The sequence below is a fragment of the Paenibacillus sp. FSL H8-0548 genome (genome assembly GCF_038630985.1).
Taxonomy (GTDB): domain Bacteria; phylum Bacillota; class Bacilli; order Paenibacillales; family Paenibacillaceae; genus Pristimantibacillus.
This window is the reverse complement of the sequence record NZ_CP152049.1, coordinates 5,446,199-5,503,869: the sequence shown is the minus strand read 5'-3', so window position 1 is coordinate 5,503,869 and position 57,671 is coordinate 5,446,199. Positions and strand designations below refer to the sequence as shown.

At 46.0% G+C, this 57,671-nt stretch carries 44 protein-coding genes and 1 pseudogene (2 of these 45 running past the window's edge); 34 read left to right on the top strand and 11 right to left on the bottom strand.

The annotated features are described in order from the left end of the window. The 4 genes in view from MHI37_RS23820 to MHI37_RS23805 are tightly spaced (at most 37 nt apart) and all read left to right on the top strand, a layout consistent with a single transcriptional unit that may run on beyond the window. On the top strand, positions 1-123 hold the end of the coding sequence (locus MHI37_RS23820; RefSeq protein WP_076338986.1) for an ABC transporter ATP-binding protein. 570 nt of this gene lie to the left of the window's left edge; the window shows 123 of its 693 coding nt (coding positions 571-693); its start codon lies beyond the left edge, outside the window; the stop codon is at positions 121-123. Continuing rightward, on the top strand, positions 107-1,132 hold the full coding sequence (locus MHI37_RS23815) for a biotin/lipoyl-binding protein (protein WP_083676474.1): 1,026 nt from the start codon (positions 107-109) through the stop codon (positions 1,130-1,132). The genes MHI37_RS23820 and MHI37_RS23815 overlap by 17 nt, the downstream gene beginning before the upstream one ends. A gap of 37 nt (positions 1,133-1,169) precedes the next feature. Then, entirely contained in the window at positions 1,170-4,049 is a 2,880-nt protein-coding gene (locus MHI37_RS23810) for an FtsX-like permease family protein (protein ID WP_076338984.1), read from the top strand. 3 nt (positions 4,050-4,052) lie between these two features. Beyond that, positions 4,053-4,937 (top strand): ABC transporter ATP-binding protein, encoded by an 885-nt coding sequence (locus tag MHI37_RS23805; protein WP_076338983.1) that lies wholly within the window; start codon positions 4,053-4,055, stop codon positions 4,935-4,937. A 951-nt stretch (positions 4,938-5,888) separates the two neighbouring features. Here the strand turns inward: MHI37_RS23805 and MHI37_RS23800 are convergent. Together MHI37_RS23800 and MHI37_RS23795 are read right to left on the bottom strand one after the other, a co-directional pair. After that, complete coding sequence (locus tag MHI37_RS23800) at positions 5,889-7,055, bottom strand: transposase (protein ID WP_256710658.1); 1,167 nt, start codon at positions 7,053-7,055, stop codon at positions 5,889-5,891. Positions 7,056-7,425: 370 nt separating this feature from the next. Next, a complete protein-coding gene (locus MHI37_RS23795; RefSeq protein WP_076338976.1) occupies positions 7,426-8,358 on the bottom strand; it encodes an ArsR family transcriptional regulator in 933 nt (310 codons plus the stop codon). Positions 8,359-8,551: 193 nt separating this feature from the next. On the opposite strand from MHI37_RS23795, the gene MHI37_RS23790 reads away from it, so the two are divergent. The 15 genes and pseudogenes from MHI37_RS23790 to MHI37_RS23720 all read left to right on the top strand — a co-directional run bounded on the left by MHI37_RS23790 (position 8,552) and on the right by MHI37_RS23720 (position 28,365). Beyond that, positions 8,552-9,313 (top strand): SDR family oxidoreductase, encoded by a 762-nt coding sequence (locus MHI37_RS23790; protein WP_076338975.1) that lies wholly within the window; start codon positions 8,552-8,554, stop codon positions 9,311-9,313. Positions 9,314-9,331: 18 nt separating this feature from the next. Further along, positions 9,332-11,209 (top strand): sensor histidine kinase, encoded by a 1,878-nt coding sequence (locus MHI37_RS23785; protein WP_256710657.1) that lies wholly within the window; start codon positions 9,332-9,334, stop codon positions 11,207-11,209. Then, a complete protein-coding gene (locus MHI37_RS23780) occupies positions 11,206-12,495 on the top strand; it encodes an ABC transporter substrate-binding protein (protein WP_076338974.1) in 1,290 nt (429 codons plus the stop codon). Before MHI37_RS23785 ends, MHI37_RS23780 begins: the two co-directional genes overlap by 4 nt. A gap of 14 nt (positions 12,496-12,509) precedes the next feature. Then, positions 12,510-13,583 (top strand): LacI family DNA-binding transcriptional regulator, encoded by a 1,074-nt coding sequence (locus MHI37_RS23775; RefSeq protein WP_076338973.1) that lies wholly within the window; start codon positions 12,510-12,512, stop codon positions 13,581-13,583. Between the two features lie 321 nt (positions 13,584-13,904). Further along, positions 13,905-15,062: a GntR family transcriptional regulator gene (locus MHI37_RS23770; protein WP_076338972.1), complete on the top strand. Its 1,158-nt coding sequence runs from the start codon at positions 13,905-13,907 to the stop codon at positions 15,060-15,062. A gap of 261 nt (positions 15,063-15,323) precedes the next feature. After that, complete coding sequence (locus MHI37_RS23765) at positions 15,324-18,407, top strand: alpha-mannosidase (protein WP_076338971.1); 3,084 nt, start codon at positions 15,324-15,326, stop codon at positions 18,405-18,407. After that, positions 18,407-19,318, top strand: coding sequence for an ABC transporter permease subunit (locus MHI37_RS23760; RefSeq protein WP_076338970.1), 912 nt, complete (start codon positions 18,407-18,409; stop codon positions 19,316-19,318). Before MHI37_RS23765 ends, MHI37_RS23760 begins: the two co-directional genes overlap by 1 nt. A 13-nt stretch (positions 19,319-19,331) precedes the next feature. Further along, positions 19,332-20,228 carry a carbohydrate ABC transporter permease gene (locus tag MHI37_RS23755; RefSeq protein ID WP_256710656.1) on the top strand — a complete coding sequence of 299 codons (897 nt, stop codon included), beginning with the start codon at positions 19,332-19,334 and terminating at the stop codon, positions 20,226-20,228. Positions 20,229-20,282: 54 nt separating this feature from the next. After that, positions 20,283-21,986, top strand: coding sequence for an extracellular solute-binding protein (locus tag MHI37_RS23750; RefSeq protein ID WP_076338969.1), 1,704 nt, complete (start codon positions 20,283-20,285; stop codon positions 21,984-21,986). 16 nt (positions 21,987-22,002) lie between these two features. Then, complete coding sequence (locus MHI37_RS23745; protein WP_076338968.1) at positions 22,003-24,189, top strand: hypothetical protein; 2,187 nt, start codon at positions 22,003-22,005, stop codon at positions 24,187-24,189. A gap of 5 nt (positions 24,190-24,194) precedes the next feature. After that, positions 24,195-24,470 carry a hypothetical protein gene (locus MHI37_RS23740; protein ID WP_076338967.1) on the top strand — a complete coding sequence of 92 codons (276 nt, stop codon included), beginning with the start codon at positions 24,195-24,197 and terminating at the stop codon, positions 24,468-24,470. Further along, positions 24,470-25,030: pseudogene (locus MHI37_RS23735) on the top strand (hypothetical protein); the annotation flags it as partial. The gene MHI37_RS23740 and the pseudogene MHI37_RS23735, both read left to right, overlap by 1 nt. Continuing rightward, positions 25,028-25,363 (top strand): benzoate/H(+) symporter BenE family transporter, encoded by a 336-nt coding sequence (locus tag MHI37_RS23730; RefSeq protein ID WP_256710659.1) that lies wholly within the window; start codon positions 25,028-25,030, stop codon positions 25,361-25,363. The pseudogene MHI37_RS23735 and the gene MHI37_RS23730, both read left to right, overlap by 3 nt. Positions 25,364-26,631: 1,268 nt before the next feature. Next, the gene (locus MHI37_RS23725) at positions 26,632-27,525 is read left to right on the top strand and encodes a cation diffusion facilitator family transporter (protein WP_076338964.1); all 894 of its coding nucleotides are present in this window, start codon (positions 26,632-26,634) and stop codon (positions 27,523-27,525) included. Positions 27,526-27,774: 249 nt separating this feature from the next. After that, positions 27,775-28,365: a GNAT family protein gene (locus MHI37_RS23720; protein WP_076338963.1), complete on the top strand. Its 591-nt coding sequence runs from the start codon at positions 27,775-27,777 to the stop codon at positions 28,363-28,365. A 50-nt stretch (positions 28,366-28,415) separates the two neighbouring features. Here MHI37_RS23720 and MHI37_RS23715 read toward each other — a convergent pair whose 3' ends face one another. The 4 genes from MHI37_RS23715 to MHI37_RS23700 form a co-directional block, all read right to left on the bottom strand. Next, a complete protein-coding gene (locus tag MHI37_RS23715) occupies positions 28,416-28,571 on the bottom strand; it encodes a hypothetical protein (RefSeq protein WP_179090297.1) in 156 nt (51 codons plus the stop codon). Between the two features lie 166 nt (positions 28,572-28,737). Then, positions 28,738-29,913, bottom strand: a complete 1,176-nt coding sequence (locus MHI37_RS23710; RefSeq protein WP_076338962.1) for a glycosidase — start codon at positions 29,911-29,913, stop codon at positions 28,738-28,740. 14 nt (positions 29,914-29,927) lie between these two features. After that, positions 29,928-31,139: an AGE family epimerase/isomerase gene (locus MHI37_RS23705; protein WP_076338961.1), complete on the bottom strand. Its 1,212-nt coding sequence runs from the start codon at positions 31,137-31,139 to the stop codon at positions 29,928-29,930. Beyond that, positions 31,136-32,110: a 1,4-beta-xylanase gene (locus MHI37_RS23700; protein ID WP_076338960.1), complete on the bottom strand. Its 975-nt coding sequence runs from the start codon at positions 32,108-32,110 to the stop codon at positions 31,136-31,138. The genes MHI37_RS23705 and MHI37_RS23700 overlap by 4 nt, the downstream gene beginning before the upstream one ends. 315 nt (positions 32,111-32,425) lie before the next feature. Here MHI37_RS23700 and MHI37_RS23695 point away from each other — a divergent pair, with 315 nt between their 5' ends. From MHI37_RS23695 to MHI37_RS23670, 6 genes are all read left to right on the top strand, one after another. Then, on the top strand, positions 32,426-33,739 hold the full coding sequence (locus MHI37_RS23695; RefSeq protein WP_076338959.1) for an extracellular solute-binding protein: 1,314 nt from the start codon (positions 32,426-32,428) through the stop codon (positions 33,737-33,739). Positions 33,740-33,825: 86 nt separating this feature from the next. Continuing rightward, positions 33,826-34,716: a sugar ABC transporter permease gene (locus MHI37_RS23690; RefSeq protein ID WP_076338958.1), complete on the top strand. Its 891-nt coding sequence runs from the start codon at positions 33,826-33,828 to the stop codon at positions 34,714-34,716. 2 nt (positions 34,717-34,718) lie between these two features. Then, the gene (locus tag MHI37_RS23685) at positions 34,719-35,549 is read left to right on the top strand and encodes a carbohydrate ABC transporter permease (protein WP_076338957.1); all 831 of its coding nucleotides are present in this window, start codon (positions 34,719-34,721) and stop codon (positions 35,547-35,549) included. A 79-nt stretch (positions 35,550-35,628) separates the two neighbouring features. Beyond that, positions 35,629-36,390: a helix-turn-helix domain-containing protein gene (locus MHI37_RS23680; protein ID WP_076338980.1), complete on the top strand. Its 762-nt coding sequence runs from the start codon at positions 35,629-35,631 to the stop codon at positions 36,388-36,390. Positions 36,391-36,419: 29 nt separating this feature from the next. Continuing rightward, complete coding sequence (locus tag MHI37_RS23675; RefSeq protein WP_076338979.1) at positions 36,420-38,225, top strand: ABC transporter ATP-binding protein; 1,806 nt, start codon at positions 36,420-36,422, stop codon at positions 38,223-38,225. A 583-nt stretch (positions 38,226-38,808) separates the two neighbouring features. After that, positions 38,809-41,916 carry a glycoside hydrolase family 2 TIM barrel-domain containing protein gene (locus tag MHI37_RS23670; RefSeq protein ID WP_076338956.1) on the top strand — a complete coding sequence of 1,036 codons (3,108 nt, stop codon included), beginning with the start codon at positions 38,809-38,811 and terminating at the stop codon, positions 41,914-41,916. A 148-nt stretch (positions 41,917-42,064) separates the two neighbouring features. On the opposite strand, the gene MHI37_RS23665 is transcribed toward MHI37_RS23670, so the two are convergent. The 5 genes from MHI37_RS23665 to MHI37_RS23645 form a co-directional block, all read right to left on the bottom strand. After that, positions 42,065-42,754: an AIM24 family protein gene (locus MHI37_RS23665; RefSeq protein ID WP_076338955.1), complete on the bottom strand. Its 690-nt coding sequence runs from the start codon at positions 42,752-42,754 to the stop codon at positions 42,065-42,067. Further along, on the bottom strand, positions 42,751-43,251 hold the full coding sequence (locus MHI37_RS23660; RefSeq protein ID WP_144023772.1) for a hypothetical protein: 501 nt from the start codon (positions 43,249-43,251) through the stop codon (positions 42,751-42,753). Before MHI37_RS23660 ends, MHI37_RS23665 begins: the two co-directional genes overlap by 4 nt. Before the next feature lie 156 nt (positions 43,252-43,407). Further along, positions 43,408-43,827, bottom strand: coding sequence for a GNAT family N-acetyltransferase (locus MHI37_RS23655; protein WP_076338953.1), 420 nt, complete (start codon positions 43,825-43,827; stop codon positions 43,408-43,410). Between the two features lie 84 nt (positions 43,828-43,911). After that, positions 43,912-44,907: an aldose 1-epimerase gene (locus MHI37_RS23650; protein WP_076338952.1), complete on the bottom strand. Its 996-nt coding sequence runs from the start codon at positions 44,905-44,907 to the stop codon at positions 43,912-43,914. A 107-nt stretch (positions 44,908-45,014) separates the two neighbouring features. Next, entirely contained in the window at positions 45,015-45,377 is a 363-nt protein-coding gene (locus tag MHI37_RS23645) for a LytTR family transcriptional regulator DNA-binding domain-containing protein (RefSeq protein WP_076338951.1), read from the bottom strand. 164 nt (positions 45,378-45,541) lie between these two features. Between MHI37_RS23645 and MHI37_RS23640 the strand changes: the two genes are divergently transcribed. From MHI37_RS23640 to MHI37_RS23600, 9 genes are all read left to right on the top strand, one after another. Beyond that, complete coding sequence (locus MHI37_RS23640) at positions 45,542-46,642, top strand: lactonase family protein (RefSeq protein ID WP_076338950.1); 1,101 nt, start codon at positions 45,542-45,544, stop codon at positions 46,640-46,642. A 64-nt stretch (positions 46,643-46,706) separates the two neighbouring features. Next, positions 46,707-47,933: an MFS transporter gene (locus MHI37_RS23635; protein ID WP_076338949.1), complete on the top strand. Its 1,227-nt coding sequence runs from the start codon at positions 46,707-46,709 to the stop codon at positions 47,931-47,933. Positions 47,934-48,219: 286 nt separating this feature from the next. Then, positions 48,220-49,107, top strand: coding sequence for an alpha/beta hydrolase (locus MHI37_RS23630; RefSeq protein WP_076338978.1), 888 nt, complete (start codon positions 48,220-48,222; stop codon positions 49,105-49,107). 91 nt (positions 49,108-49,198) lie between these two features. Beyond that, a complete protein-coding gene (locus MHI37_RS23625; RefSeq protein ID WP_076338948.1) occupies positions 49,199-50,020 on the top strand; it encodes a DUF2935 domain-containing protein in 822 nt (273 codons plus the stop codon). Positions 50,021-50,147: 127 nt separating this feature from the next. Then, positions 50,148-51,506 (top strand): DUF2087 domain-containing protein, encoded by a 1,359-nt coding sequence (locus MHI37_RS23620; RefSeq protein WP_076338947.1) that lies wholly within the window; start codon positions 50,148-50,150, stop codon positions 51,504-51,506. A 34-nt stretch (positions 51,507-51,540) separates the two neighbouring features. After that, positions 51,541-52,785, top strand: a complete 1,245-nt coding sequence (locus MHI37_RS23615) for an MFS transporter (protein ID WP_076338946.1) — start codon at positions 51,541-51,543, stop codon at positions 52,783-52,785. Between the two features lie 174 nt (positions 52,786-52,959). After that, positions 52,960-53,583, top strand: coding sequence for a hypothetical protein (locus MHI37_RS23610; protein WP_076338945.1), 624 nt, complete (start codon positions 52,960-52,962; stop codon positions 53,581-53,583). 350 nt (positions 53,584-53,933) lie between these two features. Continuing rightward, positions 53,934-54,920 carry an S-layer homology domain-containing protein gene (locus tag MHI37_RS23605; protein WP_144023771.1) on the top strand — a complete coding sequence of 329 codons (987 nt, stop codon included), beginning with the start codon at positions 53,934-53,936 and terminating at the stop codon, positions 54,918-54,920. A gap of 4 nt (positions 54,921-54,924) precedes the next feature. Further along, positions 54,925-57,671, top strand: partial view of a CARDB domain-containing protein gene (locus MHI37_RS23600; protein ID WP_144023770.1) — the start only. It continues 3,724 nt past the right edge of the window; only the first 2,747 of its 6,471 coding nucleotides appear in the window; the start codon lies at positions 54,925-54,927; its stop codon lies beyond the right edge, outside the window.

Genomic DNA, 57,671 nt, shown 5'->3' with positions numbered 1-57,671 from the left:
TTTCGTGATTTGGTTGAAACGGCAGGCATGACGATTATTATGACTACTCATGATCCTGCCATTATGGAAATCGTTGACCATGTGTATGAATTGGAGGATGGACAAATTGTCACAAAAGCTTAAGCCGCTGCTCGGCTGGTCATTCGCGCTCCTTATTGGCGTTTCCCTTACAGGATGCTCCTTGCTGCCTGCAGAGGAGAATGCGTTAAAGCCGCCGCTTGTGAAGCCGGCACAAGAAAATTATCGGACCGTCACTGTTGAGAAAGGAACGATTACGCAGGAAATTAAAGGAAGCGGGAGTTTGGAATCGACGCAATCGGAAATTGCGCAGTTTACAGGCCAAGGTGGACGCATCGCCAAGATGATGGTTACTGCAGGACAACAGGTGAAGAAGGGCGATGTGCTCGTACAGCTGAATGTAGATGGTCTAGACATTCAATTGAAGGAGCAGCAGCTTTCTGTTGCGAGGTCGAAGCTGACACTTAAGCAGGCCAAAGCCGGCGGTGATAGCGATGCGATTGAAATTGCCAAGCTCCAGATGGAGATTGAGAGCTTGAAGCTGGAGCGGCTGATGGCGACCTTCAATAGCAAGCAGCTCGTTTCCGGAATGGATGGACAGGTCACCTTTGTCGAGGATTTGGAGGAGGGCGATTTTGTCGATGCGTACCAGACGCTTGTCATTATTTCTGATCCAAACAGGCTGCGAATTGCGCTTCGTGTAGAGACTGGATCGGAAATTAGCAGTGTAGATGTAGGCTTCCCAGCAGCAGTGAAGTTTGGTTCTGAGGAGCTGGAAGGTAAAGTTGTACAAACGCCATCGTCCGCTCCGACGACCTTGAATGAGCAGCAGCGGGATCGTTATTCGAAGACATTGTTCATAGAGGTGCCTAAGGTGCCAAGCGATGCTGCCATTGGAGCATTTGTGGATGTGAGAATTATTTTGCAGCAGCGTGATGAGGTTTTGAAAATTCCGCGCAGCGGTGTGCGCAGCTTCCTAGGCAGAACATTCGTCAGGACGCTGGAGGACGGCAACAAAATTCGTGAAATCGATGTGGAAACGGGTATCAAGGGCTCAACTGAAATGGAGATCACGAAGGGTCTGGAAGAAGGCGCTATAGTCGTGCTGCAATAATAATTGCACTATTGTCGTAGGCTTGGGAGGTTGTCAAGTGGCTTTATTTATCATGATTATTCGTAAAATGATTCAAAACAAGTGGCTCGTTGCGAGCCTTTTTATTGGCCTCGTCATGTCTGTCGCATTGGTTAGCAGTATGCCTATTTATTCGGAAGCCGTTTTGTCGAGAATGCTGGTCAAGGATCTTGAGACCATGCAGGCCAAGAGGGGCATTTATCCGGGAAGCCAATACAATAAATTATTTTATACAAAAGAAACGCCTGAGCAGATGAATACGATCTATTCGAAAGTAGATCGATATATTCGCGAGCAGGCAGGACCCAGCTTTCAAATACCGGTGCAGGAGCTTGTTGTTGATATTCAATCCAAGTCGATGAAGATTAGACCAACAAATGATCCTACACCCGATACGACAAAATCGGTTAAGACGATGACGCTTCGTTCCTTCTCTGATTTAGAGCAGCATATTAAATTAACTGACGGCAGAATGCCGGCTGAGCGGCAGCCTGTTGATGGTGTGTATGAGGTGCTCATTACGGAGCGAGGGCTCATTCAATTCAAAACCGTGCTCGATTCCGAGTTTTATGCAGACGACTCAAAAATTGCCGGGGAAATAAAATTCAAGCCGGTAGGCGTGTTTGAGAAGCTGGAGGATGATGATCCGTATTTCAGAGATGCAGATCTAAGCGAGCTTAGCGGGAGCTTCATCCTGAGCGATAAGATAGCTAAGCAGCAGCTGATGCAGGAGAGCCGTATTCCAGTTGCATCTGTGGGCTGGTTCTTCGTTCTCGATTACTCTAAGCTTGAGCTGAGATTCGTTGACGATTTTGTTCAAACGACGAACAAAATTCGCAACGTTATGCTTAACAATGTCACGATGTATCAGGTCGTATCGGAAACGCCAGCTCTTGACACGATAGCAAAATATTTAGAGCGTGCCGAGCAGCTGCGAACACTGATGTGGTCGCTTAACGTTCCGGTGTTGATCATGCTCGGCTTCTACATGTTCATGGTCTCGAATCTAATCGCCGATCGCCAAAAAAATGAAATCGCCGTTCTGCGCAGCAGAGGTGCTGCACGTTGGCAGGTCATTACCTCCTATTCAGTGGAAGGCATTATTTTATGCGGCATCGCCTTTGGTGTAGGACCGCTGCTCGGTGTATTGTTGACCGAAATGCTCGGCTCATCCAATGGCTTTCTTGAATTTGTACAGCGCGTACGTTTGCCAGTCAGACTTACGGAGGATGCGTATCGTTACGGTGCCATAGCCTCGGGAGCTTGCTTCGTGATCATGCTTATCCCCATCATCATGGCGACTCGTGTTACGATAGTTGGGCATAAGCAACAATTAGCAAGACTTCTCAAATCACCGCTCTGGCACAAAATGTTTATTGATGTTTTTGCGCTGGCATTAGCTATTTACGGACTGTACACATTCAGAAAGAGGCTTGCTGATTTGCAAGCCTTAGGGCTGAACGCGGGTGATTTGAATATCGATCCGCTGCAGTTCGTTATTCCGGCTTTATTCATTATGGGTGCGGGCTTGCTCCTGCTTCGCTTATATCCGTGGGTGCTTAGACTCGTATATTGGCTAGGCAAAAAATGGTGGCCGCCTTCTGTCTATGCAACATTAATTCAAGTTGGCCGCTCCAGCACGCAATATCAATTTTTGATGATCTTTCTGATTATGACCATCGCTACGGGCGTATTTAGTGCCTCGGCAGCAAGAACGATAAATAATAATACAGAGGATCGGATCAGGTACGGCAATGGTGCCGAAATCGTGCTTACCTCACAGTGGGTGAATGATGCGCCGCCTCCTGCGGCTCCAGGGGCACCACAGCAGGAAACGGCAATCATACAGGCTCCGGTTCATTATATAGAGCCAGCGTTTGAGCCCTTTAAGACACTGGAAGGCGTTCAGCATGCAGCTAAGGTATTCAAGAAGGAGGCTGCATTTAGTGTTAATGATGGAACCGGTGCAGCCACACTAATCGGCATTGATACGGATGAATTCGGAGAAACGACATGGTTTCGAGACAGCTTGCTCGATTATCCGTTGAATGACTATCTCAATCTGTTGGCCGGCGATCCACAGGCGGTACTCATTTCGAAAACGCTGGCGAACCAGAAGGAGGTTAAGCCAGGCGATACGATATGGGTGGGCTGGAGTGATGTCCCGCAGCAGCCGTTCAAGGTGTATGGCATCATTGAATATTTCCCGACCTTTAACCCGAATCCAGCGATAGGCAGTGTAGATGTCAGTAATAAGTCGGGATCAGGAAATGCGCCTATGCTGATCGTTGGACATCTGCCGCGCATTCAGGTTCAGCTTGCGCTTGAGCCGTATGATGTGTGGGTTAAGCTGGACCCCGAGGTCAGTACGGCGGAGTTCTATGAGGAAATCAAGCAATCAAAGCTTCCAATTACAAATATCGTGAATACGAGAGTAGAGCTTGTGGATGCCAAAAACGATCCTTTTTTGATGGCGCTGAATGGGATTTTGACGCTCGGCTTCGTTCTCTCTATACTCGTCAGCTTTATTGGGTTTTTGTTGTATTGGGTATTATCTCTGCGAGGTCGTACGCTGCAAAATGGTATTTTACGAGCCATCGGCTTATCACTTAAGCAGTTGATTGGGATGCTTGGAGTTGAGCAGCTGCTTACATCGGGTGTTGCTGTATTCATCGGCATCGGTGTCGGTAATTTAGCAAGCCTGCTCTATGTTCCAAACTTCCAAATTGCTTTCAACCCGAGCAGCCTTGTTCCACCGTTTAAGGTTATGTTCGACTCTACGGATTTAATGCGCATTTATGTGCTAGTTGGCTTCATGCTCCTCATCGGACTTGGGATATTGGCCTACATGCTGTCGCGCCTGCGTATTCATCAAGCGATCAAGCTAGGGGAGGATTGACCGATGATTCATTGCGAAGGATTAGTCAAAATTTACAAAACGGCCGATCTGGAGGTATTTGCCCTGCAAGGTCTTGATCTCCATATTGAAAGCGGCGAGCTTATGGCGATCATTGGCAACAGCGGCAGCGGCAAATCTACGCTCCTGAACATGCTGGGCGGCTTGGACCGGCCAACGGCTGGCAAGCTGACTGTAGATGGCAGAGACATGCTGAAATTTAAAGAGCGTGACTTTGTTCGTTACAAAAGGGAGAGCGTAGGCTTCGTTTGGCAAAATAATGCGAGAAACTTAATCCCTTATTTAACCGCGCTTGAAAATGTTGAGCTGCCGATTTTGTTGACGGGCAGCCGCAAGCGCTGGCGTGCCAAGGAGCTTCTCGATGCGGTAGGCCTCAGCCACCGTGCTTCGAATAAGCTCTATGAGTTATCGGGCGGTGAGCAGCAGCGGGTAGCGATCGCTATTGCGCTCGCGAATCATCCGAAGCTCCTGCTTGCAGATGAGCCGACGGGTTCAGTAGATTCACGTATGGCGAATCAAATATTGGATTTATTTCGTGAGCTGAATCGGACGATTGGCATTACGGTCGTTATCGTAACACATGATCCCGAGCTTGCGAAGAAGGTCGACCGCGTAGCGTCAATTCGCGATGGGAAAATATCATCGGAGATGCTGCGCAGGCGTTCCTATGCAGAAGAGCTTGCAGAGCTGGAGGAATCAGACAGTGATGAGAGTACACATGTAGAGTATGCCGTACTGGATAAAGCAGGCCGGCTTCAAGTGCCGGCCAACTATTTGGAATCGATAGGCGTCAAAAACTCCAATAAGCTGCGTGTTGAGCTAGGCGATGGCAAGATCATCCTTCTTCCTCCTGAGGAAAAAGCAGAGTAAACTTGCGCATAGCGTCACAGATAGTTTTTTTACATTAATTTGGCAGGGCTGCACTTGGTCATATATGACTTTGGGGCAGCCCTTTTTTTATTTATAAGTTGAACAAAAAAATTACGTTTTGGTCGCTGCGCGAGAAGATCATTCTTTAGGGTCGCTGTTGCAGCCAGATTCTTTGATTTCCTAAGACATTTAAAGGTAAGAATATGGCTGCAAAGGCGAACACTTCGTTTCTCCAGAACGATCTTCTCGCTTCGCTAAAACTTCATTTTTCAAGTTCAACTTATGATAGATGGAATTTCTTCCTCTAATTCTAAGGTATCAGCCGAAATTCATAAGAAACATTAAAATTAACGGGACAAATTCCCTCTATTTCATACTGCGAAGCGAACAACGTTATTTTAGCAGGAGAAATTCCATCCAAGTGCTTAATCGGCACCTCGTCGTCGAAGTCGGCCAACTACAGCATCTGCTCCGCATTCCTGATGCTTAGTCTAGTTGTTTATGATCAGGCTTTAGTCGATTCCTTGAGTTTTTTGAATGTCCGGTCTAAGACATTATTTACTTCGTACGCGCAGCGCCCAAAACGAAAATTTCTAGTTCAACCAATATAATCACGATTAAAGTGCTGGGAATACAAGGTTTTTAATGATAATATAAAGAAGTATGAAACACAGCAGCAAATTCAAGTTTTATTCTATAGCCTCTCGGAACTAAATGAGTGAAAACTGAGGAATGAGCGTAGAGCAGTGGGTGATCTGCTGGAAATAATGGAAATTGAAAACCAGCTTCAAAAAAGGACAGACTCCGCCAATTGGTTTGTTGCGTATTTTAAAATTTAGGCTGCTGAAGGACAAATGGAAGATTTCAGCTTGTCCCAATCCTCTTTCTGGCTCACGTACCACGCATCCATGTGTTGGCAAATCATAATGCCATAGATGCGCATGTACCACATCATCGTCGAGCGGTGCCGACCGGATTCGAGCTTGTAATCCACTTTCTCTCTTTTGTTGGAACGGTCTTGGTAAACAAACGCGGGTTATCACTACTGTGAGTATGGTAGGTTCGTCCATACTTGGCATCGGAGCAACCGCAGGAGGGGGTGCACCGCCACTTCTGGCGGTTTTGGGATTTATCAAACCCGTTTGGCTTCATTTCATGGCCCTTCGGACAGATCGGAATGCCGGTCGGAGAAATCTGGATGTCGTGATCCGTAGCCGTATTCTTCTTGCTTCGGATGTTGAGATCAATGAAAGGCTCGATGTTCTGTTGGTCAAGAAGCAAATAAATCGCTTCCGCATCATGCGCAGCATCGAGCAGCATTTTGTCTACCGTGCCCAAGGTGAATCGTTGCTTGAAATCGACCGTGCTCATCACCAGACTGACTGCATCATGCCGGGAGGCAGGTTGAAGTCTCGGATACAAGGGCAAATCGTGTTTGCTTTCCGCTGCTGAGATCATGTAGAGGTGGTAGCCGTTATCGTACTTCTCTCTGGAGCTGTCCCAACCTGAGTTGCAATCGGGCTGGGAGTAATTGCGAAGGTGACTGCATTCAGCTATACCACGGGCACGACAAGCACAAGTTGGTTTGCTTCGGGGATAGGCAGCTGTGACGATCGGTGTTCCATCACTGGCGGCGCTTAAGCTATCCAAATCCCCTAGCCAATCCAAATGAGCCGACACGGAAAGAATCTGCGACTGGAAGAAATAAAACAGTGGGTCGGCAGGCAAATCCATTTTCTTAGCCGCATGACGCATCATCCAAGTGACGAGGCGTTTGACCTTGCCGGGCGTTGTTGTGGGTGCTTTCTCGCCCTTCTTGCCTCGTTTGGTTTTCTTGCGTTTCATTTCATTAATCCATTCAGTCAACCCTATTTCCGGGTTGGTCATCAGGTAAAGCAAGTAGGAACGCAGCAAGGAAGCTGGATCTCGCGGAAGAGGCCCACGGGCTGAATAAGCATCCTGAAGGAACGTTGTGATGGCAGAAAGGACTGTTTGCCAAAGTTTGACCGCAAGCGGCCAATCCTTATGGATCAGAACAACGCCAGGTCCGAAATAATAGCGAAGTTGTTGAAGAACAAAAGCTTGGTAGTCGGCATGTGGGACGAAAACGGGTTTCAAAGAGATTCACTCCAATCGTGGATAGGTAAGGGACACCTTTTCACACGATTTTGGAGAAATTGGGGAAAAGTCAAGGTTTTTTTTGAGAAATAAACCAAAAAATTTCAGGATATTCCCCATAATGAAATATGGAATTAATTAAAAAATCCCCCTACCGAAGTAGGAGGAAGGCATGTTTGGTGGTACGAGGAAACTCTTGTCCCATCAGCCCCGGCGAATGCCGAGAGGCTATATAAATGCTAATAAAGAAAGGGATGCTTGTCGAATGGCTCGCAACCCTTTCTTTGACTGTTATAAGCTAAAAACCTCGGCAGTTCCCCATTCCTTCTATGGACCCTCATGAGGACGGAGGTCAGCGTATAGGCATGGGTTAGGACATCGTCCGATCCTTTTGTGCTTGCTTCGTATAATAAAGCTTGAATATGAGATCTTGATTGTAGTTGCCAAAGCCTGATCCAAATAGAGTAAAGCCGCCGATATGCTCAGCATCCTCAAGAATTGCGATTCGAAATGTCCAGTGGCTGCTGCTAATATCAACGTCATTAAGACCGACGCTTGAGAGCTTCAGACCGTCCATATACGTGCCATCCTTCTTGATGATCAGCCGCTTTAATAATCCAAATTGATTGACATCGTCAAACCACCAAGAGGGGTTGAGCTTGCCTTTGCCGCCGAAATCAGCGGGGCTTGTCCACATGCCCACCTTAACGCCGTTAAAGAAGAACGTAAGGTCAGAAGGCCAGTTCATATTGGTCAGAGGAGCTTCTGATGAAATTTCCATTGAAATTTCAAGCTCTTCCGGATTTTCGCTGGCTAATAAGAAATTCGGTATTTTGTATTCAATGTAGCCTTGTGAAAACCATAATATTTTGGCATTTACGCGATCCGGATCTAGAAAGTAGCGCGGGTCGTCAAAAATTCCGATGACTTTCTCCGTCGTGCAAATCCCACAGGTAGGGACGATGCTTAGATCAGTAAAGTGACCGATGGATACTTCGGTGCGTCGGGATTCGCGATGAACGACTTCCTTGCTTGGAAAAGCGATTTCGAGTCCATCCATGCGAAGAGAGCATACCTTCTGCGCGGCGCCGCCTTTTCCCGGTGTCATCTCGGAGCTTATAATAGCTGCCTTCTCCAGCTTCTTGACGTGCATTGTCATAATGGCGCTGCTTAAGCCTAACGCCTCGGCAAGCTCACGAATGTTCATCGATTTTTTGGAGAGCAGGTGGATAATTTGGATACGTACATTGCTTGATATGGCTTCAAATATAGGCAAGCTTTGCTCTGACAGTTCTATTTTCAAGGGGTAACCTCCGAAGGATAGTTAGTATAAATGTTAAGTATAACCATAATATGAATTATTTCGTCAAGTCACTCATTTGTGGAGGGCAAACGTTTTTTTGTGAATACGCTTTATAAAATGTTGTTTTTTTGATAGCATAACTATTAATAAATAATATAACAAATACGGATTGTAGAAAAGGGAGACTCTAATCGTGCAAATTGATCTTTCGAATAAAACGGCTTTAATTACAGGAGCAACCGGCGACTTAGGACGTGTGATGGCACGAACATTAGCAGGCTGCGGCGCTAACATCGTACTGCATTACAATAATAACGAGGCGAAGGCAAGAGAGCTAAAGCAAGAGATCGAAGCTATGGGCAGATGGGCGATGATCGTGCAAGCTGACGTTACGAATGAGCAGCATATTTATGCGATGCATGCAAAGGTGAAAGAGGAGCTTGGACATGTTGATATTGTTGTCGCGAATGCGGTTATTCAATATCAATGGACTAGCATACTTGAGCAGCCAGTTGCGGATTATATCAGTCAATTTGAGTCCTGTGTGCTGCAAAGCGTTTTCTTGGCGAAAGCCTTCGTACCTGCGATGATTGAACGGGGCGGCGGCAGAGTGATCGGTATTAATACGGAGTGCGCGATGCAAAATTTCGCTGGGCAATCTGCGTATACGGCTGGAAAGCGTGGAATGGACGGGGTTTATCGTGTGCTGGCCAAGGAGGCTGGCGCGCATCAGATTACGGTGAATCAGGTTGCTCCAGGATGGACCATAAGCGACCGTGACCGAGCAAGCGGCATAGAGGAAACGAATGAATATGCACAAAGCGTTCCGCTTAAGCGCAGAGGAACCGATCAAGAGATCGCTAATACGGTAGCTTTTTTGGCATCGGACTTGGCAAGCTTTATTACAGGAGCTTATATACCTGTAAACGGCGGGAACGTTATGCCGGCCATCTAACATAGGGGAGTTTCGCGTATGAGATTGGGTATGAACAAACGATTGTGGCGCATATGGGCAGTTTTTGGCAGCATGCGGATGGAACAAAAGCTGTTTATCGTATTTCTTTTGCTGATCACTCTGCCGTTATCGTTTATTGGCTACATCTCCTACAGCAACTATTCCCGTTCGATAGAGGAGAAGACGATCGTCTACTCGACCAAAATGCTTGAAAATATGATCGTTCGAGTTGATGATTATATCGAAGATATGGAGCGCATCTCCTCTATTCCAGCGTATCAGGACGATATTAAACAAAACCTGATTAACTCGAACCGCTATTATGAGAAGAGACAGCAGGCGACAGGGGATAGCAGCAGTCAAATGCCTGAGGATTTTGACCAGCTGCTGTTAATTCAACGCGGCATTGAAGGAAACATATCGTTTATCAATACGATAAAGCGCGGGGCCAACTCGGTCTATATATTTGATCAATTCGGAAACGGCTACTACTCCTCGGCGAGCGGCGGAATAAGGCTTAACGTGAAGGAAAGCTATGAAAATTGGCGTGAGCGCGTGCAAACCTCCGGCGGGGAAGCAGTGCTGCTCAGCACGCAGAAATATACGAATAATTTGCAGAGCGTCAGGTATGCATTTACAGTCGTCCGCAAGGTTATTGATAAATCACTCAAGCCAATTGGGCTGATTGCAGTAGATGCGAATATTAGTGTAATCGAAGATCAAATGAGCGAGCTTGATAAAGTAACGAGTGGACAATCTGTCATTATTGACGTGCTTGGAAATGTTGTTTATGACAGCGATAAAGCGAGAATGGCGACGAATATATTGGATGATCCCGCTGTTGCTCAGGCGAAGGGCGGCAATGGAAGCTTTTATTTTGAGGAGGATGGGCTGAAGCGATTGTATATTTACACGACCTCACCCAAGACGAATTGGAAGGTTATGACCTCGATTCCTGTCAGCGAGCTTACGAGGGATGCTGTCGTTATTCGCAATGTAACCTGGATTGCTACACTGATTACGTTAATTGTGGCGCTCTTCATATCGGTCGTATTCTCGTATGCGCTAACGAATCCGCTCCGCAAAATGATGCGTATGATGAAAAATGTGCAGGAAGGCGACTTCAACGTACAATTTCCAGTGAAATACCGCGATGAGGTCGGTCAGCTTGGCAATCAGTTTAATCGCATGATCGTCCGAATTGACCATTTGATACAGGATATTTATGTTATGGAGACGAAGAAGAAGGAAGCGGAGCTGCATGCGCTGCAGAGTCAAATCAATCCGCATTTTATGTATAATACACTTGAATCGATTCGGATGGCTGCCGAGCTGAATGATGATCATATCGCAGCAGATATGATTGCCATACTCGGAAAGCTGCTGCGCTACAGTATAAGTGATTTGCATGAGGAGGTAACACTCGAGAACGAGACGCTGCATATGCGCAATTACGTTGAAATGCTAAACTACCGGTATCCAAATCGCTTTCAGCTGGAAACCAAGATTCCGGCCGATTTGCTAACCTACCCGATTATTAAGCTTGTCCTGCAGCCAATCGTTGAAAATGCGATTTACCATGGGATGGACGACAATAAGCCTTCGATGCGGATCGTCATGAGCGTTGAGCGGACCCCGCAAGCGCTGTGGCTTAGAATATGGGATGATGGCCTTGGAATTGATGAAGATACCTTGGAGCGGCTAAACCGTTCGCTTGCCGGTGCAGAAGAAAAGGCTGTGAAACGAAAAACCGGTGGAATCGGCCTAAAAAATGTAAACGAGCGCATCAAGCTGCACTACGGCCGCCAATATGGAATAAAGGTAACCAGTGTGCAGGGACAGGGCACCGAGGTCATGTTACAGCTTCCATTAGAATTAGGGAGAGAAGCAGAATGAACAAATACACGTATACGCTAGTGCTTGTTGTTCTGTTTTGCGCCATGAGTATCGCGGGCTGTCAACGGGGCCCAAGCGATAACGGGGCGGAAACCGAGCCAACGAACAAGACTGAACAGGTTGATCAAAACGCGGCCTTGAATGTGTTGACTAATCGTATCGATCTGATTGAGAATGGCGTATTTCAAAAATATGCCGATCAATTCGCTCAGCTTCACCCCGGTGTTACCGTGACGTTCGAAGGCATTCAGAACTACGCCAGCGATATTATGGTCAGGCTCTCCATTCGCAATTTAGGTGATGTGCTGCTGCTGCCAAACAATATTAAAAATGAAAATTTACCCAACTATTTCGAGCCGCTTCCGGAGAAGCTTTTTGAGCATATTCATTTTTCTGATTTTAAAGCTTATGCGGGGAAACGCTACGGCATTGCGACGGGGGCAACGACAACCGGCATTGTCTATAACAAGGAGGCCTTTGAGAAGGCCGGCATTAAGCAAATACCAACGACGCTGGAGCAGTTTTACGAAGCTTGCGAGCTGCTGAAGCAAGCAGGAATTGTACCGGTATACTTGAACTACGGTGCCCAGTGGCCGCTTATGACCTGGAGTGAGGATTTGGTCAGCTACATGACTGGCGATGCTGAGTATTTGAATAAGATGGTTGATCAAGATGAGCCGTGGAAAATTGACAACGCATGGGGACAGGCGATTACAATTGTCAAAACGTTGATTGATCGCGGATATGTTGAGAAGCAGCTGCTAACCAATCAGTGGGAAACGTCAAAAAAAGAGCTTGCTGAAGGACGAGCGGGCATGTATTTGCAAGGAAATTGGGTTATTAATCAAATCGTTACAGCAGGAGCAAAATCGGAAAATATCGGATTTTTCCCATTTCCATATGATAACAGCGAGAATCGATTCTCGCCGCTCAGCCCAGATTGGTTTGTAGGAATAAGCAAATTTAGTGAAAATAAAGAACTGGCAGAGGCGTGGGTGGAGTTTTTTGTGAATGAGTCTGGTTATGTGGATGATTCCGGTTTTTTACCCGTTATCGACAATAGGGAGCCCTCCTTGCCGCAGTTCCAGCAATTTCTGTCCTTCAACAGTGAGTTTATCGAGCGCCGCGTTCCAAGTGATCTGCTGCTTGATATTGCTAATACAGCACAAATTGCTTTTTGGTCAGGCGATTACATTCAAGAATGGATTGCTGCGCCTGACTTGCAGGCGGTATTCGATAATTATAATGAGCGATGGCGAGAAGCAAGAACGATTACCAAAAGCTAAGGTGGAATATTTCAATGTCTAATAAAGTCACAATGCAGCAAATTGCCGATCATTTGGGTGTTTCAAAGTTCGTCGTTTCGAAGGCGCTCTCTGGCAAAGGCGGCGTAAGTGAAGCAACGCAGGAGCGGGTTATTCAAGCGGCAGCGCAGCTAGGCTATTTTTCGCAAAAGAACGCTTATGTCAAATCGATGAAGCTGGAGCAGCTTCCGAAGGTGCCTGCCGCGAACAAACAATCTGTTCTCGTATTGATGCCGAATATCCGTTTTCAAACGAAGGAGTCCTTATATTGGGGTCGGATTCTGGATGGCATTTCGTCGAGACTAGAGGAGGAAGGCTGCGGCATGGTCATCGTGTCGGAGCAAAGCGTAGACCATTTTCTACATTTTCTAAACCCTAACGGCATATTGGGACTTATTGGCGTTGGTGAAATATCAACACCGCTGCTGCTGGAGGTGCATCGAATTGGCTTGCCTATGGTGCTGGTTGATCATGAGGATATGTTGATCCCAACCGATACTGTATTTACGAACAACTATGAATCTATGTACCGGCTTACGAAGCATCTGATTGGAAAAGGGCATAAGCGGCTCTGCTTTGTTGGCAATATTAATTACTCGCGAAGCTTTAAGGATCGTTTCCTAGGGTTTCGAAGCGCGCTTGAGGAGCAGGCTGATTATGGGCTTGCTTTCGGTCACAGAGAGGAAAACCTATTGCCCGTTGAAGGGTTTGAGCATGAGGATTTTCAGGAGCCCGTTAGGCAATGGGCAGTCAAACGCTTGAAGTCGAAAACGATGCCAACTGCACTTCTATGCGCGAATGATATGATTGCAATTGGAGCGGTTCATGCGATGCAGGAGCTGGGACTATCGGTGCCGGGGGAGGTGTCGGTGACGGGATTCGACAACATTGATGATTCTTACCGTATGACACCAGCCTTAACGACGGTGCATGTGCCGAAGGAAACACTAGGGAAGCGCGCAGTAGAAAGGCTGCTCAGCCGTATTGCAAGCAAGCAGGAGCCTATGGAGAAGCTGCTCGTTGCAGGCGAGCTGCTGTACCGGGAGTCGACTGCTGGGGCGCAGTCTTAAAGAAACGACTGAGGATTAGGCACGGAAATGTTCCGCTGGAGTAAGTAGGGAAACAGATTGCAGATGGTAGTCTGTTTTTTTTTTTTTTTTTTTTGGTTGTATGATGAATCGACAATATATATTATATATATAATAAGAAGAATCGACAAAGCTAGTGGAACTATGCGAAAAGACCTAATGAATATAGAGATTAACCTATCATTTAATCATTTTCGACAAAAGGAAACGAAACTTTTTTCGACAAATGTATTAGTATTGCGTATCGGAGTTTAAGGATATATTATATATTACAAATATCAATATGAAGCTTGGTGATTGCACATGAATTCAATCGTTCGTACACCGCTTTATCAGAAAATTCAAGATTATATCCGCGAGCTGATTATAACTGAGGGCTTGAAGGCGGGGGACCGCGTACCGACTGAGAAAGATCTAATGAAACTCTTTAACGTCAGTAAAATTACGGTTGTTAATGCTATGGTCGGTTTAGCAAACGATAGAATAATTACTCGTGTGCCGGGCAAGGGCAGCTTCGTCAGCGGTGAGGAGCCAGCAGAAACAGAAGAGACGGCTCCTGCAGCACCAGTAATTAACGTAGAACAGGCTGTTATTGAGAACAGGACGCGCATCATTGGTCTAGTAATGCCATCTATATGTGATTATTTTGCGATTCGTTTGATCGATGGCGTTAATAGAGCGCTTCGAGAGAAGGGCTATCGCAGCGTGATTTTACTGTCCGAAGGAGATATCGATAAAGAGAAAGAGGCATTTAAAACGCTCAAGGAAATGGGAGCAGACGGCGTGCTGGTCTTTCCGGTTGACGAAGAGAATTACAACGAGGAAATTTTAAGCATGAAATTTAGCGGCTATCCGTTTGTGCTGATCGATCGGTTCCTTCCAGGTGTCGAGACCAATTATATCGCAGCGGATGGAAGGCTTGGAACAAGCCTCGCTGTCGATTATTTGTGGGAGCTTGGTCACCGTGAGATTGCTATTTGCTCCGATTCTCCTTTGCAAACGATAACGGTGCAAGAGCGTATTGATGGCTACATGAACGCATTGAAAAACAAGGGAGCGCTCATCAATCCTGCCCATATGATTACCGGTTTCCAAGTGGAGAACATGAAGGATACGGAGAAGCACCCGTTGTATCGCTATATTCGCAATCGAATGGCTACGGCATACATTACGCTTAATGGCAGGCTAGGCGTTAAGATTTATCAAATGGCGCAACAAGCTGGCCTAGATGTACCAAATGATCTTTCGATTATAAGCTTCGATGATCCGACGTCAATCGTTGAAGAATTCGGTATTTTTACACATATTAAGCAATTTGAACTTGAGATGGGCTATCGGGCCGCCGGGACGCTGCTTGAAATTATTGAAGGCGGCGCGGATCGCAAGAGCAAGTATACCAAAACCTTAATCCAGCCAGAGCTGGTCGTTAGGCAAACGACGGGTCCTGTCCCGTCCCAATAATCAACAGCATGCAGTGATAAAAAAATCTTTTCCGAATCTGGAAAAGATTTTTTTATTTATATATTGAATATATTCAATCTATATATTATATTATGAATAAGATGTTTGTTAGAAGAGAGCTTACTTGAAAATACCGGGGAACGAAGATAGTGAATGTTATAGGAAAATAATATTGAAACCGCTTTCAAATTTAAGGCGATAGAGCTGCTTAAAAGAGAATCGATATGAAGGATATAACCGGATGAAAAAGGAGACCTGCAAATGCCTTATGAGAAGATAAGAACAGAACAATTAAGATCAGCACTTGAGAGAGTGAGGGAGCAAATATACAAGCCGCTTTCAGACTTGAAGGCAACAGCCTGGATAACACCGGAGCCGGTTCCTTACGAAGCAAGGGAGTCTGGCGAAAAAATTGAAGTTGCTGCTGGAGACCACTGGGGAAACCTTTGGGATTGCGCTTGGTTTCATTTTAGCGGCAAGGTGACTGAGGAAGCGATCGGGACTAAGGTTGTTCTTCTCATTGACGTTAATGGAGAGCTTTGCCTAGTAGACGAAGAGGGAACTCCTAAGCAGGGACTTACGAATATCAATTCGGAGTTTGATTTTACTTTAGGGCTGCCAGGCAAGCGAGTGGTGCATATCAGCGAAAGCTCGACGGGCGACGAAACGATCGATTTATGGGGAGACGCGGGCTGTAATGACCTGTTCGGACGCTACCGCAGCGGTACGTTGAAGGAGGCCCAAATCGCGATCTGCCGCGAGGACATCCGTGAGCTGTATTATGACGCGGAGGTACTGCTGGAGACGGCGGAGCAAATGCCTGAAGGGTCGGCGCGAAGAGAACGTATTTTGCAGGCATTGTATGATGCTTCGAACCTTCTTATCGCATTTAACGAGGAACGAGTGGCTGCGGCAGCAAGGTTGCTACAAGAGCAGCTGGCAAAGCAAGGCGGCGATCCGTCGCTTACCATTAGCGCTGTAGGCCATGCGCATATGGATTTGGCTTGGCTGTGGCCGATTCGCGAAACGATTCGCAAAGGAGCACGAACATTTTCAACCGTATTGCAAATGATGGAGCGCTACCCCGACTATATATTCGGTGCAAGCCAGCCGCAGCTATACGATTGGATGAAGATTCATTATCCAAAGCTTTATGCACGCATCAAGGAACGTGTTCAAGAGGGACGCTGGGAGCTGCAAGGCGCAATGTGGGTCGAATCGGATACCAATGTGCCAAGCGGAGAATCGCTAATTCGGCAAATTCTGTACGGAAAACGGTATTTTCAAGCGGAATTCGGGCAGGAAATGAAGTCGCTTTGGATGCCGGATGTGTTCGGTTACACAGCGAGCTTGCCTCAAATTTTGAAAAAATCAGGCGTTGACTTCATGATGACCCAGAAGCTGTCATGGAGCGTTTACAACCGTCATCCGCATCACACCTTCCACTGGGAAGGGATCGACGGCTCGAGCGTGCTTACTCATATGCCGCCAGAGGATACGTATAACAGTCCAGCAGCGCCCCGCTCGATCATCAAGGCCGAAAAAGAATATATGGACAAAAACTTATCGGAAAATTGTCTGATGTTGTTCGGAATCGGCGACGGCGGTGGCGGTCCAGGCGAGGAGCATCTTGAACGGCTTAAGAGGGAGAAAAATTTGCAAGGGCTCAGCCCGGTTGTTCAAGAACCGTCTTCGAAATTTTTCGAGAAGCTGGCTAAGGGCTCTGAGCGGTACCAATCTTGGTCCGGCGAGCTCTATCTTGAGAAGCATCAAGGAACGCTGACGAGCCAAGCGAGGAACAAACGCTACAACCGGAAGCTGGAGAAATCGCTGCGCGAGCTGGAATTCGCGGCTATTATTGCCGGAGTGACGCATGGCAAGCAATATCCTTCGGAAGAGCTGGAGCTCATTTGGAAGGAAGTACTGCTCTACCAGTTCCATGATATTTTACCGGGCTCTTCAATTAAACGTGTATATGACGAGTCGCTTGAGCGTTACGAGGCGCTGCTCGGCCGAGTTGAGCAAATGATTGAGGATGAATACGGCACGGCTGTGGAAGCTCTTCCTGCTGACAAAAATTCTGACGTGTTTTTCAACTCCTTGTCATGGGATCGCGAGGAATGGGTGCAAAAGGATGGAGGCTGGATTCGCGTTAAGGTTCCTGCAATGGGATACGCCTTGGCGAATGCGGATGCGCACACGTTGGCAATGGCCGAGACGGCAGCAACTGAAGCGGAAACCGTTGTAACGCCTGATGCGGTGGAGACTCATCCTGCTTTTCCAGATATGAAAGCATCGGTAATTGATCGTATTTTGGAAAATGACTTGTTTACGATTACGTTCGCTGAGGGCTTTACGATCTCTTCTATTATAGATAAAGAGAATGGCAGAGAAGTTATTCCGCAAGGACAGAAAGCTAATGAGCTGAGCCTATATCATGACGAGGGCGATGCTTGGGATATTAAACAGGATTATCGACAAACGGAAGGCGTGCCTCTTCAGCCTGTCGAGTCGGCAGCTTTTCAAGATGGACCAACAGCAGGATTTGTGCTCGTTTATCGGTTCGGCCAGTCTACTTTGATTCAAAAGGTTATCTTGACGGAAGGCAGCCGCCGCATCGATTTCTCTACAAAGGCTGATTGGCAGGAGTCTGCAAAAATGCTGCGAACGTCGTTCCCGGTTTCCGTTCGCTCGGACAGCGCTAGCTGTGAAATTCAGTTTGGCTACTTGAAGCGTCCCACTCATCGCAATACGCTCTGGGATTATGCGAAGGATGAAATTTGCGCGCATCAGTGGATCGACCTGTCGGAGCCGAATTACGGTGTAGCGCTGCTCAATGATTGCAAATATGGACACCGAGCTTGGCAAAACGTGCTCGATTTGAACCTTTTGCGCAGCACATCCTATCCAGACCCAGAGGCAGACCGAGCTGAGCATGAATTCACTTACTCACTGTACCCTCATACAGGCGATCATGTACAAGCGGAGGTATATAAACGCGGTTACGAGCTGAATGTCCCTTTACGGTCGGTTCGCGTTAACGCGAGCCGTACGGTGTCGAGTTTGCCTGAAGCAAAATCATTTATAAGCGTGGATCATCCGAACGTTATGGTAGAAACGGTGAAGCAAGCAGAGGACAGCGATGACCTGATTGTCCGTTTGTACGAAACGGCTGGAACTCACGTGAATACAAAAATCTCTATAGATATGAACCTATCGGAAGCTTGGCTTGCCGATTTGATGGAAGCTCCAACCGATAAACTCCATGAGGAGGATGGAGCGTTCCAGCTTTCCTTTACTCCGTTCGAAATTACAACGATTCGATTGGCTAGGAGGCAGAATTAATGACCGAAAATATACTTTGGAAGCGAATCTGGCGTCACAAACTATTTTATTTGTTCATGCTGCCCGGCATAATCTGGTTTTTCCTTTTCTCCTATGTTCCTCTCTTTGGTGTACAGGTTGCGTTTCGTGATTTCATGTTCTCTGGGGGCTTCACTGGAAGCCCCTGGGCAGGGTGGAAATACTTTCAGCAATTCTTTACCTACTATCAGTCATTCGAATTGATCCGCAACACGATTGTCATCAGTCTCATGAAGCTTCTTATCGGTTTTACGATGCCGATTATATTGTCTATTCTGCTCAATGAAGTTCGCAACGTTAAATTCAAGAAAACAGTGCAAACGCTTTCGTACCTGCCCTATTTTGTTTCTTGGATCGTTGTTGTCACGTTGATGCAGCGCCTATTGACACCATTCGGAGGCCCCTTCAATGATCTGATCGGTTCCTTCGGCATGGAGCCGATCCAATTTCTTAACAATACATCTTGGTTTTATCAAATAATTGTAGGCTCGGACATATGGAAAAATATCGGATGGAACTCCATCATTTATATGGCAGCTATCGCAGGCATCGACCAACAGCTGTACGAAGCAGCTAAGATTGATGGTGCAGGACGCACCCGCCAAATGTGGCATGTTACGCTCCCTGGCATTCGGAATATTGCTGTCATTTTGTTCATTCTCTCGACTGGCAGTCTGATGAGCGCCGGTTATGAGCAGCTGCTCTTACTTAACGGCCCGGCTACCGCAGCAATTGGAAGCGTTCTCGACGTGCATGTCATCAGAGCAGGTATCGGTGAAGGAAGGCTTAGTTATGCCGCCGCCGTCGGTTTGTTCCAAAGTGTCATTGCGCTCATTCTTATCGTCACTGTCAATCGTATTGCCCGCAAAGTGAGCGACGTATCCCTGTTTTAAGGAGAGGTTTGATATGGTGAAGCGACAATTTTCCGTTTTTAACTGCTTGAATTATATCTTTTTGACCCTGTTTGGTCTGTCGATGATTTATCCTTTTATTTATATCTTGGTCTACTCGCTCAACGATGGCAAAGATTCCATGATGGGTGCGCTATATTTCTTTCCGCGCAAATTTACGCTGCATAACTATGCGGAGGTTTTCGATAACGCCCGCATTTGGCAGGCCTACAAAATCACGCTGCTTCGCACGGTGCTCGGCACGTTTTTACACGTATTGCTTTGCACGCTGATGGCTTATGCCCTTTCCAAAAAAACACTGCCTGGTCGAACGTTTTTTACGTATTACATCTTTTTGCCGACGATCTTCAGCGCAGGCTTCATCCCATACTTCATCACTCTGCAAAAACTGAATCTCATTAACAACTTTTGGGTATTCGTCATACCGATGCTGTTTAACTTCATGCATATCGTCATTCTCCGCACGTTCCTGCAGGGCATACCTGAGGAGCTGGAGGAATCGGCCCGCATAGACGGATACGGCGATTTTCAAATTTTCTTGAAAATTATTTTGCCGCTGTCTGGGCCGGTACTTGCGACTATCTCACTGTTCATCGGGGTTTCCCACTGGAATGATTGGTTCACGGGTGCATATTACGTGTCCAATAAAGACCTGATTCCGGTTCAGACGCTGCTGCAGGAAATGCTGACGGAAGCGGAAGCGCTTTCCTCATCGATGCAGAGGGCTGCCCAGAATGGTGGACAGACGGTTAGCGTCAATATGGAGGGTGCAACGCCGGAATCCATGCGCATGGCGCTGCTCGTCATTACCGTATTCCCGATTCTTTGCATCTACCCGTTTTTACAGCGTTACTTCGTTAAGGGTGTTATGATCGGCTCGGTCAAAGGGTAATCGTCCGCAAGCGGGACTTTATCATATTTTATAAAAGTTAATGGGAGGGTTCTTATGAAGAACAAAAGAGTAAAAAGAGCTTCGTCATGGCTAGCGGTCGCACTGATAGTAGTAATGCTGTTTGGCTGTAGCAGTAACAATGGCGGTGGAAACAACAATGCTCCTTCCGACAACGGCGGTGGAACCAACAACACGTCTACTGACAACAAGGATACCTCAACAGAAATAAAAGAAGTAAAGCTCAAAGTTCTTCACAACTGGAACGGCTCTAGCGGCGGCGATGTAGATACGACAGCTATTGAAAAGGTTATTAAAGAAAAAACAGGGGTTACTGTAGAATGGGAATACACGAAAGGCAGTGAGGTCGAGAAAGTGAATACGATCTTCGCAACGCAGGATTTGCCGGATATTTATACGGGCCCAGCTTGGGGCGGAGAATTAGACGGCATTATTAAAGCAGCGAAAGAAGATCAACTGGTGGATCTATCGGATAAACTTGATAAATATCCAAACCTTGCTAAAGCGGTAGCAGAGGAGAACGTTCCGCCAGCGCTTTACGAGAAAGCGTTCAATGCTTATGATGGCAAACAGTTTTTGCTTTACCAGAATCACCCAGCTACGCCTGAGGATGCAATGGATTGGCTGTATGGCTTCTATGTAAGAAAGGATATAGCAGAGAAAATTGGCGTTGATCCGCAAACCGTCCGCACGAAGGACGAACTTTACAGCTTCCTGAAAAAAATTAAGGACGCAGATCTTAAGGAGAGCGGCATGCCAGTTATCCCGCTTGGCGGCTTTCATAATGGCTGGGCTGTCGGTATCGCCAATACAATGTTCTATGGCTCCGACTATATTGATAAAGGCGACGGCACGCTTGAGCACAGCTTTTTCTCGAAACAATATGAAGAATACAGCCTTTATTACCGCAAGCTTCTAGCAGAAGGTCTTCTAGATGCAGAGGCTTTTACACAAACAGATCCGATTGCGAACGAGAAAATCAAGCAGGGCCGCATCGCTGTGTTGGCCGCTCACTATCCAGCTATTCTCGATGCTTCTAAGGATTATGTGAAAGCGCATCCAGGCAGCGATTATATACCGGTTGGTCCATTGGAGCGCGCAGGCGCTGCAGCTGATCGTCCAGCTGATCTATCCATCCAAGGTAACAACGTAACGGTCATTCCGAAAAAATCGAAAAACGTTGACGCTGCACTGCGCTTGCTTGATTACCTCGCTTCCGATGAAGGTTTCCTTCTCGTGAGATACGGCGTGCAAGGCGTACATTGGGATATGGAGAACGGCAAACCAGTCGCGAAGAAGGAATGGTTTGATAAATTCACTGCTGATACTACAGGCAAAATGAAGAAAAACGAAGGTATCGGCATTGGTCTAGAATCTCTCTCCGGCCAAGACCGCATCAATTCTGTCGGCGGCGGAGACATCTGGGCAGATCAAGACCGTCTGGCGGCAATGGACAATGCGCGCAAAATTCTTCGTCCTAACGGCATTAGCGTTATTTCGGCTTACAACCCGGGCGATGTCATGATGAAGTCGACGCAATGGGAAATGCTGAAGCCGTCGATGGACAAAATTGGCGACGTGTGGAAGGAAGCTATTTTTGCGAAATCCGATGAAGCGGCGCTTAAGATCATTAATGATCTGCGCGGCCAAATGAACAAAACGGGTTTTGAAGATGCGATGAAGTTTACAAACGAAAACCTGAAGGGCAAAGAAATCGTTACGCTTGGTATGCCGAACTAAAGGAGGTTTCACTATTTTGGAGAGTAAAGCGCAGGGACGCTCGGAATGGACTGGATTTCAAGAATCGAGGCCATATGGACCGAAATATGATTTGCGAACCGATTTTGTGATGGTATACGGCATTTCGAAGGATTTCCCTCAGCGAATAGAAGGCTGGAAGAATGCCGGCTATACGATCCATCTGATGACTGGCATATCCTGGGGCGAGTATCAGGACTATCTGTACGGCCGTTTTGACGGAAGGGATCACTGGGATGAAGCCCAGAAGGACCGCAGCGGCAACCATTTGCTGCACGGCAAGGATGTTCCTTACATGGTGCCGACGATTGCGTTCGCTGAATATTTGGCTTCGCACATCAAGCTTGCGATTGATTACGGCGTAGAAGCGATTCATTTGGAGGAGCCGGAGTTTTGGGCGGCTTCCGGGTATTCGGATGCTTTTAAGCGGGAGTGGCTGAATTATTACGGGGAAGATTGGGTTCCTCCCCATTCCTCGCCGGATGCTCAGTACCGGGCTTCCAAGCTGAAGGCGGCTATGTATTACCGGGCGCTTGACCGCCTTTGCAGCCAAATGAAGGAATATTCGCTTGTCACTTACGGCAGAACGGTACGATTCTATATTCCTACACATAGCTTGATCAACTACACGCAGTGGCGAATTATTAGCCCTGAGGCGCTGCTTGTTTCCATGCCGGGCTGCGACGGCTTCATCGCCCAAATTTGGACGGGAACGGCCCGTACGCCCAACGTGTATAAAGGACTTCGCCGAGAGCGGACCTTTGAGACAGCTTATCTGGAATATGGCATTATGCAGGAGCTTACGAGAGGCACGGGGCGTGAAATGTGGTTTCTTCATGATCCCATCGAAGATAATCCCCGCTACAGCTGGAGCGATTATCGCAAAAACTATTATTCTACCGTCGTTGCCTCCCTGCTCCATCCTGAGGTGAAGCAGTACGAGGTATGTCCGTGGCCGCGCCGCGTGTTCGAGGGCAGCTACCCGACTGAGGACGGGACAGGGAAGGAAACCATTCCCGGCGATTATGCTACCGTGCTTCTCACCATCATGAACGTGCTGCGCGATATGCATAGGCATGAGGAGGCTGCTAAAGCCTCCGATTACACGGCTGGGATTGGTCTTTGCTTATCCAACTCCGCCATGTACCAACGCGGCGACGTCATCGGAGATGGAGAACAGACAGGCGAATCGGTCAAATATGACGGCACGAGCACCACGGATGAGCTGGATGCGGAGCTGAAGGAGCTTCTTGATTGGTCATCATTCTATGGCTTGGCGCTTCCGCTCGTTAAAGTGGGCATTCCGCTTAGGCCGGTGCAGCTCGACAACATTTTGACCTTTCCAGGCTATTTAGATGGATACCGGGTACTGCTGCTCAGCTACGAATTTATGAAGCCAGAGCATCCGGGTATCCATCAAGCGATTGGGCAATGGGTTAGAGAAGGCGGCGTTCTGATTTATGTCGGAGACGGCTCGGATCCGTTCCATTCCGTATCGGAATGGTGGAACCGCGCGAACAGCCGCCGTTCCTATACTCGTCCTGAAGAGCATTTATTCGAATCGCTTGGCCTTGGCCGCAGCCCTGAGGAAGGTGAGTTTGCGGTTGGCAGCGGCGCTGTTCTCTTCTATAGAGAAAATCCGGCTGTGCTGTCCCGTACCGATGAGGGTGCTGAGCTTGTAAGGAATGCCGTGAAGCGATCGCTCGAAATCCGCGGAGAAACGATTGATTACAAGGAAAGCAGCACGCTCCATATTAAGCGCGGGCCATACGTCATCACGCATGTGCTGGACGAGACGGAAACGGAGCAGTCGGTTATTCTTGAAGGCTTGTACATCGATTTGTTCGAGGCCAGCCTGCCGATCAGGCGCTCCGTGGAAATAAAGTCCGGCGAAGACAGCTTATTGTTTGATTTGAACTACTCCAATCAGGAGCTGGAGGAAACGAGCATTCTCGTCAGCTCGTCGCGCATTCGCGATGAACAGGAGGGGGAGAACCAAATTTCCTTCGTGTCGGAGTCTCCGCATGATATCACCGTCAGTACGCGTCTTCGCGTACCGGGCGAGCCTAGCAGCATCACGGCGGGTGAGAAGGAAGCATCCTTTCAATATGATGCGGAATCGGGCACGGTGCTCATTCGCTATGCAGGGGTTCCAGAAGGAATAACGATTAACGTAGAGTGGTAATACGATTGCTTCAAGAAATGCCGGCACCGAAAGATGCCGGCATTTCCTATATTCGAAACCAAAATTATAAAAAATATTTTGAAGGTTACTTGGTTTGGAAGAAGGGCGACAGCTCTATTAATGCGGCTTCCTCGCTTGCTCCCTTCAAGGAGTTCGTGCTTGTGGAGCATGATCTCTTCATCGAGCAGAAGGAGGAGATGGGACCGAAGCTTAGGGATTATGCGGCGATGACGGGGGCTTTACGTTTTATGATGGGAATAGCGATTTTCGCCAATCGGTAATGGCTGGTGCCGATCCTGACTCAGCGGAGGAAAATGTCCACTACGTATCATTCGTTATGTCCGACGGCGACAATATTCAGTGGATGCTGAACGATCTCGCTGAGAAGAACAAGCCTTGGTTCGGCAACGCGAATCGCGGCAGCTTCGATATGGGCTGGGCGATATCGCCAAGCATGATCGAGCTGGCTTCGACTGTCGGAGAGCGGTATTACAAGAATGCAACCGAGCGGGATGCTTTTGTAGTGGGTCCGTCAGGCGGCTGATCAAGGTATCCGGTGGCGGAGCTTGACCAGCATTTGAACAGCCTAAACGGTTATATGGGCAAAATGGATTTGGGACTCGTTGAGGTCATTGATTTTAACGCCTTCAACAATGCCGAGATTTGGGACAAATATACGGCGCAGCCGAATGTGGACGGCGTTATCTATTTGGAATACAGCAATCATAAGGCGCTGAACGGCGCGCTTAAATGGGCGAATGGCAAACCGATAGTAACGCCGAGAGATATGTTGTGGGAAGGCAATGCAGGCAGCGATAATGCATCCGTACTCAATCATATCCATGCTGCGCCTCGTAATCCGAAGAACGCCGCAGTCGTCTCGGGCGTATTGTTAGCAATGTTCGGGTTATTTGCTTGGAAGATGATCGCCTTTATTAACATTCTACCGCTTTCGTTTATCGTGCTTCTTACGGGCTTCTCGCTATTGGGTGTGTTCATTCAAAGCGTTCAATTGACGTTCTCGGAAGCTGCTTACCGTTACTCAACAGATTTTACATTCGCAATCGCCGTAGCCAACGTCGCTTTTCAAGGCATTTCCGCACCGGTATGGTGCTTGGCTGCCGGTATCGTTACGATGAAGCTGCTTGGCGAAGGAAAAGGGGGTGCCGTATAAGTCTGTTCAGACTTTATGCGGGCACCTTTGCGATAGTTGTAATGGGGAATAAGAAAAGTTCTAAACCAGCCGTTTTGGGTAGTGTAATACCGAGCGGTGGGAGTCCGCGTATGGTTGGTTACACTACTATAAAGAATGGCATGAAAATGATCATTGGGAAAGTTGAGGGAAAAGACGATGCGTGTGTTCGTTTGTGTGAAGGGTAGGGAGCCTACACACATGCCTAGAACAAAGGCGGCAGCATCACGAGCTTTGCCGTGATAGTCAATCATAAGAATGAGCAGTAATAGGCTATCCTGCACATTTGCAGGGTAGCCTATCCTTTTTAATGGTTTAGGGTAGCTATCCTGTACGTAAGCAGGATAGCTGCCCACAATGGAGATAAGAAGGTTGGAGATGGGCTGAAACGATGAGCTATAATGCGTGAGTACAGGATAGGTTAGCTAGAGCGTCCCAATTGCACGAAGTTACTGCAAAAGTGCAGGATAGCTTCCGCGCTGGGAGTAGGAGAAGTGAGGATTTGAGGAGCGGCATCGAGCGTGGGGAAAGTTGAGGGAAAAGACGATGGGTGTGTTAGTTTAGTGAAGTATAGGGGGGATATACAAACATGCCTAGAACAAAGGTGGCGGCAGCACGAGCTCTGCCCGTGACAGCCAATAATAAGAATGTGGGGATAACGAAAGCTAACGGAAGCCAGAGACGCTAAAGTTGCATTTTGGGTTAGCGTCACATTTTAACGGAAGTGGGAGACGCTATTACACAGAAATGAAGCGAGATCGGGCATGTAGGGTACAAATAGAGGCGCGTGTTTCCGTTAGAAGTGTGAGCTGATGCGTCTGCGATTTTCAATCACCCGTAAGGACGATTTTTTTCTGCGATTAAAGGGATGGTTTTGTAGTAGGCTGTGTGATTGAGCGGACAATGTTAAGTTTATCGATCGTAGAGATTACACTAGTTTTTCGCATGTGCAACATAGTTAGTTGGACCAAACTCTATTGGCGTGCAGTAAGACTTCTTACATAAGGCAAGACTGTTTCTCTAGACCCACACGAATTTCGTTTTGTATAATGACACGGTACCTTTTTTGAAAATATAGGAAAGTATATCTTTTCGCCATACTTTCTCTATATTTCTCGGAATGAAACGTGCAGCGCGCCGCTAAAGTACGGCGACAGCCGTTTACACTTGGTGAGTGATAAAAATCGATATAAGGATGTCGATGGTGATCAACATTATATTCAAGAAATGCTGGGAGACGAACGACTGTTATGGAAGCAACAAGCAAACAATCTACTTTTGCAATTTGGATTAGTCTAATTAGTAATATCCTGTTAACCGCCTTGAAGCTAATAGTTGGATTTCTCTTTGGAAGTCAGGTGCTTTTGGCTGATGGTGTGCATAATGCAGGGGATGTATTTGCGAGCGCAGCAGCATTAATAGCCATGATGATATCGAAGCGGCCTCCGGATAAGGATCACCCTTATGGACATGGCAAAGCAGAGGTTATTGGCGCTGGCATGATCGCTGTCATACTGGTTCTAGCGGCCATCTACATGGGGTATCACTCCGTCCTGGCGCTGATGGGTCCTCCTCATACCGCAACACTGCTCGTTCTTATCACGGCAGCAATTTCATTAGTATGGAAACAGTGGCTTTATATCTACACGATGCGTATTGGGAAAAAAGCGAACAGCAGCGGCTTGATCGCCACTGCCTATGATCATCTTGCAGATGTTTATGCATCTCTTGCAGCCGTTATTGGTATCGCTCTGGCGATGCTTGGAGAACATTACAATATTCAGTTTCTAAAATATGGAGATCCAGTTGCGGGTATCATTGTAGCGTATTTTGTACTAAGGCTTGCGATTCAAATGGGACGTTCCTCTGTTGATGTATTGATGGAGAAAAATATAGACGATGAACGAATGGATGAGATTTTGCAGCTTGTGCAATCCATACCTGAAGTGAAAAGGATTGATCGCGTTCGGGCTAGGGAGCATGGACATTATATTATCGTAGATGTAAGGGTAGGGATACCTGCTGAGCTAAGCGTGCAGGAAGGGCATGATATTTCCAAAAAAATAAAGCAAGTTGTTATGGATCAGGTGCCAAATGTTGAGGAAGTGCTTATTCATTTGAATCCATGGTATAAGGGAGAATAAACTGGCGGGGAGAACGGTTGTAAGTGTGGGAGGCGCGCCCAGACTTATGATTGTTCTACCCCGCTTTTAGTTTGTTCAATAACTACTAAGGAATTTGTATTTGTTCTGTAGCGTTTCGTTTGCTATTGTATACAGCAGCTCGTATTTCGAATGCTGCAAATCATCATTCACATTATACATTCAAAAATTTAGGATATTGCTGTAAATTGAATTTATTCAGCAGCCTTTATGGAAAAGGGGATGATAAGGATGAGTGAAATCTTTCAAGAACATATTATTTTGGGAAATAAATTCGTCTCGCTGGTACCCTTTAGCCGGGAGTATGAGGAAGGTCTTCGGAGAATCATCTTTGATGAGCAGATTACCGAGTTTACGGGAAATCATTTGAAGACCGATTCGGATTTACAGAGCTACATCTCTAGCGCTCTTGCCAGCAGGGAAGAAAAAGCGGCCTATCCGTTTATTGTCATTGATCAAATATCAGGCGAAGTTGCGGGATCAACACGTTTTGGAAATATAGGTATGCACAGCAAGAGACTCGAAATAGGATGGACTTGGTACGGTGAAGCGTTTAGAGGAACTAATGTTAATAAGGCAGCAAAATATGAGCTGCTGCGTTATGCATTTGAGGAGCTGCGGTTTAACCGCGTGCAGTTCAGCGTGGATGCTGAAAATAGCCGGTCACAGAGAGCAGTAGAAAAATTGGGGGCCAAGCAGGAAGGCGTATTTCGATGCAATTATATGAATGCGAATGGTGAGTGCCGAGATGATATTTATTATAGTATTGTAAAATCGGAATGGCCCGAGCTTAAGGCGACGATATTTCGTGAGTTTATATAAAAAGGAGCGTTTCCGATCGTCTATGCAGACGTTTGGGAAACGCTCATGGCTTACAAATGCCGCCTCAGCTCGAGCGCTAATCCTATGCGCATGACTTCTGCTTCCCACATATCGTCATAGTTAATGACGAGCAGGCTACGTTGTACTAACTGCAATAGAAACCTCACATGAGAGCCGATTTGGACTGCTACACTGCACTTATGCAACAGAATTAGCTCCTAACGGACGGATAGCACCCGAAATACAGCTAATCTACTGCAGAAAGCACAGTGTAGGCGAGCGGTTAGTGGAGTAACAGCTAATCTACTGCAGAAAGCACGGTGTAGGCGAGCGGTTAGTTAAGAAACATCCAATTCGGCGTTAGCTAGCCCATTACGCTTGCAGCTGCAGGTTGCGATCAATAAGAGCAATGCGCTGCTCCACGCAAGCGTGGGAGCGAAGCGGGTCCTCTGGTGTGTTCAGGCAATAGTCGAGCAGTTGGTCGACCGTAGTTGCAGCAACATGGCAGCGAGTGTCGGAGGATGCGTAATAGATGAAGACATCTCCGTTGTCCTGCGCAATGACACCATTGCAGAAAGCGACATTTGAGACATCGCCGACGCGCTCGATACCTTCAGGTGCAAGCAGGTGACCGCCTGGGCGATGCGTTACTTTATTCGGCTCCTGCAGATCGGATAAGAAAGCATACAATACATAACGCAGGCCTGCTGCAGTGTTGCGAACGCCGTGGGCGATATGAATCCAGCCTTTATCTGTTTTAATTGGAGCGGGACCTTGGCCGTTCTTGACTTCCTTAATCGTATGATAATGACGCTCATCAATAATAATCTCACGCTTAACCTCAGCATTCTCAATCGTGTCGGAGAGTCCCCATCCGATGCCGCCGCCTGAGCCTGTGTCGATGAAGCCATCCTGCGGACGCGTGTAGAAAGCATAATTGCCATCAATAAATTCAGGGTGGAGCACGACATTGCGTTGTTGGTTGGAAGCAGTCTTCAGATCAGGAAGGCGTTCCCATTGCCTCAGATCCTTTGTTCTTACGATACCGCATTGTGCGATAGCGCTTGAAAGGTCGCCTTTTGGCGCAGAAGGGTCTTTTCTCTCCGTACAAAACAGTCCATAAATCCAGCCGTCCTCATGCTGCACAAGGCGCATATCATACACATTAACATCTGGCTCGCTAGTTTCTGGAAGCAGAATCGGATGATCCCAGAAGCGGAAGCCATCTACAGCGCTGTCGCTTTCAGCGATCGCAAAAAAGGATTTGCGGTCATTGCCCTCAACGCGCGCAACGAGGTGGAACTTTCCATTTAAATAAATAGCACCGGGGTTGAACACACAGTGAATGCCAAGCCGTTCCATGAAGAACGGGTTCGTCTCCGGATTAAAATCATACTTCCAAATTAGCGGCGCATGGGCTGCCGTCAGTACGGGATGCACATAGCGGTCAAATACGCCGTTTCCAAGCGCTTCAGGTTCATTTTTGCGTTGAATAAGCTCCTCATATTGTTCTGTCAGCAATTGTTTGCGATTATTAAACTTGCTCATGAACTAACCCCCAATTAGTGTGTTGGTGATGCTCCAGTTAGACGCTCAATCATTTCAAAGCAGGCGCGTCCGTTATGATAAGGGCATTTCCAAGGACTAACCTTCTCTATATTGTCGCTTGGCGAGCCGTTGCGTGTTACGCTCCAATACCATTCGCCATGCTCTTTATCCACGATGAATTGCTCGATGAATTGCCACGATTTTTTCGCAGCCGCTTCGTATTTCTCATCGCCAGTCATTTGATAAGCGTTGTAGAAGCCAACGACAGCTTCGGCTTGCGGCCACCAATCCTTGTCGGAGTCCAATAAGCCTTCGGGCCCAGCCTCATTAAAGAGTCCGCCGTCCTCGTCTAAACCTTCGTTAAGTGTCGCTTCAGCCATACGGATTGCGATGGCTTTGGCTTCGGCAAGCAGCGCCTCATCACCGAGCACCTCTGCGGCTTCTACGAGCAGCCAGCTGCCCTCGATGTCATGACCGTAAGAAATATGCTCGGACTTGCCATTCCATTGTTCATCGAAGAACAGAATAAAGTGCGCATTATTCGCATTAATGATGTGCTGAATCGTAATTTCAATCAATTCCTTCAGCTTGGCATGCAGCTCATCGGACTTCCATACACGATACAGATTCGTATAGCCCTCCATGACGTGCAGGTGAGTATTCATCGATTTCTTCTCGTTCAAATCTTTTTCGCTAAGACTGTTATCGCTCGTTTCCTGCCATTCCCTAGTCAGTGCCTCGAAGTAGCCCTTATATTGCTGGTCGTAGCTATAGCGCTCAAGTGTACGGAACAGCTCAATCGCTTGCTGAAGCGCAGCTTCATTGCCAGTTGCGCGGTAATACTCGGAGAAAGCATAGATGGCGAAGGCTTGACCATACACTTGCTTCTTCGTTTCTGCTGCCCTGCCGAGCGCATCTACCATCCAATATAATCCGCCAAATTCATGATCCGCAAAATGATTATTAATATAGCGATAAGCACGCTCAGCGATTTTCAAGTATTCATCCTTGCCTGTCATCCGATAGGCGGAGGCGAAGGTCCACAAAATACGCGTATTGAGTACTAGGCTTTTACCGGCTTCTGGGTACACTGTAAGATCACAGCTGATGAGGCCGAAAAAGCCGCCATTTGTCTCATCGATCGTGTGCTTCATCCAAAAGCCGAGAATATTCGATTCCAGCTCCTGCTTAATGCTGGCTAGCCAGGAATGATTTGTGTCGTTCACTTGGCAGCGCCCTCCTTGTTGGCTTCGACTATTTTGGAAATATAATAGTCCCGTACCGTTTGCTCTGCTTGTTTGCCATACATGCAATAATCGTCATTCGCGGCAGCATCGCTCTCTTCGTATAAGTGAGCTGGCCAATCCCAAAGCATAAAGCCGCCAACCCATATGCGTTTATCGGAATGTTCGAACATACTCTCGTAGAAGCGGCGCTGAGTTTCTTCGCTTGGAGCGCCGGAGAGTCCCCAGTCATTTGGAATATATTGCGAGCCTTCGCGACTTGGGCAGCCTGCCTCCATGAAGAAAAAAGGTTTGTCAAACTTCGCCACAACCTGTTCGATACGGTCTAGCTGCTCTTCCCAAGCGTCGATGGGATAATAGCCGCTGGAGGAGATTACATCAACCGCATCCCACCACTGGACTTCACCCTCCTGGTATTTGTCGCAATTGTAGGTCACTATGCCTGAATATATGCTGCGAACCGCAGCTATCAATTGGCGCCATTCCTGCTCGCGGCGGTCGGTTTGAACCATTTCGCAGCCAATGCACAGCATTTCACAGCCCATTTCTTCAGCGATTTGCGCATAATGCAAAATGAATTCGGTATAAGAGGCGAACCAGTCTGACCATTTTGGCTCACACGGGACGTCGAGATCGAAAAAGTTAATATGAGCACGCCATGTCCCGTTCGCACAATTGACGACAGGCTTCAAGCAAACCTTGAGCTCTAGCTCCTTCGCCTTGCGAATGGCATGTCGAACCTCATCATCTGTAACGGTAGGGGCCTCGCGAAAGTTGATTTCAGTCGCTTGCGCATGATCTTGAAGTGCGGCGAGTGTAACGGCGGTCCAGTTCACATTCAAACGCTCCGCCATAAGCTCCATGGAACGCTCTGCCCTAGGTCCCGTCCATGTTCCTCGGATGCCGGTCCAACCCCAAGTCATTCCGCCGATATAGTCTGCAGTACTTGTCATTTGAGTCGCCTCGCTTTGAATTGGTAGTTTTGTTATTGCTAATATTCTTATTTGTTATATAACAAGTAAACATGATTAGTGAAATGTTTGCAATACCTTTCTTCAAGATGCGGTCACGCTGCAGTTGCACTTCATTTAATAGCTTGAAAATAGATGCGATAACGCTAAAAAACAAGTGTTAAAGCAAAAGATAACGTTTTCATAAAATGTCAGTTGAAGACTAGAAATAATATTTGAAACCATTTTAGCGCTGCGTTTAATGGGGTATTATCGAAATGTAAGCGGAGACAAAACGAACTGAGGGGGAAAACAAAAATGAAAAAGGTCTTTTCGTTAGCGATTGTTTCTGTATTTATGCTAACAACATTGGCGGCTTGTGGTGGGAATAATACGAACTCGAGTGAAGCAACTAACAAGCCGAGTACGAATGAGGCTGCTACAAACAAACCAGACAACGGTGGAAAAGAAGAAGTATCTGCAATAAAAGGTGAGGTTGTTTTTCTTACTAACCGTACGGACATGATCGACAAGCAATATACCGAATATGAAAAAACGTTCGAAGCGAAATACCCTGGCGTAGATCTAAAATTCGAAGCGATTACCGATTATGATAAAACGTTGAAAATTCGTATCGCTTCAGGCGATTTCCCTGATGTTGTATTCACTCCAACGCTGCCTAATTCGGAGCTTCCTAATTATTTCGCTGAGCTTGATGACATTGCATTCTCCGGCGATATTCACTTCAAGGATTTGAAGGCTACTGGAGGTAAAATGTACGGCATTTCCTCCGGCGCTTCCACAGTCGGCATCGTCTATAACAAAAAGGCATTTGAGAAAGCGGGCATTACCGTTCTTCCGAAAACGTACGACGAGTTCCTTGCAGCATCGCAAAAGCTGAAGGATGCTGGCATCGTGCCGCTTGCTTCGAATTTTAAAGACAAATGGCCGCTTGATACTTGGGTATACGATATTCCAACGCTAATCGGCGGAGCATCTGATCACCAAAATAAACGCGCAGAAACGAATGAACCTTACACGCTTGACAATGCTTACGGCAAATCATATGGAATTATTCGTGAATTGTATACAAAGGGCTTCCTTGAGACCGATGTAAACTCGACGAACTGGGAGCAATCGAAAAAAGACGTAGCAACCGGCAAGTTCGGTATGTATCTTCTTGGCAACTGGGTTATCAACCAAGTTATTGAGAATGGTGCTGCAAGTGAGGATATCGGCTTCTTCCCATTCCCTGTTGATAACTCCGGAGAATCCAAAGCACCGCTTAATCCAGACTTCTTCTATGCCGTCAACAAAAACGGCAATGTAGAGGCTGCTAAAGCGTTCGTACAATGGATGATTGAGGAATCAGGCTATGATGATTTTGCAGGCTTCATCCCAACATTGAAGGATAAAGAATCCAAGCTGTCACAGCTTGCTGAATTCAACAGCTTCAATCCTGAATTTTTCGAGCCTGCTTCACCTGTAGATGCAGCGACAGAAATTCAAAACAAAGCGCAGCTTGATCAAGCTGCAGTCGTTCAGGAATTTGTATTGTCGAAGGATCCTCAGAAGGTGTTTGACAAAGTGAATACCGCTTGGGCGAAAGCTAAAAAAGATCTAGGTCTGTAGTGGCTCGTACAGGATGGATGGTCGGTTAAACGATCATCCATCTTGTATCTTTGATTAGAAAGATGCAGGAAGGATGGGGTTGTCTCATGTTCAGCAGGCTGCCTTTTAAAACACAAAAAAATTACGTAGTCGTGGGCTTCGTCGCATTGCCGCTGCTCTTGCTGCTGACGTTCGCTTATTATCCGGCGCTAGAGCTGATTCGCCTAAGCTTTACAAGCTGGGACGGTTTAAGCCCTAATAAGGCTTGGATCGGCTGGTCTAACTATAAAGAGGTTTTTGAAAACCCAGCTATATTCGGTGTATTCAAACATAACTTTGCCTATTTCGCCGTCGGAATTGTACAAAATATAGCTGCGATTTATTTTGCGGTTGTGCTGAACAGCAAGCTCAAAGGGAAAAACTTTTTTAGACTTCTGCTGTTCTTACCGTACATCCTTAATGGTGTTGCTGTAGCATACTTATTTGGGTACGTGTTCGATACGACTAATGGTTCTTTGAACTATTTGCTTGGACAGCTCGGCTTTGATGCTCTATCCAAAACAAGCTGGCTCGGCAGCGGTTCGTTCGTTAACTACACGCTCGCATCCATAGGCTTTTGGCGTTTTATGGGCTTTAATATGGTTATCTATTTGGCAGCTTTGCAATCAATCCCGAATGATATTTATGAAGCGGCCTCCATTGATGGGGCGAACGGCTGGCAAAAGTTTATCAGCATTACACTGCCGAACATTTACAAAATTATCGAGCTTAATTTATTTCTTACGGTTACCGGCGCTTTGGAGGTATTTGATCTGCCGTATATTCTTACCAAAGGCGGACCTGCCGGATCAAGCGAAACCTTCGTAATGAAAATTGTCGAGACGGCGTTCCAGTTTAACAATTATGGGTTGGCATCGGCGATGAGCGTAGTCTTGTTACTCTTTGTGGTTATCGTATTGTCTATTCAACGCTTCTTATTGAATAGGAAGGGGGAATAAGGGTGAATAAAGCAAATAGACTTTGGGATGCAATCAAATATTTAAGTCTCGTATTGGCTGGTTTTGCAATATTGTTCCCGCCGTATATTATCGTCGTCAACGCGTTCAAAACGAAGGATGAATTTCATACAAAATCGACGATTGCAATGCCCGATAGCTTTCTCTACTTTAAAAACTTCGTGCAGGCGTTCAAGCAAGCCGACATGACCAACGCCTTTGGCAACACCTTGTTTATTATTGCGGTTACGCTTATTTTGAACATTTTGATCGGGTCTGCGTTTTGTTATGCAGTTGGCCGCTTTAGCTTTAAATTCAAAGGACCGATTGTCGGCTTATTTCTCTTCGCGACGATCATTCCGGCTATAACGACTCAGGTTGTTAACTACAAAACGATTCAAACCCTTGGTCTGACAAACAATTTGATGGGTCCTGTACTCATCTATGTAGGCGCGGACATATTGCAAATCTACATTTACCTACAATTTATTCGCAACATTCCTTATGAGCTGGATGAAAGTGCAATGATGGAGGGAGCCTCACTCATCCGGATTTTCCGCTCCATCATTTTCCCGCTGCTTGGGCCAGCAACAGCTACAATCGTTATTTTGAAGACGATCAGCATTTATAATGATATGTTTATCCCGCTGCTGTATTTGCCTAGAGCAGAGCATGTCGTAGTTTCTACATCGCTTATGCGCTTCTTCGGAGTTAACAGTGGCGATTGGCAAATGATATCCTCAGCGATTCTTATCATAATGATTCCAACGGCTATTCTTTATTTATTCCTGCAAAAATATATATTCGCGGGTGTGACGAGCGGTGCGGTTAAATAACCGCCCGCTCTGTTTCCGTTGCAGAGGCACCCATTTTAGCGCAAACTAGGAGTGGGACATGCGAGAGGGGCGAGCAGGAATGAATATAATTATCGCTGATGATGAAGAGTTTATACGGCTAGGTCTTGAGAAAATATTAACTAAAATGGATCTGGATCTTAAGGTGATTGGCTCGTATAGTAATGGTATGGACGCTTGGACGCATATCTCGAAGCTGGGAGATGGCGAGCTGGATGTGCTTATTACCGATATAAAAATGCCCATGATGGACGGATTGAAGCTCATTGAGCATTTGCGCGGCAAGCGGATCGCAACGATTGTGCTCAGCGGCTTTAGTGATTTTGAATATGCGCGGAAGGCTTTGCGATACGGTGTGCGAGATTACTTGCTGAAGCCAGTCGACAAGGCCAATTTGTATGAGCAACTGATCAAAATTAAGCAGGAGCGAAGCGATCTGGCGTCGGATTATAAGGGTGAGACTGCTGTTAAGGCGGCGGAGCCGTTGTCGAAAGAAAAGGAGCATCATGTTATCGAGCAAATGAAAGTGATTTTGGAGGAGGAATACGGTAAAAATTTTGAAATGGAGCGAATCTCGGAAACGGTCGGTATGAGCGCCAATTATTTGAGCCGACTTTTTAAGCAGGAAACAGGCATGACGCTAACCGACTATTTGATCGATATTCGTATCGAGAAGGCAAAGCAGTTTTTAACCGATCATCCAAATTTGAAAAACTATGAAATTTCACAGCTCGTCGGGTATAGCGATCCGGTTTATTTTAATAAGCTGTTCAAGAAAATAGTCGGAGAAACGCCCAAGGATTACAAGGGGAAGCATCGTTAGTTACAGCAGGCAGAGGGATGGAGAAGGCAATGACAGAAAAAGCACTGAGAGCACGAAGCGGAGTGGGAAAAGGTCTCGCCAGCACGTTTGAAAATGCAGCATTAGAGGAAAACGCAGGACCGCTCAAGTTTTTGTTGTCTCTGTATAAAGGCAATTTTGCCAACCTGTTCATTTCATTATTATTTTTGTTGATTAAGAGTGCTCCGATCTATGTGCTGCCTATCGTCACGGCGAATATTATTAATATCGCGACGAATCCTGCTGAGCATTCGATCAACGGCATATGGATTAATTTTTTCATTATTCTGATCGTCATCCTGCAAAATATACCGACGCATGCCGCGTACATATCCTTTCTCAGCCGTGCGGTAAGATACGTTGAAGCGGGACTAAGGAGCGCGCTTGTAAGGAAGCTTCAGCAGTTGTCTATTAACCAGCATCGTGAGCTGCCTGCGGGCAAGCTTCAGTCGAAGGTGCTGCGCGACGTTGAAGCAGTGGAGATGATGTCGAAGCAGTTCATGATCGCTCTTGCACCGGCAGTCGTAAACATTTTGGTTTCGTTTATTATTACACTGAACAGTAGTCTAGTCGTTTCGTTGTTCTTTGTACTGACCATTCCGATGTCGATTACGATTGTGACGATATTCCGCCGCAAAATACGGAAGTCAAACAAGGAATTCCGCAAGGAGATTGAGCAGATGTCCTCACGTGTGTCGGAAATGGTCGAGATGATTCCGATAACGAGAGCGCATGGGTTGGAGAAGGTGGAGATTGCCCGCATAGACTCCACGCTGCGCAATATTCAAGGCAAAGGCTATCGGCTTGATTTGGTAGAAGCATATTTTGGCTCTACGAACTGGGTGACGTTTCAAATCTTTCAGGTGCTTTGCTTGATCTTTACAGCGTATCTTGCTTATAACGGAGAAATTCAGGTCGGCGATGTCGTTATGTACCAAGGCTTCTTCGCGATGATTCTAGCATCGGTTACCGGTCTCATTAACATTTATCCGCAAATAGCAAAGGGAATCGAATCGATTCATTCGATTAAAGAAATATTGGTATCAACCGACATAGAAAATAATAGCGGGAAGAGAAAGGTTGATGAGGTTCGCGGCGAATTTACTTTTGAGGGTGTTGAGCTTTCTTATCCTGGGAGCGAGCATCATGTGCTTGAGGATGTTACGCTAACTGTGAAGGCTGGCGAATGCATTGCTTTTGTCGGCGCATCCGGAGCGGGAAAATCTACGGTGCTTAATCTAGTTATTGGTTTCCTGCAGCCAACAGGCGGGAAGGTGCGAATGGATGGCATCGATTTGGCGGAGGTTGATCTGCGCAGCTATCGCAAGCATTTGGCGGTTGTGCCGCAGACGAATATTTTGTTCTCGGGAACGATACGCGACAATATTACTTACGGTCTTCGTGAGATTACGGATGAGCAAATCAATCGTGTGGTGGAGATGGCGAATCTGTCCGAATTCATCGAGCAGCTGCCTGATGGCTTGAATACGATGGTGGGCGAGCATGGCGGCAAGCTGTCCGGCGGGCAGCGTCAACGCATCGCGATCGCCAGGGCGCTTGTCCGCGAGCCGAAAATTATTATTTTGGACGAGGCGACCTCAGCGCTTGATAATGAGTCGGAGTTCCACGTACAAAAAGCGATGCAGGAGCTTATCAAGGAGCGAACGACGTTTATCGTCGCTCATCGCTTATCAACGATTCGTGATGCCGATCGCATCGTAGTGATGAAGCATGGACGAATCACTGAGGTCGGTACATTCGATGAGCTGATGGCGAGCAAGGGTGAATTTTATAATTTGAAGCAGCTTCAGCTTTAATGAATGACAAGAACCACGGGTTACGGCTATCCTGCAGCTCTGCAGGATAGTTATTAGTTAAACTCGCAAAAACCTCCAAGCAGGCCCCTCAAAACTCCTTCTCCAACTGAACTCACTTAACCAAGTAACCATCTATTTTAATCAAGAAGATATGGCAGAGCCTATTGACCTTCGCTGCTATCCTGCACATTTGCATTAGAATAGACGGATTTCGGCTTAAGATGCACCTGGAAGGCACTCTATAGTGCAGCGGTGCAACATAGACACGGGGGAGCCGGAAAAACCAGCTTCCATCCTGCTAAAGTGCAGGATAGCATCTTCTGAAAGAACTAGAGTATGATGTTACTGAACATCTGGAGGACAGCCTGAATGACGCGGCCTGCAACAATCAGCGAGAGGTCATCTGTGTATGCTGCAAGCAGCTGCTGCGAAAAAAGGCTGCAAAACAAGGCTGGCGTAGCTTTTTGTTATGAATATGTTCATATTTTTATATAAGATATGAAAATTGTATTATTAAATAAGGAATGGTAATGGCTTATAATGTGAATATCATTTAATTTAATCATAATGAGGTGCTGATATTATGCGTAATAAGCTGAATTATACACCGCCGGCTAACGGCTATCCGGAGTGGAACAACAATCCCGAAATTTATCGTCTGAATCGAATGGATGCCCACGCCTCGTTAATGCCCTTCGATACGCTTGAAGAAGCATGGGAGGGAACACATAACAAGTCCTCCAACTATTTGTCGCTAAATGGCAAGTGGAAATTTGCGTTTGCAACAAATGCAGAATCACGTATCGCTAACTTTTATGAGGCTGATTTTGACCATAGTGATTGGGACAGCATTGCAGTGCCTGCACATTGGCAGCTTCAGGGATATGATTACCCACAGTATACGAATGTAAGATATCCTTGGGACGGCAACGAGGACATCAAGCCTCCCTTTGCCCCTACCGCATATAACCCAGTTGGCTCCTATGCTCGTACGTTTACGGTGCCTGCCGGCTGGGATGGAAAGCCTGTATTTATTAGCTTTCAAGGCGTGGAATCGGCTTTGTATATTTGGCTGAACGGAGAGCTTGTTGGCTTTAGCCAGGATACATTCACGCCGTCAGAATTCGATTTGACTCCATATCTGACAGCAGGCGAGAATAAGCTAGCCGTTGAGGTTTATCGCTGGAGTGATGCAAGCTGGCTGGAGGATCAGGATTTTTGGCGTATGAGCGGGATTTTTCGGGACGTTTATTTATATACGACGCCAGAGGCGCATATTTACGATTATTTTGTCAAAACAGAGCTGGATGATCAGTACCGTGATGCCGAACTTATTATTGATGCTAAGCTGCTAAATTATTTTGGTAAGCCGCTAGGCGGAATTACAGTGGAGGCAGCCCTTTATGATGCAAATCGAGAAGCGGTGTTCCAAGCACCATTGTCGCTTCAAACAGCGATTGACGGCGAGGAGCTGACAGTCGTTCAACTGCGCGGGGCTGTACATAATCCGCTCAAATGGAGCGCGGAGCAGCCGAATTTGTATACATTGATTCTGACTTTGAAGTCAGAGACTGGCGAACTGTTTGAAGCAATTAGCTGCAAGGTTGGCTTCCGGAAGTTTGAGATAAAGGATGGCCTAATGCAAATTAACGGGCGCCGCATCATGTTCAAAGGGGTTAACCGTCATGAATTCTCCTGCGATACAGGCAGAGCCATTAATGAAGCGGATATGATTAAGGATGTAGAGCTGATGAAGCAATATAACATCAACGCTGTACGTACCTCGCATTATCCGAACAATTCGCTTTGGTACAAGCTTTGCGATGAATACGGCCTGTATGTTATTGATGAGACGAATCTAGAGACGCATGGCGCTTGGTCCTATGGACAGCAGGAGCTGGGCGAAACGGTTCCGGGAAGCCGTCCAGAATGGACCGGCGCGGTGCTGGACCGTTGTAATTCGATGTTCCAGCGTGACAAAAACCATGCGTCCATCGTCATTTGGTCGCTTGGCAACGAATCATTCGGCGGAGACAATTTTATTAAAATGCATGATTTCCTGCGTGACGCTGATCCTTCTCGTGTCGTTCATTACGAAGGTGCTTTCCACTTCCGGGAATCGGATGCGTCATCGGATATCGAAAGTCATATGTATACAAATCCACAGGGTGTCGAGCAGTACGCCCTTAATAATCCGCAAAAGCCATTTATTTTGTGTGAATACAGTCATGCTATGGGCAACTCCTGTGGTGGTCTACATGTATACTGGGAGCTTTTCGAAAAATATCCGATTCTGCAGGGCGGGTTCATCTGGGATTGGATCGATCAATCGATTCGAATTACAGATGCCGACGGTGTCGTGAAAATGATGTACGGTGGAGATTTTGGCGAGTCGCCGCATGATGGAAACTTCTGTGGAAATGGCATTATTTTCTCTGACCGGACCGCGTCTCCTAAGCTTCAAGAGGTGAAGAAGGTTTATCAGAATGCAAAATTCGAGGCGGTTGATTTGAAGCGCGGCGAGCTGAAGGTAACTAACCGTCACCTATTCCAAGCATTAGATCACTTTGAGCTTGCTTGGCAGGTTGCTGTCGATGGCATCACCGTGGAGTCGGGTACAGTAAAAGCGGCTGCAGCACCAGAAACAGAGGAAGTTTTGACGATCCCCTACGCGCTGCCTAATCTTTCAAGCACGTCGCAGGAGGCAGTTCTAACGGTTCAGCTCCTATTAAAGGAGCAGACGCTTTGGGCAGAGGCAGGACATGAAATAGCCTTCGAGCAATTTGTACTGCCAGCGCCAGTTGCGGTTACTGTTGGTCCAGCAGCGGCTAAACCGGCTGTCAAAATAGAAGAAACGGCAGCAGCGCTGCTTGTTAGCGGCGAGAGCTTTGCTGCACAGTTTGACTTGGCAAGCGGAAGTCTTGCTTCCTACAGATGGAATGGAACAGAGCGGCTGCTGCAAGAACTGGCGCCGAACTTCTGGCGGGCCTATACGGACAATGACCGTGGAAACAAGCAGCATGAGCGCTCTGCAACCTGGCGTGCTGCCGGAGCCGAACGTATACTGCGTGCTATGAGCTGGGAGGCTGAAGCAACCAGTGTAACGGTACGCGTGCAGTACAGCTTGCCGACAACAGCCGAATCCTTGCTGTCTCTGATCTATAAAGTGAGCGGCGACGGGGAGATTGAGGTTTATGAAGAGTTGCAGCCAGGCAAAGGCTTGCCGGAAATTCCGGAGGTAGGCATACTATTCCAAATGCCAGCACAATATGATCAAGTGAGCTGGTATGGCCAAGGCCCGGATGAAACGTACTGGGATCGTCAAACTGGCGGGAAGCTGGGGCTATATGCTGGCAAGGTTCAGGATCAGCTTGTTCCTTATATTCGTCCTCAAGAATGCGGAAACAAGATGGACGTTCGTTTTGCTTCGATAACAAATGAACAGGGTGAGGGACTCGTGCTGAAGGGCGCGCCGCATTTTGAGCTGAATGTACTGCCGTATACGCCGTCTGAGCTGGAAGCGCATGACCATATTCATCTGCTCCCTGTGAGCGACAAAACAGTCGTTCGCGTCAATCATAAGCAAATGGGTGTTGGCGGACATGATAGCTGGGGACAGCGTCCAGAGAAGGAATATATTCTATATGCGAATCAAGTGTATACACATCGCTTCACCATACAAGGCGTTTAATCAAGGTGAAACGGCTGTCGCCGTCCTTGGCGGCGCTGCGCGTTTCATTCCGGAGAAATATAGAGATAGTATGGCGAAATGATATACTTTCTCTATATTTAAAAAAGAGAGGCTGGTTTCCGTCTGTCGACGGACTTCCAGTCTCTCTTTATTTAATGTAAATGCCGCCGAATGGCAGCACCTCGCGAAGAATTCTTTTGATAAAACCGCCGTTTTGCAGCTGCTCCTCCAGCTCCGCATCGCGTGAGCCTGTCTGAATGAGCACAGGGCCTGTCCCTCTAATTTCCCACTGCACATTCATATGCTGACTGGCAAGCTTGTTGCCGTAGACGGACAGCTGAATCGAGGCATGCTCAGGGTAAGCTACGAGCGCCCCAGTCTCCACATATAGAGGACGATCGGGCTGAAGCTGAATGGATTTAACGTCTCCTGCTGTAATAATGCCGAGCATCCCTGGACCTGAGAAGCGCATGCGCACAAATTCCTTCGTAATCCACGCGTTTTTAAGCTTCTGAATAACGGATTTCAGCTTCATGCCGTCCGAGAAAAAGATGACATGCCGAAAGTCGAACAGCAAATCGCTTTTCTCCTCTATTCGAACCGTTTCAAGCGAGCAGCCAGCAGGCAAGCCTAGAATAAATTCAGATGGACCGGAGAGCACGGAACGAATCCAGCGCTTCTTGCGGTACATGCCGGCAAAATCCATGAAGCGGTCCTCGCGATGCTTGGGATCGCCTTGATAAGCAATGATTGATTTTGGATGCAGGACATGAAGCTTGTCCGCTATCTCAAGGTGGACATGCACATGGCCGATCTTGGCGGGGATATCTATATTCATCCGCTAATCCCTCTTCCGCCTGAGCTTCTTTGCTTGCGCCATACCGCATACCGCCAAATGCGTATCGATAGGATATAAGCAAGGAATACGACTACGATAATAATGACCGTGTTGATTAGCTTACTGATGAAGGATTGACGATCCTGCTTCATTTGCTCCATCTCCGCCTGCATGCTGGCATTCTGAGCAATAAGCTGCTCATTTTGCTGACGGAACTGCTCATTCTGCTCAAACAGCTCTTGCTGCTGACGTGCATATTCGGCGGCTGCCTTGGCTGCCTCCTCTGATTGCTGACGAGATGCTTCCATTTGATCTGCCAAAGCTTCCTTGGCTTTAATATATTGCTCTTCCAGCTCGCTTATTTTCTCTGGTGTATTGTAAATGTCCTTGATTCGGTCAAAAAAGCCGGCATATGCGGTAGGTTGAGGTATCGATATGAGAACAAATGCTAAGAAGCATACTAGAACGAATGTTTTCCAAATAGGCTGTCGCATCATAGTCTCCCTTCAGTTTTTCGACATACGAGGGGGGTGATGCTTACATTTTACAGCCTTTCTCGACAATAGTCACTCTTGTCTTTGATGCTTGTATTGGTAAAGTTATATTTTCGCGGGAAAATCTTGTTTTGCGGTGAAATTAGAAGGCTTTAATTGCTATATGTCCTTTTTCAGATAATAATGTGAATGTCCACCCGCATTTTGAAGAGTTCCAAACACCTCATAACCTTGTTTTTTATAAAAGTCCAATGCTTGAAAGCTTAGTGTATCCAGTTTTATGAAATCGCATTTTTTTTCTTTCGCTAATTTTTCAGCTTCTGCTAATATTGCTTTTCCATAACCTAGTTTCCGCTGATCTAATTCAACAAAAAGATAGTGCACCTCCATCCAGTTCCAACATATCTCCCCAACAAGCCCACCATAGATTTCCCCATTAGTATCTTTTAAAAACAGATTTACGACTTGGTAACGGCCCTTTAAGTCATCTGGGAAATGCTGCAAGTTAAATTCAATCATCTTGTTTATGACATACTCTTTGTCAGTTTTATTCGGCTCATGAGATATGTACAATTCCATTGTTGTCACTCCAGCTCCTTATTGGTGCTTACCTGATATAAAAGAAGGAATAACAGCATCCTGCCGTTATTCCTTCTTTAATTATTATCTTACATACAAGCGGCTGGTTTCTTCCCATATGCCGCCTGGCTCAAGGGAGACAAGTCCGATTTGATCAGCTGGCAGCTTAACATTTGGTGCGTTGACAAGATTTAGCTGAGGCTCAGGACAGAAGAAGCCGGCCGTTGCATTGTTATTCCAAATCATCCACTGCTTGTAGGCCGTGCCTACGTCGTATACTAATGATACGTTGTTGCGAGTGTCAGTCAGCACCATAGCGTTGCGGCCATTTTGCGGCTCAGATGTATAGTGGTTATCCATCGCTTGCCAGATTGGCGAGATACCTGTCGTCTTCATCGCCTCTTCATCCGCGCTTAGCGGCTGATAATTGCCTGTTGGCAGCATACGCTCATTAAGCTCCCAGCGCTTTCCAGTGGTTAGCGTGAAGCGATAGTCCTCGACTGTGCTGTTTGGTGCAAATGGAGCATTGATAGCTGTGTGGAAAGCGAGCATACAAGGCATTGCATCTGTACCTTCATTATGTACGGATACTTGCTGCAGCAATCCAGAATCATTTAAGCTATAACGAAGCTTAATCGTGAAGCGATGCGGCAGATAGGTATAGATGGGGTGAGTCTCATTGATTGAGATTTTGAGGGACACATAGCTCTCTGTCTTAGTTGTACCGAAATCCTCAACGCTCCATGCTGCCGTATGGAAGAAGCCGTGCAAGTGATTGCCGGTTTTGGCTTCGTTTACAGGGAAGTTATAGGTTCTGCCATTCCAAGTAAAGGTGCCGTCCTCATAGCGGTTAGGCGGGAATAGAACAGGAATGCCGTGAATACCAGGATTTGCTCTAAAATCATTCATTTCTTCAGCAGAGGGTTCTCTTAGAAATGTATATTGGTTTTCTTTATCACGGAATGCGATAAGGTTGGCTCCAATTCCTGGAAGCACTGCTGCTTCATAAGCGCCCCATTGCAGCCAAACTGCTTGCTCATCATAGAATAATTGCTGAAATGCTTGTCCTTGTGTCGACATAGAAATCCTCCTAAAATATCATATTCAACCTAAGAATAGCAGGACAGAGAGAAACAAACAACCGTCCTTATCCCACATGCTGTGGAATAAGGACGGTTGTCTGCGGCTTATGGCGTTATGCGCAAATCTTTGCTCGACGCTCGCTGCGAGAATAGCTGCTGAATAACGTATTGCTTGCGGCGATTAACCGTGACTTGCTTTGAATCAGAAATGTCTGATCCGAAGTAGATCGTGCCATCGGCGATCGTCTTGATTTTGCCGATATTAATGTAGCAATTCGAGCTGATCTGATAGAAGCCCTTTTCGCTTGTGAGCTGTTCAATTTGCTCGGCAGTCATTCTTTTCTTTATGTTATAGTTTCTGCCATGGAAGCTTACGAGCCCTTGAATACCAAGCTTGAAATAAAGTACATCCGACTCAAGATCAAAATCCTCATATACGTTCCGTTCACTCAGTACAACATTCACCATCTCAGTTTCCCCCTTTAGAAATGTGAATCTTGATTGTTAGCGCTTACATTGTAACATGTCACAATAGTATTTGTGAAGTCTTTTATAAAAAAAAGACATTGTCTGCTGAGACGGCATGTGCTATGGTCACTGTAATGCCAAAACGACAGAGAGGTTGGGTGCGAATGAACTACTCAAATGAACTGAAAACATCCAGCGAGATCCTTTATATAGGGTCCTATGGAACGGCTGAGGAGCCGACCGTCCACGTATGTACATTTAATAAGAAAACAAACGAGCTTGCCATTATTCAGCGTGTTACAGGCTTGGAGAACGCTTCGTATGTGGCGCTGCATCCAAACGGAGAGCATTTATATGCGGCAAGTGAAACCGGAGTGACAGGAGAGGCTGAGGGAGGCTCAGTTGCGGCGTATGAAATTAATGAAGCAACAGGGCTTCTGAACTTAACGAGCAACCGCTCGCTTACGCATGGCGCCCATCCTTGCTATATAAGCTTGGATGCCGCTGGGAAGACACTGTTCACTGCTAATTATACTGGGGGCAATGTCGCGGCATTTCCGATTACAGCTAGCGGACAGCTGGAGGCTGCTTCTTCCGTTCAGCAGCATGTGGGCGAGCTGGGGCCAAACGCAGCAAGGCAGGATGCGCCGCATGCGCATAGTATCGTACCTCTACCTCATACGTCCTTCGTCTGTGCGGCTGATTTGGGAGTTGATGCCATCGTTGTCTATCGTTATGATGCTGAGCGTCATACGATTACTCCGCATGGAGTCAGTAAAGTTCACCGGGGAGCCGGTCCGCGGCATCTGATCTTCCATTCCAGCTTATCCGTCGGTTATGTGATGAATGAGCTGGATTCCACGATTACGCTGTTTAAGGTAGATGCAGAGCTTGGGGAGCTGACAGCTGGGCAAACCATTTCTGCGCTGCCGGCTGGGTTCGATGGCTATAATGATGCGGCAGATATTCATTTAGGCCCTTCAGGCAGATATTTGTACAGCTCCAACCGCGGACACAACAGTATTGCGGTGTTTGCTGTGGATCAGCAGAGCGGTGAGCTTGAACTGGTCCAGCATATCGATTGCGGAGGAGAACAGCCTCGTAATTTTGTCATTACGCAGGATGGAGGCTATTTGCTCGTCGCCAATCAGAAGAGCGGCACTGTTGTAGTGTTTGCTGTAGATCCAGAAAGCGGGCGGTTAACGAAGACCGCTTCGTCGCTCGAAGTACCAAGTCCGGTATGTATTAAAATCCCAAAATCCTAATTACCTGCATGATCCGAAGACGGAAATGAGGTATTTTCGTTAAGAAAGGCAGGTCCTACTCACAATGTCAGCATCACCCGTAACGACAGGCTTGAATAAAACAGCCATGAAATCTGCAACCGTATATGCCATTTTAATTTGTATTAGCTCTGTTCATTTAATGAATGACATGATGCAATCCGTCGTGTCTGCTTTATTCCCGGTGTTGCAGCAATCGCTGAAGCTCAGCTTGGCGCAGATTGGCTGGATCGCTTTTACGCTCAACATGACTTCCTCCGTTATGCAGCCTGTGGTGGGCTTGATTTCAGACAAACGGCCAGCGCCTTGGATGCTTCTTGTCGGAATGTTCTCTAGTATGCTTGGGATGGTCGGTTTAGCTTTTGCGCCGAATTTTTATATGGTGCTGCTTGCCGTAGTTTTCGTAGGGCTTGGTTCTGCTGTATTTCATCCAGAAGGCTCGCGCGTCGTACATTTGGCAGCTGGAAATCGCAGAGCGTTCGCTCAGTCAATCTATCAGGTTGGCGGCAATTTCGGGAGTATGCTTGGACCGCTTATGACGATGCTGATCTTTCTGCCGTTCGGGCAGAAGGGCGCCATATGGGGAACAGCGCTTGCTGCTACCGCGATTATCATTTTAACAAAGGTCGTACCTTGGTATAAAGGACAGCTAGCCATACAAACAGGGAAAATTCAGCAGCGAAAGGCCGCAGGCCATATAAGACCAGTCCTTGCGCCAAAGGTCGTTGCATTTGCACTAGCAATCCTGTTCGCGATCGTATTCGCAAGGTCTTGGTATGCTGCCGCAATCGGCAACTTTTATCAGTTTTATGTAGTCGAAACATATGGCTTAACGATCAAGCACGCGCAGATCCCATTGTTTTTGTTTTTAGCCGCGGGCGTGGCGGGTACCTTCTTCGGAGGCATTATGGCGGATCGAATCGGCCGCAAAAAAATGATGCTCATTTCGATTTTAGGAGCGGCGCCCTTCGCGCTGCTGCTGCCGCATTTGCCTCTTCCGATGGTATATCCGCTTATCGTCGTTCTCGGTTTTATTTTGCAATCCGGCTTCTCAGTTAGCGTTGTGTATGCGCAGGAGCTTATGCCTGGCAAGGTAGGAACAGCATCAGGGCTTATTACCGGACTAGCGTTCGGTATGGGCGGTCTCGGTGCTGTAGTGCTCGGTTACTTGGCGGATTCGCGCTCGCTCAGCTTTGTTATGTTCGCCTGCAGTGTATTGCCGCTCATTGGACTATTGGCTATAATGCTGCCGCGGGATCGCAAGGAAGCTTGAGGCTAGTGATATTAATCCCTATACAAACAAGAAGCCACTCCACGCTATGGAGTGGCTTCTTTGCATAGAGCGCAGCGCAAAAAAACTATACTTAGGATGTCTTCTACTGCAAAAAGCACACTGCTTATCATTCACTACCTGCTACTTTCTACCATAGTGCCGCGTAATGCTTCACATTCTCTAAATATGGTCTAACAAAACATAAATGTAAATATCTGGATGATTGTTCGTTTATAATGGAGGAAGCTTATGTTTTGTTGAAACTTGGGAGAGGAAGATGAATAGGGTGAAAATATTTAAAAGTGAAAAAGGCAAAGATCAGGTGCTGAATTCATATAATCGGCTACTTGAAATGTGGTCGACAGAGTTCCAAGAGCATGATGTGGAAACTGAATATGGTACAACTCATTGTATTACTGCAGGAAGCAAGGAGAAACCTCCACTTCTACTGCTGCATGGTGTTGGAGATAACTCGGCAGTCATGTGGGCATTAAACATAAATGAAATATCTAAACATTTTTATTGCATAGCCGTTGATACAATGGGGGGACCTGGCAAAAGTGTTCCAAACGAAAAGTTCAGAAAAAACTCGTTTAACCAAGTTGAATGGATAAACCAAATTGTCGACCATTTTAATATTGATAACTTTCATATTGCGGGAGTATCAAATGGTGCATACATGGCCTATAATTATACGACCGTTAACAGCAGTAGAGTAAATAAAGTCGTTTGTATGGAAGGTGGAATGGTCACTAATCCGCTAAAGACGATGATTCAAACGCTGCTAATGATGTTTCCGGAAATATTGCTTCCAACGAATCGGAACTTACTTAAAATATTGAAGAAGCTAAGTTCTCCCGTTTCCAAAATATTTGATGAATACCCATTGCTTGCGGAGCATCTAGTTCACTTAATGAAAAATCATAATCAACAAGCGATGTTTGTTCATAAAACGGTTAAGTATGACGAATCAATAGGTAGTGCTGTGAAAAACAAACTTTATTTTCTAATCGGAGATCATAGAATTGATATTGGAAAACACTTCATTGAGATTTTAGATAAGGGAGGCTTTTCCTACAAAGTGGTGCCTAATGCGGGGCATGGAATCAATCTTGAACAGCCTGAAATAATTAATAATGAGCTAATTCGGTTTTTGAAACAGGAGAACATTTGATCAGCCCATGAACTAGGGTACTCACGTCTAACCTAGAGGTATATTTCATACAAATAGATCTAGCGGGTATTTTCCTTGGGGAGGTAATGATTTGTCAAATGTATTTGTCGATCGTTCATTAGACGAAATAAGATTTTGGTCTCGTATAATGAGGGAGCATTCACTTTTTCTGAAACTTGGTTTTAGATGTGAGGATACACAATTGATTAACGAGGCGAATCAGTTTTATTCTATATTCGAAGCCATTGAGAACAGAGCGAATACATTTGATGCAGGAACAGACCCTCATACCATTCAGCGCTTTAATGTAGAGGTTCATACGGCTGCTTCCCACATATGGGCATTTAAAAGGAAAGTGCTTGGTTTAATTTTGCAGTGTCAGCTACCTGGAGCAAATAACTTTCCTTTATTGGTGGATCATACAAGCAGAGAAGCATTTTATTTTAGAAATCGACTGGAGCAACTAAACGCTGGAAAACTCGATCCTTTGCCGGATGCTATTATCAATGAAAATGTTTTCTTCTTAAGAATAATGGCGGATCATGCAAAATTCATTGGTCATTTGCTTGACCCTTCTGAGAGGAAATTAGTCGATCAGGCCAAACAATTCAGCGATGATTTTGACCAATTATTATTTCAGGCTAGAGACTTGGATTCCATGCGTCCTCAGTCTCAAACTGCACCATTGCTGGACCAGTTTCTAGACCAGAACAGAGTCTCAGTAAAATCATTGCGGGACTTTAAGAAAACGGCTCGTGACTTAATTGAAGCTTGCCGAATAAAAAGTATCATACATCCGCTGCTCGCAGATCACGTTTTCCGTGAGGCTGAAAGATTCCTATTCATCATCGACATGTTCGAAAATTCATTGACAGGAAAGCCCAACACTACAGCTCAATTTGAATTACATTAAAATAAGAAGCCGCAAAGGCATTGCGCCTAAATGCGGTTTTTTATTTTGTGTGACAGTTGAATTTATATAGACAAAATAATATAATGTCTATATATTAACCAAACGTATATAAGGAGTGTTTGAATAAATGGATTTGGATGAGCGTTTTTGGACAGCGTCCTTACAAGAGCTAAAGCAGGGTTATATCTACAAAGAAGCAGAAGGATATTTCTATTGTCTCATTTGCGGGGAGCAATTTGAGGATGGAGAGATTTTTCATGAGGAATCGTCTGGACGCTGGTATGAGGCCCGTAAATATGCGGCATACCACGTACTGCATAAGCATGGCTCTACTCTAGATTACTTGCTAGCGCTTGATAAGAAGCAGACAGGCTTGACCGATTTGCAAAAAGAGCTCATTCGCGGCTTTGCCGATGATTTATCCGACAAAGAGATGATGACACTTACTGGCGCGGGAAGCGCTTCGACGATTCGGAACCACCGATTCGTGCTGAAGGAGAAAGCGAAGCAAGCGAAGCTTCTACTCGCCATAATAGAAATGATGGAGCAAGGCGCAGTCGCGGCTCCGCGCTTTGTACCAGTGCACCGCTCTGCGACGCAGGTGGATGCTCGGTATGCGATTACTGAGGAGGAGTACGCAGAGCTGTTGAAGAAATATTTTCCAAACGGATTGGAGGGCCCGCTTGCCTCTTTCCCGCGCAAGGAGAAGCGCAAGGTTGCGGTGCTGCGTTTTATCGCTTCCAGCTTCCAAGAAGGGGTTCACTATACCGAGAAGGAAATAAATGAGCGGCTCATCCGTTTTTGGGAAGAAGATTATGTGACACTCCGCCGCTATTTAATTGAATATGGCTACTTGGACCGTGAGGATGATGGGCGTGCCTATTGGGTTAAAGGGATAATATTTAGTCAAGATGGATCTGGGCAGCATGAGGGTCAAGGGAAAGCTTTGCAGGGGATGCCGAAGGAAACTTCGAAGGAGAAGAAAAAGGAAAAAGCCAAACAAAAAGCAATTGATGCTGCCGAGGAGCAGGACGCAAGCCAAGGGGGAGTACAAAAAATGGATAAAGCAACGCGGAAGCAACTGACGGCGGAATATCAGGAGCGCGAGCGCTCGATGGGTGTTTTTCAAATTAAAAATAATACGAACGGAAAGCTTTATATTGGAGGCTCAACTAATCTGGATGCGCTGTGGGGAAAAGAGCAATTTATGCTGAACATGGATACACATGCGAACCGAGAGCTGCAGAAGGAATGGAAGCAATACGGTGGCGAAAGTTTCTCTTTTCTCATTCTAGAGACCGTTAAATTGGAGCAAAAGATTCGTTATGATTATAAAGACGTTTTGGATCCAAATGGCCGTCTGCCTGTTGATATGGTTCGCCAATATAAGCGGGAGGTCGGAGATTTAGTTGAGAAGTGGATGGAGAAGCTGAAGCCTTATGGAGAGAATGGCTATCATGGTGCTGCTGTTGATGGTAAGGACTAACAATTTTTTGTGGTGAGGGAGAGTGTTTAGACGGATGTCTGCTAAAGCAGTAGCGGGAGCGGGAGGCAGCTTGTTCCGCAACAAGTTTTATCAAACGATTTTGCTGTCAAATGTATTGCTGCAAATTGGGATTTGGGTACGCAACTTTGCTATTTTAATGTATGTGACAGATATGACTAATGAGGATCCTTTCGCGATCAGTATGATCGGATTCGTGGAATTTTTACCGATTTTCGTATTTTCATTTATCGGCGGGACGTTTGCGGATCGCTGGAAGCCGCGTCTGACGATGATATGGTGTGACTTTTTATCGGCCGCATCCGTATTTATCGTGCTGATTACACTGCTATACGGATCATGGCAGATGATTTATTTGGCGACGTTTGTGTCTGCGATCTTATCGCAATTCTCGCAGCCCTCCGTCATGAAGCTGGTTAAACAGCATATTCCAGAGGAACAATTGCAATCCGCGATGGCCTTGTTTCAATCACTCATTGCCATTTTTATGGTGCTCGGGCCGTCTCTAGGTGTAATCTCCTATCAAAAATTCGGTATTGAGATTTCAGTTGGTGTCATGGGTGTAGCATTTCTATTGTCGGCGGTCGTTTTGTTCCGTATACCTCGAGATCAAGAAGTGGACCGTACGGAAGCTGCGGTGAAAGATCATTTTTGGCAGGAGCTAAAAGAAGGCTTCGCTTATGTATGGCGCAGCCCAGTGCTTAAGGCGCTTGGCGGAACGTTCGCGTTAGCCGGAACGGCAGTCGGCATAGCACAGACGCTCGGTTTGTTCATCGTGCTGGAGCGTTTAGGGCAGCCAAAGGAATTTTTGCAATATGTACTGATGGTTAATGGAATTGCAATGTTTATTGGAGGCGGGACTGTAATGGTCATCGCGAAGAAGATTAAGCCGCAAAAGCTGTTGGCGCTAGGACTATTAATGAGCTCACTTTCGATGGTAGGCGTTGGCTTATCCACGAGGATTCCTTTAACGCTCGTTCTGCAATTTATTAGCGGACTAGGCTTTCCTATGATTCAAATCGGGATTAGTACAATGATTTTGCAGTGGACAACAGAGTCCTTTATTGGGCGAGTGAATGGCGTGCTTTCACCGATGTTCGTGGGGATGATGGTTATTATGACGCTTGTTGCCGGAACGCTAAAGCTACATTTTCCACTCGTAGGCATTTATTGTGTCGCCGGAGCCATAATGTTTATGGGGATGCTGCTGCTTGTTCCGCTCTTTAAACATAAGCCACTTAAGGTGCAGCTGGAGGCATAGGAAAATCGTATCGATTCATTTTATGGGGCTCGGTTGCTTGGAGATGTTGTCTCCTTGCGGCTGAGTCTTTTTTTGTTTGCAATAAAGTGATGCGGGGCTAGTTTCTAGAAAAAGATGGTTTTTTCCAGCATGATTCAGTAAAATATTGGTACATACTGCTTAGGGGGAAGCGTTTTGAAAAAGCCATTTTATATGCAAATGTGGTTATGGTTAGTCATTGTCTGTTTTGGTACAGGATTTATTATGAGTAGAACGACTAGCACTACTAGTACGGACGCGGCGCCTCTCTATTTGCTTACTCTCCTTACTTTAGTTAGTATTACAATATTCATGAATATTAAAATGAATCGGAGACGTTTGGATAAATCAATGGGCATACATGCAAGAGTAAAGGGAACCCATATCTATGGATTGCCTGTTCAGAATGGTACCCTCGTGGAGCTTACTGTGGAAAACGGCTTTGTCATGTTCAAAGCCCCGAATTTTAGCGCGAAAATAGATCGACATAAAATTAGAGTTGCTTCAGCTATGACGCAGAGTGATTTTGCAAAGCAAGAAAAAAGTGTTATTGGCAGGGCTGTCGTCGGCGGATTGCTTGTGGGACCAATGGGTGCTGTCGTCGGTGGTATGAGCGGGATCGGCACGAAGGACAAAAAGGGTGGATTCCTAGTTATTAATTATAAAAACGAGGTAGGAGAACTGGCTGCTGTAGTCGTGAATGTGTTTGTCATATCCTCTGCTATGCAGGTTGCACAGCAAATTAACCGAACAGCCAACGTCGGAACGATTAACTTATAAATGAGCGACCAGAGCACAGTGCCTTGCCTTAGTGGATAACAGGCTGGAGTATATTGACATATTTTGAAGTGTGAAGTAACATAAATTTAGTTGATACAACGTATAGCGAAGCACGCTTACACCCTCGGCTGAGGGAGGGGCGTGCTTTTTTTGTGTGCAATCAGCAGTGTTTTTGAATGAGTGGGCTGCTGAAAGGGAGTTATGGAGCTGTTGAAATGATGGAATGGATAAATTAGAAAGGATGAGAAAAGAAGGTAATCGGGGTGCTGAACAAGAAATATTATGAGGTTTATGTAAATATATGTTTGAATTTGACGATCCATAATTATAAACATGAGGAGTGGTTGAATATGCAAAAAATAAGACAACGAATTCTAACGATAGTACTAATAGTTATGATGGTGGCGAACTGCCAGACAGCCGTCGCAGCAGCTGCATTTGCCGATACTAAGACGCACTGGGCGAAAACAGAGATTGATGCAGCTGTGACGCAGGGCTGGATTAACGGCTACGATGCAAGCACGTTTAAACCGAATGCGAATATGACGCGAGCTGAGTTTTTGAAGTCGCTCGTTGTTGCTGTGAAACTCAAAGCTGAAGATATCGATACACCTTTTGTCGATGACAAGGGGTGGTTTCGCGCTTATATTGCTACTGGTCTGAAACAATCCATTATAAAAGTTGGCGATTACAAGGAGAGTAATTTCGAGCCGAATAAGATGATTACGCGTGAAGAGATCGCCCGCATGACGATTCGTGCACTCGGGAAAGATGCCGAGGGCGTAAAATCGGGGTATCTGGCAGTTGCGAAGAAATTGGAGATTATGAAGGGGTATCCCGATGGATCAATGGGTGGAGAAAAGAACGCGACTCGAGCTGAGGCGGTTGTGATGATTACTAATACGCTGATTGTGAAGAATCCTGTTGCGGTGGTGGTGGAATATCCAAAAACGAAAGAACAGATCAACACACTTATTCAATCTCTTCCAAGTTTCAAAGGGACCACCACGTACGGACATAATGGTGTCGTCTTAATTAATACAAAAGGCTCAGAAGATTTTTTTGATAATACTCTTGTTGTCGAATATAACATTGAGTATAAACAAACCAACATCATAATCGCTGATCCAACTGCTGATAATAAAGCAATTGTGAAAGATTTGCTTAAAAATTACTTTCCTACATCATTTGAAAAAGCCTATGCAAGTTATATTAAAGTAAATGATATGAAATTTGTTGAAGGAAAAAATTCTATTGTCACTAAGTATGATGGCCGCTCATTTGGTGCATATAAGGCCAATAATAATAAAAAGGTTACTATAGAAATCGGGGTGTAAAATCGTGATTGTTTCACTTGGAAGGAAACTACTACTTTTAACTTTGCTTATCATAATTGTTTTAAATACTTTTCAATATCAAACTGTTCTAGCAGCTAACAAATCCTGTCCTATCCCGTCCGACTATGATGTAAAATCTAAAATCCTAATAACACAAAATAGTATACCGACCTCTGTAAGTACAGCCAAAGGTGTAATGAAGTTAAACGGAAATTATTTATCTGACGCTTGCGGAATAGGGAAAAAATTAGTTGTTTATGGTACCCCAGACAATGTATCAGGTAACGAATATGATCAAAGCCAGTGGCGCTATCTAGGTTATGACGTTAATGGTACTGTCTTTCGAAATTGGCTCTTCCGGAGCGATTCCAGAGCAACATTACACGTTGCTAAAAACTGGGTGAAAACTCCTTGGTCTGATCCGACGATCAAGAATAAGGGTGTTCAATCAACATTTGAATTAACATCTCATCCAGACGCGAAAAAATGGTTAGAATCAATGTATGATCCTTATAATGAGTCACCAACATTCATTCAAAGCTATAATAAACGAACCAATAAAGGATGGACAGGTGATACACTAAAGGATTATGTGGTTATTCAACAAATACCCACAAAGTTTACTCCAGGCGTAATTCAAATGTGGAATATTTGGCAACCAGACGGATCTTACTGGTATGAAATGTTCTATATTCCTCCATTAGCCCCCTTGGAAGTTAAAGAACAACCAGATCTCGTTATTACAGATATTAAAACCGATCCTGTAGAAGCAGCTGCAGCATCATGGATTGGAGATAGTGTTACGGTACAAATTACTTCAAAAAATGAAGGTAATACAAATTCGGGTCCTTTCACTGTAGGAATCGTAGGGACAAGCATAAAGTCAGAAGTAATTTCCAATGTTCCTCCTGGGCAAATTAAAACCGTATCTGTAACAGTGTCCTCTACTATTTCAGGAATCATTAAATACACAGCCATGACCGATTTTGGAAAAGCAGTTACCGAATCAAATGAAAATAATAATACGATGCCATTTCAAATTGTATTTAGTAAGAAAAACGAACCCACCACACCAATAGCCATTATCTCGCATTTGGAAGGCGATAATCGCACCAAGTCAGAAGTAACGATTAAACCATCAGTAAATCCAACCCTCGATGATCTACTATCGTATTCGCCGGGCAAGGAAGCAATAACGATTCGAGAATGGAAATATACCAACCCTGCTGGCAAGACGATAGCAACTAAACCTGTAGCTAAAGACTTAGTCGTAGAAGGAAAGTATGTAGTAGAGCTTCGTGTTACCAATAGCGCGAAAAAGGTATCAGAGTGGACGAAGTTCATCATTAATGTAGCTACTTTAGCAACACCTAACCCAAGCACTACACCCGAACCAACACCTACACCAAGGCCGGCGATGAAAGTCGGTATACGTTTTGCACCTTCTGAGATTATTGCTGGAGAAACAGCATCCCTACTTAATAGCTCATCCGGATTCGATTCTTTTGTATGGGGTTTCTCTAACAACTTAGATTTGCTTCTAACAGACAAAAGTAAATATGAATACTATAATCAGCTTTTCACGCAACCGGGCACATACCATGCAACATTTAGAGCGAGTGATGATCGAGGAACAGATAGTGTTACAACTACCTTAACTGTAATCGATCCAAAACCTGTTGCTATTGTATCCGGACCAACAAAATTAATCGAGGGTAGAGAAATACCTGTCCCTTACCATCTAAACAACTCTTATACTCCGCTTGATAAGCGTGGTGTTAGCATTGATCACAGCAGAGATGAACAAAGATATAAAAAAGTTGGTGACCCATTATATACAATTAATTTTCCTACAGTTAATAATCTTTCGGTGGGGCAGTACATGCTCGAAGGTAAAGTATATGACACAACAAATAGAGTCAGCGATTGGTCCGATCTTTTAATAGAGGTGGTTCCAGATCTACCGCCAACGATTGAGGTTATTGCACCTACGGAAATATACCGAAATAACGCATTTATGCTCTTTATGGATGCTGAAAGCCCTGATTATGATTTGTTACAGCATTTATTGATAGAGGAACGTTATGATCACAATAATAATGGTGATTTCGATGAGGAATCGTGGACAACTCTATATGATGGAGTGTACAAAACCACTCATAGTCTAAGTTATGCTACTGTTGGCAAAAGGCAATACAGGGCTACGGTTACAGAGGACTATGGAAAAAAAGGAACATCGGCGTTTGTTGTAACAGACGTTCTCAACTATACACCTACGGTTAATTTTAATGCATTTGGTATTACCCAGCAGCCCGGGCAAGGAGAGGATAGCGGACCGCCGATAACAAACTATACTCCAGATTCTATATTCCGTTCTTGGGTACTAAAGAAACCTTACATCGGTGGAGACGAGCTAAAGATAGGGTGGAAGAGTAACCGAGCGTCTTTACAAACAAAGGACGCTGAGTTGATTAGTTTCGATCTTAAATATCCCAATGCTGGTATGGGGGCTAATGGCAGAAACAAGTATAGTTTGGCTTCTGATCTTGTAGCTAAACCTAGATGGTATATTAGTAAGGATCTTGGAGGAGGTGTCTTTGATAACAATTATAGTATAGCTTCCGAAACAATATTCAATAATAACCGTTTATACCTACTTACAGGACCGTATAATGCGAGGGTGTATGAAGAAAGAGACGCTGTAACAGGAGCATTATTGAGACCTGCTTTTACAATACAGAACCAAAGTGC

Excerpts from the sequence above, each read along its gene's own strand:
- MHI37_RS23700 (WP_076338960.1), bottom strand. The coding sequence starts at position 32,110 with ATGACAAGTACTGCAGACTATATCGGCGGAATGACTTGGGGTTGGACC.
- MHI37_RS23620 (WP_076338947.1), top strand. The coding sequence starts at position 50,148 with ATGGATTTGGATGAGCGTTTTTGGACAGCGTCCTTACAAGAGCTAAAG.
- MHI37_RS23765 (WP_076338971.1), top strand. The coding sequence starts at position 15,324 with ATGCCTTATGAGAAGATAAGAACAGAACAATTAAGATCAGCACTTGAG.
- MHI37_RS23635 (WP_076338949.1), top strand. The coding sequence starts at position 46,707 with ATGTCAGCATCACCCGTAACGACAGGCTTGAATAAAACAGCCATGAAA.
- MHI37_RS23710 (WP_076338962.1), bottom strand. The coding sequence starts at position 29,913 with ATGAGCAAGTTTAATAATCGCAAACAATTGCTGACAGAACAATATGAG.
- MHI37_RS23605 (WP_144023771.1), top strand. The coding sequence starts at position 53,934 with ATGCAAAAAATAAGACAACGAATTCTAACGATAGTACTAATAGTTATG.
- MHI37_RS23760 (WP_076338970.1), top strand. The coding sequence starts at position 18,407 with ATGACCGAAAATATACTTTGGAAGCGAATCTGGCGTCACAAACTATTT.
- MHI37_RS23775 (WP_076338973.1), top strand. The coding sequence starts at position 12,510 with ATGTCTAATAAAGTCACAATGCAGCAAATTGCCGATCATTTGGGTGTT.
- MHI37_RS23755 (WP_256710656.1), top strand. The coding sequence starts at position 19,332 with ATGGTGAAGCGACAATTTTCCGTTTTTAACTGCTTGAATTATATCTTT.
- MHI37_RS23670 (WP_076338956.1), top strand. The coding sequence starts at position 38,809 with ATGCGTAATAAGCTGAATTATACACCGCCGGCTAACGGCTATCCGGAG.
- MHI37_RS23675 (WP_076338979.1), top strand. The coding sequence starts at position 36,420 with ATGACAGAAAAAGCACTGAGAGCACGAAGCGGAGTGGGAAAAGGTCTC.
- MHI37_RS23660 (WP_144023772.1), bottom strand. The coding sequence starts at position 43,251 with ATGATGCGACAGCCTATTTGGAAAACATTCGTTCTAGTATGCTTCTTA.
- MHI37_RS23805 (WP_076338983.1), top strand. The coding sequence starts at position 4,053 with ATGATTCATTGCGAAGGATTAGTCAAAATTTACAAAACGGCCGATCTG.
- MHI37_RS23780 (WP_076338974.1), top strand. The coding sequence starts at position 11,206 with ATGAACAAATACACGTATACGCTAGTGCTTGTTGTTCTGTTTTGCGCC.
- MHI37_RS23680 (WP_076338980.1), top strand. The coding sequence starts at position 35,629 with ATGAATATAATTATCGCTGATGATGAAGAGTTTATACGGCTAGGTCTT.
- MHI37_RS23615 (WP_076338946.1), top strand. The coding sequence starts at position 51,541 with ATGTCTGCTAAAGCAGTAGCGGGAGCGGGAGGCAGCTTGTTCCGCAAC.
- MHI37_RS23695 (WP_076338959.1), top strand. The coding sequence starts at position 32,426 with ATGAAAAAGGTCTTTTCGTTAGCGATTGTTTCTGTATTTATGCTAACA.
- MHI37_RS23640 (WP_076338950.1), top strand. The coding sequence starts at position 45,542 with ATGAACTACTCAAATGAACTGAAAACATCCAGCGAGATCCTTTATATA.
- MHI37_RS23650 (WP_076338952.1), bottom strand. The coding sequence starts at position 44,907 with ATGTCGACACAAGGACAAGCATTTCAGCAATTATTCTATGATGAGCAA.
- MHI37_RS23750 (WP_076338969.1), top strand. The coding sequence starts at position 20,283 with ATGAAGAACAAAAGAGTAAAAAGAGCTTCGTCATGGCTAGCGGTCGCA.
- MHI37_RS23720 (WP_076338963.1), top strand. The coding sequence starts at position 27,775 with ATGAGTGAAATCTTTCAAGAACATATTATTTTGGGAAATAAATTCGTC.
- MHI37_RS23655 (WP_076338953.1), bottom strand. The coding sequence starts at position 43,827 with ATGGAATTGTACATATCTCATGAGCCGAATAAAACTGACAAAGAGTAT.
- MHI37_RS23785 (WP_256710657.1), top strand. The coding sequence starts at position 9,332 with ATGAGATTGGGTATGAACAAACGATTGTGGCGCATATGGGCAGTTTTT.
- MHI37_RS23770 (WP_076338972.1), top strand. The coding sequence starts at position 13,905 with ATGAATTCAATCGTTCGTACACCGCTTTATCAGAAAATTCAAGATTAT.
- MHI37_RS23725 (WP_076338964.1), top strand. The coding sequence starts at position 26,632 with ATGGAAGCAACAAGCAAACAATCTACTTTTGCAATTTGGATTAGTCTA.
- MHI37_RS23665 (WP_076338955.1), bottom strand. The coding sequence starts at position 42,754 with ATGAATATAGATATCCCCGCCAAGATCGGCCATGTGCATGTCCACCTT.
- MHI37_RS23645 (WP_076338951.1), bottom strand. The coding sequence starts at position 45,377 with ATGGTGAATGTTGTACTGAGTGAACGGAACGTATATGAGGATTTTGAT.
- MHI37_RS23690 (WP_076338958.1), top strand. The coding sequence starts at position 33,826 with ATGTTCAGCAGGCTGCCTTTTAAAACACAAAAAAATTACGTAGTCGTG.